This is a genomic window from Nocardia sp. SYP-A9097, from assembly GCF_009649815.1.
GTDB lineage: Bacteria > Actinomycetota > Actinomycetes > Mycobacteriales > Mycobacteriaceae > Nocardia.
On the sequence record NZ_WJIC01000042.1, the window covers coordinates 1 to 45,710 of the forward strand.

Consider the following 45,710-nt stretch of genomic DNA (forward strand, 5'->3'; position numbering starts at 1 on the left):
GCAGGATCGCTGCCGCCGAGGTCCACGGGGAGAAACCTCTGGACGCGGCCGAGCGCGCGGAGTTGCTGCGGCTGCGAAAACAGGTCGCCGAGCTGGAGAAAGACAACTCTTTCTTGGTAAAAGCTTCGGCGTATTTTGCCGCGATGCAGAAGAATCGGCCCGGTTCGATCTGATGGTGAAGTACGCCGGCCCCGACGACATCGCCGAAACCGCCGGTACCGAAACCCCTGAGGGACAACGGTTTTCGCTCACCCGGATGGCACGACTGCTGACCGTTTCCACCTCCGGCTACTACCAGTACTGCAAACGCAGGGCGGCAACGGTTTTGACGCCCCGCCAGCAGCGGCGCGCGGATCTGGAAGTGAAGATCACCCAGGTGCACGCCGACTCCCGTCGCACCTACGGGGCACCACGGATCACCGCCGAGCTGCGCGAGCAGGGTGAGCTGGTCACCGAGAAGACCGTCGCCAAGATCATGGCCTCGATCGGGCTCGAGGGCATCAGCCCGCGCACGTTCAAAGTCCGCACTACCGTGGTCGACCCGACAGCGTCGTTCCCGGCGGATCTGGTGGACCGCGTCTTCGACCAGGGCCGCGTGGACGCGGCGTGGTTCACCGACATCACCTACCTCACGTGCGGTGAGGGGGACATGTACTTGTGCGCGATCCGTGACGGGCATTCCCGGAAAGTGTTGGGCTACAGTATCGCCGACCATATCGGTGCCGACATGGTCACCGAGGCCATCGAATCCGCTGTCTCCGCCCGCGATGGCCTGTGTCGTGGCACGATCCTGCATTCCGATCGTGGCGGCGAGTTCACCGCGCACCTGACAGCGAAAGCATGTTCAAGGTACGGGTTGCGGCGATCGATGGGCGCGACCGGGATTTGCTGGGACAACAGCCCAGCGGAATCGTTCTGGTCGAGTTTCAAGCACGAGGAGTATTACCGGCACGTCTACGCGAGGAAAGCCGAACTCGTTGCTGCGGTTGACAACTGGATCAGTTTCTACAACACTGTCCGGCGGCACTCAGCGATCGGGATGCAAAGTCCCGACACCTTCGAACGCTCACTTCGAGCGACTGCCGCCTGAAACTCGTAACTCCCCTGTCCACCATTCGGGGGGAACCTCACACTGGCCATGTGCAGCGATGGGAACCTCGGACGTCCCGTAACCCCACCGTCAAGGCTGAACGCGGTTAGCAAGACCTCGAATCGAGAATGCGCTCCCGCCTCACCGACCCGCAGAACACACACGAGCAGTTGATGGATGGGTTTCCAGCTCACGGACAAATACGGATCGCGGACACACTCGATCCGCGATCACCTCAATGGATCGGCAGGTTGAACCTACTTCCAGCAGAATCTGATACTGATTGCGCCACAAGTAGTTCCGTGTCAACCACACGCTGTCGGCTATATCAAGGATGCGTTCGACCGTCTGCACCGCGCCGCCGACCGATGAGGTCGGCAGCGTAGGCATCCGAGGACGATTCGGCATGTTTGGTCCAGCGGACTGCGGTGGTGATCGATACTCCAAGTAAGTCGCTGAGAGCTTTAGGAGGCATTGCGGCGGCATTGTTCATCAGGGCGGTGTTCCGGCCAGCTCGTGCAGGTACACCGAGCACGCGCAGTCGTCTCGCCAGCGCTTCTGGATGCAACGCGGCGCCAGGCAAACCTCCCGGAAAAAGCCACCGATGACTGTCGATATGCCCGAGCGATGCCTTGCCACGACGCGTCGTTACCAGTTCAACCAATAACTCGTCGAGCGGAGCGGGAGCTTCCAGCGGGCGCCGCCCCAAATGCAATCCGACACCCTCTGCCGTTAACGTGACATCGTCGATGGTGAGCTGGACAATCCGGCTGGCGCTCTGCCCATAGAGAAGCACCAATAGACCGGCAACACGGTCGGTCGTCGAGATCGTATTGTCGTGTAGCAGCCGCCGAGCGAGGTGCCACCGCTGATCGCCCTCACCGAACACCGTCCGCTGCGCCGATTCAGGACGTAGCCCGATAGCTAGCTTCCCGACGTATCCGCGCTCCGTGCACCAGGTGACGAATAAGCGTGCTCGATACGGCATGTGCCCACCGCATAAGCACCATTCATCCAGGTCGGCCTGCGTGCAGTCGCGCAGACCACGGCCCCTATCGTGCAGCCATGCCATCAGTTTTATCGCACTCTTGACCTCCCCGCGGATACTCGCCACTGCAGCGGGCGTCGTTGGCGTTTCGGCGCGGCGCAAGCGGGCCAAATGTGTCCAGGTGAGATAGCCGCGAAGAATCAGTCGCTCATCGGGATCCTCGACCTCACGAAATCGGTCCTCGGACCAGCGTATCAAGTTGTCCAAGTGCCGATCATGCTCCGGCAGAACACCATTGGCGATAAGCAGCTGTCGCAGATACCGTGCCGGGCGGGTTGGCACAAGACTGTTGATGGTTTCATGGGTGACCGGCCCGTCGGCTAAAGCAAGCCTGGCCAACATCGCCGTCGTGCTTTGCCGCAGTAACCAATTCAGCAATGTGGTCGCGTCACTAGCACACAAGGCTCGACGAACTGGTTCGAGCGCTTCGGACACCGTCCCATCAGGGCCTGCCAACGCAGCCTGAAGGAGCTTCGGGGCGACGCATCGGGTACACAAACCATGGAGCCGCCAGGCGAGAGCCCCGCAGTTGTCGCAGGGCCTCCAGTACTCCGGTTCAGTCTTGATACAGGTCCAGCACAATGCGCCATCGGTTATCCGACCGCTCACGGGACGGACACGCCCGCACCGACAGCAGGGCTCTCGCCGACGAGCGCAGTTGGCGCACAGAGGTTTTCCGCTGGCGTTGCGGCTGCTGATCCTGCGATCCTTGCCACACATGACACACAGCGCGGTTCGAGTGCGTTGGTAACAGTTCGGACATCGCGGATTCGAGGTATCTGCACCCCCGCAGCGCTTATGCACCCGGCAAACAGAACAGACCGCGAATGGCATCTTTCGACAGTCATAGCAAACTGGATTCCCACCGCGACGGGTGGCGATAGCAACGAATCGCCCGCAGTCTGAGCAGAAACCGTGGTTGAACTCTGCCCGCCGCGTGCACTTCTCACACAGCGGTTTCCCCTCATGGGTTCGTGCGGCAATTGGCCGCACCGCACCACAGCGCGCACACGTGGTCGCCCGAGCCTCCGCGTAGCAGGAAAGGCAGCATGGCTGACCATTTCGCCGTGACCCTAGCTTTCGGACCTTTCCGCAAAATTGGCATCGCGGCGCCACCACACCCTCGACCCCATGCTGTACCAGAACAGTCACGAGGCGCCGGACCATCGCCGAACCGGATATCGCCTCTCCGACAAGCAACTCCGGCCTGTCCTGCAGATCCCACGCCACCTGGCGTCGCCGCGCCTGCTGGCGCACAGTGCGCTCGATCAGGTCACGCAGCATCGCCGTGTCGGTTCGCGGGCTGATCGCGACGATCGTCTCGACAATGAGCTGGACATGATCAATACCGGAGTCCGGTGGACACATCTCACACCGCGGTTGCCTCTGTCGATCATAGGAACGCGGTATCAGCACACGGCCGCATACGGTGCACGGCCGTGGCGAAAATACACCTTTAGCCCTGTTGTCGCAGGTTACACAACGCCGGAAACCGTTCTTATCATGTGCACTCATCCGTTTCGTGGAATCACCACAGTTGGGACAACACGGTGCGACTACAGTCACCGCGCCGCGTGTGCGAAGGGCTCGAATCAGCTTGTCCACCATCGGTGGTCCCTCGGTCCGTCCCGAGGTAAGCAGAGAGGGCGTGTCTTCAAGTACTCTGGCCAGCTTGCGTCGACCAGCTCGGCTCGTGACTACCTCTTCTACGACCGCAGCGATGACGGAGGAATCCAGATCAGGCTCTACACGACAGACCGTGCGGACAATCACACCGACTGGATCAGTCATGTGCTGAGGCTCCTCGGCGGAGTCCGCACTCATCGCTCGCCAGTGATGATCCGGGCACGCTTGGGTCTGAATGCGCCTACACCAGCATCTGAATTCTCGTCTCCGGCAGCCTTGTTCCGACGCGCCGTCGAAGCGACCGTCACCGGCTGAATCAGCTCCTCCATCGCACAGCCAAGGATATCCATAAGCGCCACAAGCGTTTTCAAACTCAACCGCTCCGGCTTGTCGACGACCAGCCGATACACTTGACTGTCGGATAACTCGATCCCACGCTCGGCCAACTTCGGGCGCAGCTGGGTTGTCTGAAACATACCAGCCTGCGCCATCAGCTCACGCAGGTTCCATTTGTAGTCCAACCTCGCGCTCATCAGGCCTCCGATTCCTGGGTCTCGAACGCCCTGCTCAAGGCATTGGCCATCATCGTGTTCATGAAGTCGCCACTTACACCGGTATAGACCGCCGTTGTCGATGCAAATCTATGGCCGACTTGTTCTTGCACAAACCTCGCATCGACCCCGTCTTCGATTTGGTGGGTCACATGACTGTGGCGCAGGCAATGTGGCACCAGCGTCTCCTCCAGATTCAAAGCCGTTCGGTAGTCGGCGAAGCGCTGAGCGATGTGCCGCGGCGTTACCCGGCCGCCCCGTTCGGTCAACCACACCGCAGGATGATCATCGAACCCATAGCAGGGGCGAATATTGCCGAGATAGTCCTCAACCGCTTCGACGATCCACGGCATCACCGTGTGTACCGTGCGCCGCCTCGGCGGGCTCCCCTTCGACGCCTTACCCCAGCGGATCTCGAGGTTGCCGAAACGACCCAATTCCGGTGCTTTCGGATTGCGGAACCAGTCGACCACGTCCAGTCTCGCCGCCTCCCTCGCCCTGAGGCCATAGGCATAGATTACTTTGAACAGCGTTGCGTCTCGGTAGGCCGCCAGTACGCCCTTACGCCGGCGCCGCATCGCGACCTCCACCTGGTCGTCGGCATAGTCGAAGAACCTCTGCAGCTCCTGCCGCGTCATCGGGCGCCGCTCCGCAGGGCCCTCGTAATTGACCAAGTGCGCCAGGGTATTCCATTCGAAACAGACCTGGATCGGATACGTGCCGAATCTACGCTCACACTCATCCGCCCACCCATACTCTGGGCGAACGAGGAACTCGCAGAACAACTTCACCGCATTCTGGTAGTTGCGGACCGTCGACTTCGCCCTTTTGCGGCAACTAACCAGTTCGACCATCCACTCATCTACATGGGACGGCGTCCAGTTCCACGGATACTCGTTGGTATAGGCGATGAACCGCTGCACGACGCCCAACCCGCCCCGGACATACGAGCCGCTCAAACCGCGACCGCCAATCTGCTGCGCTTCCCAACCACGCAGCATCGCTTGCAGCACTGCATCTTCCGGCCGCAGTAGCGCCACACCATCGACCAGCTCCATACGAGCCGAACCCGGCACCGGTCCACCTGCACGTCGCCCCATCCGGCTCCCATCATAGGATGGTCGAATCATGCATCAGATGACGGATTCTTGGCAAGTGCGCAGGCAGGAACGGGTCACGTGCAGCGTGTGGGTGTACAGTCGTCAACGCAGCATCAAGGCGTTTCAAATCTGACGTTCATGCATTCGTTGCAATTCTGCGCGGAATGTCCAACCGGCAACCACGACTTCGGTATTCAGCCGAAACGGGGTTTTGATCCAGGCGGGTGAGCGGCGGCCGGGAAGGTAGACCGAATCGGCGCGCTTGGAGACGATGCCCTCGAGCCGGTGTTCACGAGCCACCTCCAGCAACTTTTCGGCATCCGTATCGAGCCAGTGCGGCGGGGCGGAAAGTGGTGTAGCGAAGGCCAATTCGGTGAGTATTTCGCGGCGGATCAGATAGGTCTCACGCATGGTGTCGCGATCGTCCAGCGTGAGCACATCGAAGGCGAAGAGCCGCACCGGAACCTCGCCGATCAACTGCCCGGTGGGGCGTGCCACGTGCATGCGGCGTTGCAGCCGGCCGAAGGACGGCGCGCCGTCGGCCTCCGGTGCCACTATCTCGCCGTCGAGAATCAGAGATCGCTTACCCGCCAACGCCTTCAGCGCCATCACGAGCTCCGGATAGGAGTCACCCACCTGATTGCCGCTGCGGCTGTAGAGCGCGCACTCCCCCGCCGTGCACACCGCGATGATTCGAACCCCGTCCCACTTCATCTCCACCGCCCACCCCGGCTCGTCCGGCGGTACGCCGCCGATCGCGAGCATGGGGGCCGGAACTCCTTGGCGGGGCCACGCCACGGCGCCCGCTACCCGTGCAGACAATCGGGCAATAGGGACATGCCGGGGAGTTTGCCTAACAATTGCCAATTCGAGCGGGTGGCTCGCCGTGAGCGACCGCTTCGTTACCGCGCGACTCGGCGCGGGGCCAGGGCGATGGCCTCGACCTCGATCTGCCAGTCGGGCTGGGCGAGCGCGGACACCTCCAGCAGGGTGTCGGCGGGGTAGGGCTCGGTAAGGAATTCGGCGCGCAGGGCGATCACCTCGGACAGGTTGGCAGCCATATCGCGGACGAAGATGCCGACCTCGACGATATCGCCGAGGCTCGCACCCGCGGCGGCCAGGACGGTTTCGACATTGCGAAAAGCTTGACGGCCCTGCTCCAGGAAGCCGCCGGGGACCGTGCGGCCGTCTGCGGTGAAACCGGCCTGGCCGGAGACATAGATCATCCCGTCGACGGTGATCGCCTGGGAGATGCGGTGTATTCTTCGCCAACCGCAGGCCCGGATATCTCGAGCGGATCGGGCTCACCGCGGAGCGGGCCGCGGCGGTGCGGCCGGGCATCGTGCACGCCACCGTCTCACTCAATGGCGAGCACGGGGTGTGGGCCGATCGCGTGGGATTCGACCAAACCGCGGGCTGCCTCACCGGGCACATGTTTCTGGAGGGCGAGCCGGATACGCCGGCGCTAGCACCGATCGGGGTGGTCAACGACTACATCGTGGCGTGGTTGCTGACCGCCGGGATCGTCGAAGCACTGTGCCGCCGCGCGGTGCACGGCGGCAGTTACCGTGTCCACGTGTCACTGACCCGGGCCGCGTGGCGGATTCGCGGCATGGGCCATTTCGATCGGGATTACGCGCGCGAGATCGCCGACAGCGACGGCGCGCACGCGTGCCGGACACCGGCGACCTTCACCGCGGACACTCCGCTCGGCAGATATCTGGGGGTCACTGATCAGGTGCGCATGTCGCGCACACCCGGGCACTACCGGACCGTATTGGTCCCGCGCGGATCCGCGCGCCCGCAATGGCTCACGCCGGAACCACCCGGACCGGCAGCTCGGTGATCCCGGTGAACTGGTATGAGCGCAAACGCGGTGCGGGACCGGTGATTTCGATGCTGCCCAACTTCTCGGCGAGGGTCTGGAACATGATCTCGATCTCGGTCACGGCCAAATGCTTGCCGATGCAGAAGTGCGGGCCGCCGCCACCGAAGCTCACGTGCGGATTCGGATCCCGGCCGATATCGAAACGATCCGGGTCGGTAAAGACGGTCTCATCGCGATTCGCCGACACCAGGTGCGCCATGACCTTGTCGCCCTCGCGGATGAGCTGGCCGCCGAGTTCGGTGTCGGCGGTGGCGGTGCGACGGAAGACCTTGGTGGGACTCACCCAGCGCAGAATCTCCTCCGCCGCGCTGCGGGCCAGACCGGGATCGGCCCGCAGGCGGGCCCACTGGTCGGGGAATTGGGCGAACGCCTCGACCCCGCCCGCGATCGAGTAGCGGGTGGTTTCGTTGCCGGCCACCGTCATCAGGATGAAGAACGCCTGGAATTCCTCGTCGGTGAGTTGATTGCCCTTGTCGTCGGCCTTGACCATGCGGGTCACGGTGTCGTCCATGGGGCAGCGGCGGCGGGCCTCACCCAACTCCGAACCGTAACCGGACATATTGACCACGGCTTGCCGAGTGGCCTCCGCACCGCCGTTCTCGTGATCGGTCTGTCCCGCGATGGCGCGGGACCATTCGAAGATCTTGTGCCGGTCCGAGCGCGGAATGCCCATCAGTTCGGCGATCACGATCAGCGGCAACTCCGCCGCCACCGTCGGGACCAGATCGAATTCGCCCAGCGCCAAAGCCTTTTCGACGATCTGTTCACATTCGGCGGCGATGCGCGGGCGCAGCTGCTGCACGGCGCGCGGGGTGAATCCGCGATTGACCAGCCCGCGCACCCGGGTATGCCGGGGCGGATCCTGATGGATCATCATGCGGCGCTGCACCTCGATGGCGACCTCGTCGAACTCCTGGGGCTGTGAACCCTTGCGCTCGGAGGAGAACAGTTCGGGCTGGCGCGCGATGGCCACCACGTCGGCGTGCCGAGTGATCGCCCAATGCCCTTGCGGCACTTCGGGATCGGCATTGCGATAGACAGGGGCCTGCGCGCGCAGCAGGGCGAAATCACCGTAGGGCGGACCGTCGAGATAGCGTTCCTGATCGAAGACATCGATGCTGTCGAGAGTGGTCAACGGAGTGACTCCTTCGTAGATCCATGGGAAGCGCCGCCTTCCGCAGATTACGGACGTGGCCGGGCGGCAAATACCCCTAAGGGCACCGCGGACGGCCCCTAACGAAGGCGTTGCGCGACAGGGGAATAGGGGCTGTCACCGCGGCGCCGGGCCGGAAGGATCAGGCTGGACCAGCAGCGCGATTGCTCATCGACAACCAAAGTTGTCACCCCCGACCGTGCGATCCCACGGGTCCAATGAGGCGCCCGCTACGGCTCACAACCCTTTGGTCGACAACCGACATTGTCACCCAAAGAGTTCAGTCGACCGGGTTCGGCCAGCGCTTACGGGCCGCTTGACGGCTGATGCCCAGGGCACGACCGATGTCGCCGTAGCTGGCCCCGGACGCGAGTGCCGCACGGGCGCGTTCGTCGACCCGCTCCGCGGCGGCGCGTTGTTCGACATCGGCCCGGGCCAGGGCATCCAAGGCAGAGCAGGGTTCGGGGCGTTCGGCGGGCAGCCCCTCGGTGACCAAGGGCCGCAGGCATGGGCCGAGGAGTTCCACCAGGCGCTCGGCCGGGGCGTCGGCGACACCCGGGATATGGACCATATAGCGGGCGACCAGCACTCCCAGGACCAAGGTGCCGATCAGCACTGACCGCAGTTCGGCGTCGCGACCGGCCAGGACCCGGGTCCACGGGCTGGTCTCCGGGTTCACGATCGCGCAGCGCACCGCATGCGCCGCTTCGGGGTGGGTGAGCATCGAACGCAGCACCGGCATGGTCCGGTCTTCCTTGCGGTCCACATCGGCCAGCGCGTGGCGCAGCAGGCGCTCACCGAGCTCTTCCGGGGGGCCTTCCAGGGCGTCGTCGATGGTCTCGGGAATGCCCGCGACCGTCTCGAAGAGCGTGTTCTTGGTACCGAAGTGCTGCATGACCAGGGCCGGATCCACACCGGCCCGCTGTGCGATGGCCCGGATCGTGGTCTCGACATAGCCGCGCTCGGCGAAGAGTTCGCGGGCGGCGTCGTGGATCTGCTGGCGCGACTGCAGGCGGCGCTCGGTGCGACTCGCCGGAACGGTGCTCATTTCCTGAAGCGTCATGAAATCCTCGCTCAACACCTGTAGACGAAATGATCGGTTGTATCTATGCTGATTTCGAGCATACAAGCGTAGAGCAGAGCGCAGTGTCGCGCCGCGAGCTCGACCCGTCGCAAACTCCCCCGGCATCTTCCGAACGGACAATCGTATGACCAGCCAAGAAACGCAGTCCGACGCTGCGACCACACCGCCCATCGAGGAACCCGCGGCGAAAACCCGTGCGGCCCGGCGACTTACCATCACCCTGGGCGTCATCGTCACGTGCCAGCTCATGGTTTCGGTGGACAGCAATGTCGTCAATATCGCGCTGCCGGAGATCCAATCCGGGCTGAGCATGTCCGCGCAGGCGCTGGCGTGGGTCTTCAGCGCCTACTCCCTCGCATACGGCGGGCTGCTGCTGCTCGGGGGCCGGGCCAGTGACATTCTCGGTCGCCGCCGCATGTTCGTCTGGGGCCTGTCGCTGGTGGTCATCGCCTCGATCCTGGGTGGTATCGCCCCCAACCAGGGCCTGCTCATCGCCGCGCGCGCCCTGCAGGGCGTCGGGTTCGCGTTCGCCGGACCGGCCGCGCTGTCACTGATCGCCGCCACCTTCGCCGAGGGACCGCACCGCGCCCGCGCGCTGGCCGTTTTCTCCATGGTGACCGGATTCGGCATCACGCTCGGATTGATCGTGGGTGGCGTGCTCACCACCTTGAGCTGGCGACTGGTGTTCTTCATCAATGTGCCCATCGGCGTCGTCACGGTGGTGCTCGCACAGCTCTATCTCACCGAAACCCAGAAGCATCCGGGCAAATTCGATCTGCTCGGCGCGATCCTGTCCACCGCGGGCATGGTCGGCATCGTCTACGGATTGACTCGCGCCTCCACCGAGGGCTGGTCCGATGCCGTGTCCTGGGCGGCCTTCCTCGCGGGCGTGGTGCTGCTGGCGGTGTTCGTCTTCGTCGAACGCCACGCCGAGCAGCCGATCGTGCCGCTGCGACTGCTCAGCCAGCGGGTGCGGGCCGGAGCGTACCTGAGCTTCGTACTGCTGATGATCTCGATGGGCGGCACCTACATCCTGCTGTCGCTGTACGTCCAGAACGCGCTCGGCTTCAGTTCCTGGCAGGCCGGTTTGGCGTTCCTGCCCATGGCCGTGGTGCAGTTCTTCGCGGCGCGGCGGGCGCCGAAACTCATCGCGCGCTTCGGCCGTAGACCGGTGCTGATCACCGGCGTCGTCCTGATGGGACTGGAGGCGATCTGGCTCTCGACCACCACCGCCTCCAGCAGCTACCTCACCGGCATCCTCGGCCCGTTCATCCTGCTCGGGGCCGGACTCAGTTTCGCCTTCGTCACCCTGAACATGACCGTGCTCGGCGGGCTCGAACCGCGCGATATGGGCGCGGCCTCCGGATTGCTGCAGGGCACCCAGCAGGTCGGGCTGTCGCTCGGGGTGGCCATCCTGACCACGATCTACCAGTCGAGCCAGCACGACGATCATGGGCGCGAGGCGCTCGCGCACGGACTCTCCACCGCCGTAGTCGCGGCCGTGGTCGCCTGCGCGCTGGCCCTGGTGGTCAGTATGTTCGTGATCAAGGTGCCGAAACAACCCGCGACCACCTGAGACGACCGGGCCCACGAATAGACCGAAGCGGCTGGGCCCCTTCGGTTTTCGGCCACCGATCTCAGGCCGCCCCGCGCTGGCCCAGACCGATGCCGGCGAGCAGTCCCGCATCGGCCAGGTGGGCGGCGAGGTCGCCGCGACCCTTGACACCCAATTTGCGATAGACATGCGTCAGATGCTGTTCCACCGTGCTGACCGTGATGTATAGCTCGGCGGCGATCTCCCGGTTGGTACGGCCGTTGGCGGCCAGCAATACCACACGGCGTTCGGCGGCGCTGAGGATATCGGCCTTCTCGGCGCCCGGCGACGGGGCCAGGGATACGGGTTCGACGGCACGACGACCGGAGTTCAGGCGGTCCACCAGCGGGGTCAGTCCGTGGTCGGCGGCGATCCGGCCGGCGCGGTCGGCCGCCGAGCGGGCGCGCCGAGGCTCACCGAGCAGGATCTGTGTTTCGCCGAGATCAGCCAGGGCATAGGCCAATTCGACGGGTTCGGCGGAGTCTTCCAGGGATTCGATCGCCCGCGTGAGCGTGTCGCGGCGCACGGTCGGATCGAATTCCGTCGCCGCCAGCGCACGTAACGCGATGCCGTGAGCGCGTGGGGAAAGCGTTGCGGCTCTCGATATCTGCTCGGCGGCCAAGGCCGCGGCTTCGTCCCGTTGCCCCAGCCCCAGCAGCGCCCGCACGGCATCGGCACGCCACGGCAGGAAGGTCGGCTGATCGATACCCCATTCGCCCATCAGCCGCCCGCACGTTCGCAGATCGTCCAGGGCGGCCCGGTACCGGTCCGCCGCGAGCAGACGGCGGCCGCGGGCGTACAGGTACTGCACCCCGTAGGTCGTGTCGAACATGGCATCGGGCAGTTCCAGCAGGCAACCGTCCGCGGTCTGCCAGTCGCCCAGTGCGGTGGCGGCCACCATCACCTTCGACAGGACAAAGCCCAGGGCCATACCCCACGCCGAGCGCGGCAGCAGGCCCAGGGCCGCAAGTCCGTCCCGGCGCGCGCCGGTCATATCGCCACGCCGCCAGGCGATATCGGCCCGGGTGGCGGTGAACAGGGCCTGCCAGGTCGGTGCGCGCCGTTCGACGGACTCGCGCAGCAGGGCCGTGCACCAGTGCGCGGCGAGATCGGTGCGTTCGGCGTGGGCCAGCGCGAACAGCGCGGACACAATCGAATTCAGCGAGCCGCCGTCGAGAGTCGTTGTCCGCAAAAGCCATTCGGCGGTCGGCACGGTATGGTCGGTCGGTCCGGTCTCGAGCACATCGGCGAGCAGGGCGGGACCGCGCACGAATCGGTTGGCAACCACCGCCACCTGCGCCCCGTCGGACAGTTCGGTGGGATGACCCGCGCTGGACATCAGGCCGGGGTGGGTCGACCGCAACCAGACCCGCACGGCGAACAGGTCCGCGGCCGCGTGATCCTCGAGCCGGTCGGCGGCGTTGTCGAGTTGTCGGAGAATGACTTCCGCCTCGACCACGCGCCCCTGCCAGAGCAGCGGACGCAGCAGGCCGATCATCTCGTCGCTGTCGACCGTATCCGCGCGCACGGCGTCGAGCACGATCGCCAGTTGCGCGCGAGCGATATCGCAGGTGCTGCGATGGCCGACGTGGATGCCCAGCACCGCGACCGAAACCTGTTGCGCCGCAGTCGTGGATATGGACCCGGCGAGTCTGAGGGCTTTGGCCGCGAACTCCCGGTCGTCACGGTCGAGCGCCTCGCGCACGGTGCCCAGCAGCACTTCGAACGCCCACGGGTGCGGTGCGGCTCCGGCCGCGACCAGGTGGATGCCGACGCGGTGCGGGTCCGCGGCGTGGTTGTGCAGCAATTCCGCTGCACGAGTGTGTAGTTCGGCACGGTCGGCCGCGGCAAGTTCACGCAGCACGGCGGCCCGGGCGGCCGGGTGCCGGAACCGCCGATCGTCCAGCAGACCGGCCACGTTCATGGCGGCGATGACTCCGGCGGTGGTTTCCTCATCCTCGCCGATCAGTTGCGGAATCACCGATACCGCGCCCGACTCCCCCAGTATCGCAAGCCCTCTCGCCACTTTGAGGAAGCAGGCGCCGCCGCGGTGCAGACAGGCCAGCGTCGCCCTGGCGAACTCCGGGCCCGCCGCCGGTTCATCCCGCTGCCCGGTCGGCGATCCGCTGTCCGCTATGAGGGCCTTGAGCAGGAATGGGCTGCCGCAGGTGAGGCGGTGCCACGCCTCGGCGCGATGCGTCTCCACCGGGATTCCGGCGTGGGCGGTCAGCATTTCGCGGACACCGTCGGAGGTCAGCGGGTCGGCGCGCAGCAACCGAAAGCGAGGCTGGCGCAGCAGTTCGGTGATGAGCACCGCACGCTGCTGATCCGCCGAGAGCGGAAGGTCGGTGCGGGTGGCCACGATCATGACGCGCGCCGACCGCACCCGGTCGCCGAACCAGAGCAGGGTGTGCAGTGATGCGAGGTCGGCGTGCTGTAGATCGTCGACAATCAGGACCACCGGGGCACGCTCGGCCAGCCGGTGCAGGGTGGCCCACAGTTCCTGCTTCGCGTGATTTCGCAGCAGTGGGGTGCCATCGCCGCTGGGGTCGGGCAGTCGTGCGGCGCTGTCGGACAGCAGGCGTCGAATCCGTTCCAGCCCATGGCGATCGGACAGACCGATGAACAACTGCTGGAGAATGCCGAAGGATTGGTCGCGTTCATGCCGCGAACCGACCGCTTCCAGCACTGTCGCGTCCTCGGCGCGCAACCGGTCGGCGAATACCTTGAGAAGTTCGGTCTTTCCGCTTGCGACCTGTCCGGTGATCAGCGATATTCCACCGTTCCCGGCGATACACTGTCGATAGACTTCGTCAAGAGCGGCGATCTGTGATCCGCGTTCCATAAACACGTGAAACCCCCCGCATTTCATCCCGAGAGATGCGATCGATGTTCACAGAACACCGTTGTCCTGCCAGATTCCTTGGCGCTCAGTCCCTTTCGAATCTTCGTGATCCGTCGCGGGACAACGCGGAATTACGCATCCGGGGGCGTGCGCATTCCAGTGGAATGCGATCCGACCCGAACGACGGAATTGAAGTTGTCCTTATAACCCAATCATAACGGACCACAGGACCGAATGCTGGGCGCAAACCCGTTGAGCGCCTGCGTAAACGACCGAATCCAGCAACCATCATGGGTTGCTGGATTCGATTCACGCAGATTCGAACGTCGACCGTCAGCCGGAGACCATTCGGCTCGCCTCGGTCTCGGCACCGAAGACCACGCGGGCGAGGTCGGGCCGGAACTCGATGTACTCGTATTCGACGCCGTCGGCGTGGCGGGCGAGGAAGCCGCGTCCGGCCGGGCCATCGAAGGGTTGCAGGGTGATCTCCGCGCCCGCGGCCTCGACGAGGGCCAGGACCGCGGTCAAATCGTCGACGATGACCGGGCCGACCGTGCCACGGTAGCGGTCCATGGCCTCCTCGCTGCCGGTCAGCACACAGAAGTCGCCGATCAGGCCGATATCGAAGCGGCCGAAGGCGACGCGCAGATCGGGATCTCGGCCGACCAGGGTGCGAAGTGTCGTCACCGTGCCATCCAGATCGCGAGTCAGGATGCGGGCGTGTGTTTTTCGGATCAGGGTCAAAGGTTTCTCCTTGCGCTGGTGTCGGATTCGAGTACTCGGCGGGGTCTCCTGAAGCAGCCGCAGCACCTGTCGGGCGACCCGGTCGTTCTCCCGGAAGCCCAGCGCATTGGTGCGCGGTTTGCTGAACGCGCCCGCGATACGCAGGCTGGTGTGCGGGCCCAACGCGAACCGCCGAGGGTGCACGACGCCGTCGGCGTCGAACAGTTGTCCGTCGATGCCGGAGGTATGGATGCGGCCGGTATCGCGGCGGGACAGATCGAGAATGAGCTTCTCCGCACCGAGTTGGCCGCGGCGATGCATGGCGCGCACGATCGGGTTGGTGGTGTGGGCGACATCCGCGCCGGGCAGGCGGGCGTCGATCAGGGTGGTGGCGGTGACCGCGCCGAGCACTTTGCGACTGCCGCCGACGAACAGGCCCAGCGATTCGTCGGTCTCCACCCACATGTCGGGGCCGATGAGCGACACCACCCCGGCCTGTTCCAGTGCCAGCAACTCGACCAGGCGGACAGGTGGCGGCCCGCTGCCGAGATAGCTGAAGAAGCCGAACCACCACCCGTCCACGTCCTCGAGTTGCGAGGTCGGATCGAGTTTGCCGCTGCCCACCACGCGCGGCAGTTGCCGGAACACCGAGAGCACACCGCCGAGCGCACCGAGGTCGGCGCTGAAGGCGGGGTCGCGGCAGTGGTCGAGGATGTCGCGGATATGGCAGCGCACGCGCGCCGCCATATCGTCGGCTTCGGTGGCGTCGACTCGGCTCAGGGGCTGGTCCAGTTCGAGCACGTCGAGTCGGTCGCGGGGGAAGGGCACGGCCTTGTCGACGAGTCGGCGGAGTTCGGCACTGCCCCAGTCGAGTTGGGCGTAGTGGGTGGCGAAGTCCTCGAACCGCATATGCACGCGATCCGGGTGCGCGCCGAACAGTTCCGTGTAATACCCCCAGCCGATTTCCTTGGCGATGAGGGGCCACAGATCGGGCCAGAAGCGGATCGGGCCGGGTCGCTCGATGAGGGCATCGATCTCGGCGAGACCGAAGAAGCGCGGGAATTCCGCTGTCGGACCGCGCAATTGATAGGAGGGTTTGGGCCGGTACGGGACTCCGCGCCGGGAACCCAGGTGCAGTCGGGGTTCCGCGCCGGAGGGACGATAGACGAGGTTACCGTCGGCAGCGGTGTCGAAGCGTCCGCCGCGACCCTCGGTGAGCAGCGTGATCAGATCGGTTGCCGCCAGCCCGAAGCCGCGAACCAGAACCGATTCCCCGGGTTCGACGGTCGAGAAATCGGTGTCGGCGGTGTAGGCGGGCGGAAAGTACCTGCGGCCGTGGCGGTCCGCGAATCCGGTCAGGGCCTGTCCCGCGGCGTCTGCCTCCGAATCGAGGTGCCCGACGGCCAGCACCACGACATCCACCGGCAGCGGGTTCGGGTCGTCGCGCAGCCACACCAGCTGCTCACCGGCCGGGCCGTCGGTGAGATCGACCGCCTCGCTTCGATGCAACCGCACGTCGACGGTGTCCGGACGGCCGTCGAGGACGCGCTCGTAAAACCAGCTCAGATACGCGCTGTGCAGTCGGCGGGTGTGGAAGCTGGCCGAGTTCGACTGGCGCAGTTCACTATCCAGGCTCGGGTCGATGGTCACGGGGAGGGTGCGGTCCCGGACCTGTTCGACCCATTCGGCCAGGGTCGGTCCCGGTCGGATCGGACCGTCGCACTGCACCGTGTCGTCGGTGAAGATGGTGACATCGGCGGCCCTGGAGTTCATCAGCAACAGCGGCGACTGCGCGTGCCGCCAGACCCGCCCGGCGCCGGGCGGGTACGGGTCGACGAGGTGGACGGTGACGGGCCGGTCGCCGAGCAGCTCCGGCGCGCTCGCGCAGATGCGCTCGAGCACACCGATTCCTTTGGGTCCGGCGCCGACGATGGCGACGGCACACGGACGGGTCCCCGGCAGGGAATGTGAAGGCATACGAACTCCGCTGAATCAGCCCGGTATCGAGAGTGCTCGATCCGCGTGCTCGGACGACGCGACGGGGCGCACCGCTGCGTGGTCGCCCGGGCGCACCGTCACGGCGGCGAGCAGCTCCCTGGTGTAGGGGTCGTTGGGTTGTGCGAACACCCGGGTCGCCGCGCCCTCTTCCACGACGCGGCCGTCCTTCATCACCAGAATCCGATCGCTGAGGTGATGGATGACGCCCAGATCATGGGAGATGAACACCATCGCGACGCCGAGTTCGTATCGCAGGTCGCTGAGCAGGTCCAGGATTTGCGCCTGAATCGATACGTCCAAGGCCGAGACCGGTTCATCGCAGACCAGCACTTCGGGCCGGGCCGCGAGAGCTCTTGCGATGCCTACCCTTTGGCGCTGGCCGCCGGACAGTTCGCGCGGGCGGCGGTCGAGCACCGCGGCGGGCAGTCCGACCTGGTCGAGCAGTTCGCGCATGCGGGTCAGTCGAGGCCGTCCGCGTGGCACGCCGACCTGTGCGGTCGCCTCGGCGAGGATGCGAGCCACGCTCAGCCGCGGGTCGAAGGAACCGAGCGCGTCCTGGTGGATCGGTTGCATCCGGTGCCGCAGCGGTCGCCGGTCCCGTTCGCGGGCATGGCTCCACGGTCGGCCGTCGAAACGCACGGTGCCCGAATCCGGCTGGGTGAGACCGAGCACGATGCGGCCGGTTGTCGTTTTGCCGGAACCGGATTCGCCGACGACGCCGAGTACTTCGCCGGCGGCCAACCGGAAGGACACCTCGCGCACGGCATCGTGCCAGCCGCCGCCGGGCAATCGGTAGCGCTTGGAGATGCGGTCGACTTCGAGCAGGGTGCGGGCGGCGGGACGAGTCTGCGCGGCCTCGGCCGGGCGGGTATCCACAATGGGTTCGCTACGGGTCCCGGTTGGCTCGACCGTGGCGTCCGGCGCATCCGGCGATCGCGTATCGGTCGGGTGCCAGCACACGAAGGCATGCCCCGCAACGGTTTCCGTAGCCTCCGGCAATGTCCGTACACACTCTTCGGTGACATGCGGGCAGCGCGCGGTGTAGGGGCATCCATCGGGTTCCGGGGCCGGGCCGGGCGGTGCGTCGATCGAGAGGCGGGTGCCGCGACTGCGGCCGGTGGGTACCGCGGCCAGCAATGCCCGCGTATAGGGGTGGTGCGGTGCGCGCAGGATCTGTTCGGCCGCACCGTGTTCGACGATCCGCCCGCCGTACATGACGGCCACCCGGTCGGCGAGCCGGGACACGACGGTGAGGTCGTGACTGATGAGCAGGATCGACATGCCGCCGGCGCGCAACTCGCGCAGCAGATCCAGGACGCGGGCCGCGACCGTGGCGTCCAGCGCGGTGGTCGGTTCGTCGGCGAGCAGCAGTATCGGATCGGCGGCAATGGCCGAGGCGATCAGCGCGCGCTGTCGCAGGCCCCCGGACAGTTCGTGCGGATACTGCCGGGCGCGGCGCGCGGGCTCGGGCACACCGACACCGGCCAATAGTTCCAGGACCGTGCGCCAGCCGGATTCGTCGAGATCGCGCAGGTCGGACCCCGCGAAGTTCAACCGCGCGGCGGTGACGGTCGCGCCGGTGCCCGCCAGTCCCATGAGGCTGCGGGCGGTGACGCTCTTACCGGATCCCGATTCGCCGATCAAGGCCAGGCACTCCCCCGGCGCGACGTCGAACGAGACGTCGTGGACGACCCGTGTCCGATCGGCGCCGGTTCCGAAGCTCACGTTCAGTCCTTCGACCTCGAGCAGCGTCCCGCTCATAGCGCGCCCCGTCCGGTCAACCGCACCCGCACGGTGCGGCCGAGGACGTTGACCGCGATCACCGTGCCGGTGACCGCCGCCCCGGGGAACACCCCGACCCACCAGGCGGCGGCGAGAATATCCTTGCCCTCGGACAGCATCGAACCCCATTCAGGTTGTGGCGGTTGGATTCCCAGGCCCAGGAAGCTCAGCGCGGACGAATACAGCAGTGCGGTCCCGAAACCCAGGGGCGCCATCACCAGCAGTGACCCGAGGGCATTGGGCACAATGTGCCGTGCGATGACCGTGACGCGGGGCAATCCGAGCATCGTGGCGGCCTCCACATAGCCGGAGTGGCGGATCGCCAGTGCCTCGGAGCGGACCAGTCGCGCGTACAGCGGGATGAACGCAATGGCCACGGCCACCGCGATATTCGTGGTTCCCGCGCCGAGCGCCGCGATCACCAGCAGCGCCAGCAGCAATGGCGGCAGGGCCAGCAGCACATCGGTGGCCCGCATGAGCGCCTGGTCCGCGAAGCCGCCGCCGAGCGCCGCCAGCAGCCCCACCACGGTCCCGGCGACCACGGCGAGCAGGGTGGCCGCGAACCCGAGCAGCAGCGCCGGGCGGGTGCCGTAGAGCACGCGCGCGAACACGTCGCGACCGAGCTGATCGGTGCCGAACCAGTGCGCGCCGCCCGGCCGCAGCAGGGCGTGATGGACGTCGGTGGCGGTGGGCGCGTAGTCCGTGAACCATCCGGGCGCGATCGCGATCAGCACGATCAGGCCGAGCACGAACGCGGCCGCCACCGTCGGGGCGGTGAGCGCCGCTCGAACAGACGAAACACGCTGCGGTAAACGTGATTTCAGCGCATCGCCCGATGGGAGCGCGGAGGCGGTCAGATCGGTCACGGGTCAGCCTTCGTTGGTGCGGATACGGGGGTCGAGGGCGGCGTGCAGGAGGTCGACGATGGTCGAAGCGGCCACGAATACCAAGGCGGACAACAGGATCACGCCCATGACGACCGGCATGTCCCGGCTGGTCACCGCCTGCAGTACGAGCGCACCGATACCCGGCCGCCCGAATACCGTCTCGACCGGGACGACGCCCCCGAGCAGGGTGCCGATAAGCCAACCGGTCAGCGTGAGCAGCGGCGCGGCGGCGTGCCGGAACGCGTGCCGGAGCCGAACCTCTGCCTCGCCGAGCCCGCGCGCCCGTGCGGTGACGATGAAGGGCTGCGACAGCGCGGCCTCGAGTCCTTCACGCAGCACCTGCGAGAGCATGCCCGCGATGGACAGCGCCAGCGTCACAGCGGGCAGCACCAGCGCGGCCGGGGTCTGCGCCCCCGCCACCGGGAAGATCTTCAACTGGAAGGAGAACACGGTCAGCAGGAGGATCCCAACCCAGAATTGCGGTGCCGAGGTCACGGCCAGCTCCGCGGTGGAGACGCTCGCGCGTAGTATCGGCCGCCGTCCGGCTGTCGCGACGGCGGCGATGACGGCGAGCACCAGCGCCAGCGCCAGCGCGCTGACGGCCAGCTCCGCGGTCGGCCGCAGCTGCGTCACGATCAAGGTCGACACCGGTTTCTGCAGTTGGTAGGACGTACCCAGGTCCCCGTGTACGAGCATGTTCAGATAGCTCAGATACTGGGCGAGCACCGGCCGATCGAACCCGTAGTCGGCACGGACCTGCGCCCGCAATGCCGGTGACGCCGAAGTGCTCGGCCCCAGCAGCCAATCCACCGGATCACCCGGCAGCAATTGCAAGGCGGCGAAACCCAGTGTGGCGGCACCGAATACGACGACAAATGCCCCGGCCAGTCGTTTGGCGAGCACCATCGCGATCCGGAGTAGTACGCCGACGCCGCCCGTCTCGGTCCGTTCCGAGCCGAGAGCCACCGGAAGTGACCGTGTCCCAGTCGTATCCGAATCCACCATGGTCAGGCCTTCCACGCGTCGTAGAACAGCTGCCAACCGGTGGGGTCGAAGCCGAGGCCGTGGACCCGTTTGCGGTAGGCGTTCAACGGTGTCTTCGAGATCAAGGCAGTCGATGGCGCAGTCCTCGCCGGAACCGAATTGTCCTTCCGTGTCGACGATTTCCTCTTCCCGATCGAAGCCGCCATCACCGACCGCACCGCCACCCTGACACCGCGATTCGACCTCGCACACGCCCTGTACCGGCCCGTCGCCCTTCCCTACGAGAACCAAGCGCCATGGACGACCCCCTACGATCGCGAGGTCGCGGCATGGAGCCGCATGACCTCCACGATCGGAGCGGGCGCCACCTTGGGCACGCTCACCGGCGGCCTGCTCGGCGGCGCTATCGGCTGTGTCCTGGGTGGCATCGCCGGTGCGACGGTCGCCGCGGCCGCTATCGTCGGCCTCTTCGGCGCCTCGCTGCCCGCGGCGGCCATCGGCTGCCTCGGCGGGATAGCCGCAGTCGGATTCCTGGGCACGCTGGCAGGCCAACTCCTCGTGACGGCCCCCGTCGCGATCGCCGCTGCGGTTCAATACTTCACCACAATCAACCAGCCGATGCCGACACCGGCCAAGTAACCGACACCAGGTCGACAACGACCGGGTAAGCGCGGACAACACCCCGTCCTGCAGGTTAAAAGCGGGCAGGGCGGGGAATAGCCGCAATATGTTCACTATCATCGGGCTCATCGCGCTGGTCGCGGCCGTGGCGGTAGGAGTCGCGGGCATTGTGGCCAACAGCGGCGAAAGTCATACGCTCCCGGGCGGATTCACCGTCTTCGATCACGCCTACACCGGCTCCTCGGGCCTGCTGTTCGCCTATGGCATCCTCATCGGCGCCGTCGGCACCTGCGGGCTCATCATGCTGCTGGCGGGCACTTGGACCATGTCTCGGCGCGGGGTCCTCGCCCGCCGGGATCTGAGACAGTCGCGGCGCGAAATGGCAGCCGCGCGAAAGGAACTCGGCAAGGCGGTTGCCGCGCCGGTGGCCAAACGGTTCTCGCCGGTGCTGACGAAACCAGCCGCGGCCGAACCGGCAGCCAAACCCGCACCGGCCGCGCAGCGGCCGCAGTGGTCACTGAACCGCTTCCTGCACCGGCCGACGGCCGATACACCGGCCAAACCCGCAATAACCTCGAAATAGGAATTCGTCATGTTCGTTCTCGGACTCGTTCTGCTCGTTCTCGGCTGGCTTGTCGGCATCCCGTTGCTGAGCACCCTCGGCATTATCGTGCTGGTCGCCGGACTCGTGCTGTGGGCACTCCGCTCGCCGGGCCGTCCGGTCGGGAGTCGGCGCTGGTACTACTGACCGCACCCCGTCAGACGGCTCGCGACCGCCGCGAGGCCATCGGATACCGTCACCTCTGTGACGGTCACTGTGCTGGTACCCGATGATTACGGCCTCGCGGCGGTTTCGCGCCTGGAAGGGGCACGGGCCGTGCGGTTCCGGCTCGGGGAGGCGCTGCCCGACGGGGCGGAAGAGGCCGAGGTGCTGGTGCCCGGATTCCTGGTCGGGCACGAGGCCGTTCATATGACGTGGGAGCTGCCGAAGCTGCGGCTGGTGCAATTGCTGACCGCGGGGGCGGAGGCTTGGGTGGGGAGAGTGCCGGAGGGCGTGCAGCTCTCCATCGCGCGGGGTGCGCACGGGGCCAGCACCGCGGAGTGGGCGCTTACCGGATTGCTCACCGTCTACCGGGAATTCATCGAATTCGCGCAGGCGCAGCGGGAGCATCGGTGGACCCAGCATCACACGGATACGTTGTCCGGCAAGCGGATTCTGATTGTGGGCGCGGGCGATCTGGCGCGCGAGCTGGAACGCAAGCTGGTCGCGTTCGATGCCACCTGCGTCAAGGTCGGCACGCATGCGCGCGAGGATATTCGCGGAGTGGGCGAATTGCCTTCGCTGCTGGGCGATTTCGATGCCGTGGTCATGATGGTGCCGGTGACCGCCGCGACCACCGGCATGGTGGATGCCGAATTCCTGGCACGTATGACGGACGGCGCGATCCTGGTGAATGCCGCGCGCGGGCCGGTGGTACAGACCGATGCGCTGGTCGCCGAGCTCCAAACCGGCCGTCTGCGAGCGATTCTCGATGTGACGGACCCGGAACCCCTGCCCGCCGGGCATCCGCTGTGGGATGCGCCCGGTGTGCTCATCACCCCGCATGTGGGCGGTAGCAGCCGGGGCAGTCAGCAGCGCGGCTGGGCCATTGCCACCGAACAGATCCGCCGCTATCTCGCGGGCGCGGCGCCGGAGAACCTGGTGCACGGCGAATACTGATCTGCCCCAGTCGATCTCAGGGTGACCCGCCCGGCTACAGCGTATCCTTGCCGATCGGCCGGTTCATCATGCGCCACTCCCGCTCCAACCTGGCATTGCGCCGCGCGTCCAATACGGTCCCGGTAATCCATACCGATGCCGCTGCCGCACACCAGCTTTCGACCAGCACCGCCAACCCGGTCCCGATCCCCTCGGCTGCGGCCGCACCCGGTCGTGCGGGCTCGATGGTGGGATTCCCGTCACCGCCGATCCACAGCGGAACGGTACTCCCCGCGGCCTGCGGCCCGGTCACATCGATGGTCGCGGTAATGATGTGCCCGTCGTGATTCCATGTCGCGGGCGCCTGATACCGATCCTGATGCACCCCGTATCTATCGGCCGCCGGGAGCCGCTGCACCTCCCCCGTGAGCGTGGCGTCCACATGTTCCTTACCGGCGTCCTGCGCGGCTATCCGGGCCTGCGCCCCGGTGTAACTGACGGTCCCGATCGCCCCGGACACCGGGATCGCCACCGCCACGGCCACCGCCGCCAGCGCGCGCACCACCACCTCGACCCGATCCGAAACACGCATGAGCGGATTGGGATTCCACGGTCGCACGCGCCAAACCCGCATCGACGCAGCAGGACTCTCCGACACCTGGACCACCTCCTCCACAGCGTCGCGACTACCCGTTACATCGGTAGCCATACCACTCTGATACCCCTCGAAAAGCGGATTGTCCAGCGGGAACCGGTGAATAACTTCGCAGACCGCCGAGATCCGGCGATTTCACCGTCGCGCTCTCTCAGCGCCGTCACAGGCAGCGATCAGTAGGTTCACTCGCGATCCTCGCCACCGGCAACCACGCACCGACCGCATCGTCCCCAATCACGACAGGAAACGTATGGCCATCACGTATCTGGAATCGATCGTTGTCGGCGCACTGCAGGGGGTGAGTGAGCTCTTTCCGGTGTCGAGTCTCGGGCACAGCATTCTCATGCCGGCCTGGGTGGGCGGGCAGTGGGCGAAGGATCTGGATATGTCCGCCAAGGATTCGCCGTATCTGGCGTTGCTGGTGGCCATGCATGTCGCCACGGCGCTGGCATTGGTGATCTTCTTCCGGCGGGATTGGGTGCGGATTATCGGCGGGCTGTGGGATGTGCTGCGGACTCGCGAAATCCGTACGCCCGAAGCACGATTGGGTGTGCTGCTGATCGTCGCGACGATTCCCGTGGGGCTGGCGGGGTTGCTGCTGGAGAAGGCGGTGCGCAACTATCTCGGTACACCGATACCGACGTCGATCTTCTTGGCGCTCAATGGATTTGTGCTGCTGTCGGCCGAATTGTTGCGTACCCGTGTGAAAGTCGAAGCGGTGGTCACACCTTCCGGACGCGCCGCCGATCTGTCGTCGCAGGACACGGTGGTGCTGCCGATCGCCGATCCCGATCGCGCCTCCGATCTGCGACTGTCCCAGCTCGGTGTGAAGAACGCACTGCTGATCGGATCCGCTCAGATCGCGGCGCTCTTCCCCGGCATCAGCCGCTCCGGGAGCACCATTGTCGCGGGATTGTTCAAGGGTATGAGCCATGAGGATGCCGCCCGTTTCGCGTTCATGCTGGCCACGCCGGTGATTCTCGCCGCCGGTGTGCTCAAGATGCCGGAGCTGTTCAAGCCGGAGAATCACGACATTCTGGGTCCGGCGCTGGCGGGTTCGGTGGTCGCGGGCGTGCTGTCCTACATTTCGATCAAGTTCCTGACCGCCTACTTCGAGACCAAGACATTGACCCCGTTCGCGATCTACTGCCTGGTCGCGGGTATCGGCAGTCTCGTGTTCTTCAGCATCCAGGGCTGACACTGCTCGTAGGCTTGTGCGGTATGACGCTCGACGAGGTTGCGGCTGAGCTCTACGGGGTACCGCCAGCCGAATTCGTGGCGGCGCGGACCGAACGGGCGAAGCAGGCACGTGAGAGCGGGGATCGGGCGCTGGCGACGGCCATCGGCAAGTTGCGGCGGCCGACCGTGGCGGCCTGGGCGGTGAATCTGCTGGCGCGCGAGGCGGAGCAGGAGGTGCGGGCGCTGCTGAGTGTGGGGGACGCGCTGCGGGACGCACAGCGGCGGTTGTCGGGCGCGCAAATGCGGGCGCTGAGTACGCAGCGGCAGCAGGCGGTCAATGGGCTCACCCGTAAGGCCGCGCAGTTGGCGGCGGGTCATGGACAGCGGCTCACCGAACCGGCGCTTCGGGAGATCGGCAGCACTCTGCAAGCGGCGCTGGCCGATTCGCAGATCGGGGAGCAGGTGCTCGGCGGGACACTCAGTGCCGCCGCGAGTTATGAGGGGTTCGGACCGGCCGCGCTCGTCTCGGTGCCCCGTCTGCCCGCCGACGAAATCGATTCCGGGACAGCGGAAGACACCGGCAACGGGAAACCACCCGCTGGCACTTCAGGTGCGGCACAGCCCGATCCGCTGGCCGAGGCCCGCCGCGAACTCGATGAGACCCTCGCCGAGATCGAAACCGGCCGCGCCGCACTCACTTCCGCTCGAGCCGAGCATGCCGTCGCCGCCGCCGAGTTGACTCAACTCGAAGACCGCATCACCACCCTGCGCACGGAACTGACGCACGCCGAGGAGCAGCGCCGCTTCACCGCCTCCACCGAACGCTCCACTCGTGAGACGCTACGCCGCGCCGATCAGCATATGGACGCCCTGGAGCGCCGTGTGGAGCAGGCACGGAATCGACTCTCCCCCAACTGATCCCGTCAGTCGATCGCGAGCCCGGAGATGAGCTGCTCGATCACCGAACGGATCGCCGCGGCATCCTCGCCATCGGCGGAGTTGGCGAGTAGTTGAGCGGCCTCGTCCAGCGCACCCACAATGACCAACGCCAGCGGGCGCACGGGCTGGGCCCGGATCCGGCCCGCGGCGATGGCCCCGGCGAGAGCGTTCTCCACCAGGCCGATGGTGTGATGCAGTTCGATCTCGCGCCAGCGGCTCCAGCCGAGTACCGCGGGCGCGTCCAGCAGGGCAATCCGCTGTACTTCCGGTGCGGTGGAGGCTTGCAGCCACGCCAGACAGCCGACAATCAGACTCGCGACCGGATCGTCGGTGCGCGCGCCCGCGACGGCCGAGCCGATGACCTGCACCAGATCGCGTTCGAGGTCCTCGAAGACCGCCTCGAACAGCTCCCGCTTCTCGCTGAACTGGTGGTAGAGCGCGCCCCGGCTGACGCCCGCCGATTCGGCGACCGCGACCGTGCTGACCGCGCCATATCCGTACTGCCCGAACAGTTCTCGCGCGGCGCGCAGGACCGCACCGCGGGTGGAGGCCGAGCGTTCGGCTTGGGTTCGGCGATCTGCGTTCATGGCGACGTCGAAGTCTAGGCCGGCATCGGTCGAGTCTTCGATTCGAGGCATTCCGCCCGCTCCCCGGTGCTACCGTTACATACAGTCATCCTGTTTGTATCTTAGAAGGATTGCCCATTATGTCCGCTTCCACCCGGGAACTCTTCGAGCGCTACCACGCCTGCTGGGCCGATCACGACCCCGACCGCATTGCCGAACTACACACCCCCGATTCGATCTTCCACCTGCACTCCGGCGGCGAACCCGCCCGCGGCCGAGCCGAAATCCGCGCCTCCGCCGCCGGAACCTTCGCCCTAGTACCGGATTTGACCTTCCATATGGTCAATCTCCGTGTGGGTGAGGACTTCTGGGTAGTCCAGTGGAAGCTCCGGGGCACCTCGGTGAGCGGCGCCGCCGTCGATGTGGACCTGGCGGATTTCGTCCTGGTCGAGAACGGCGCCGTCCGCGAAAAACACTCGTACGTGGACGGAGTGGCCATGCAGGCCGCACTCGCCGCTCCCGCCGAGATCGGCTGACACCCACCAGCCGGATAGGGTCGGCCGATGGATTCGAATGTTCGTGTGATCGCCGATGTGACAGCCGACCCGGAGAACGCCGATCAACTGGGCGCGATGCTGCAGCGATTCGCGCAGGTCTGCCGCACCGAGCCCGGCTGTATCGGATACGACGTCTTCCGATCGGTCGAGCAGCCGGAGCGCTTCGTCAGCATCGAAACGTATGTGGATGCGGATGCCTTTGCCGCGCACCGCGATACGCCGCATTTCCGGGAGATCGGCGTGAGCGAACTGCTGCCACTGGTCACAACCCGCGATGTCCGGGTGTTCACCGACTCGGAGTCTGTCGCCCCCAAGGGCTAGCGCCCGGACGGCCGCGCGCGCGACCCCTACTCCGCGCTGGATGCCGGGCGGCGGAGTTTGGTTGCGAGCCAGAACAATACGGCGTAGCCGAAGGCGGCGTCGGCGTTGGAGACGAGGGCGGCGGAAGGGAGGATTATGGCGTGCCGGAGGCCCGCGTCGGAGAGGTCTCGGATGCGGCGGAGGACTTCGTTGGGGGTGCCGACTATGAGCCAGTTGCGTAGGACTTCCTCGGGGACTTCCTCTATCGCTTCGCGAACTTCGGATCGGGTGAGGCGGTGGGGCATCAGGTCTATCAGGCCCCGGAAGTCATCTCCGAAGGGATGTTTAGCACCGGAACGGGACCATACTTCGGCGGAGGCGAAGAGACCGACGTAGCGAATCGCGGGGGTGCGCAGTAGTCGGCGGATGCCGGATTCGGTTCGGGCGGTCAGGAATTGGAGCATGGCGGCGGGGACGATGGCGTCCGGGTCGCGGCCTGCTGCGCGGGCGGAGGTGTGGACCAGTTTCAGGCGGCGTTCGTATTCGTCCGGTGCGAGGGATTCCCACGGGTACCAGCCGTCGGCGTAGCGGCCGGTCAGCTCCAGCATGCGGGGGCCGTGCGCACCGATCCACACCTGCGGCATACGCTCCGGCGGGCAGGTCAAATCCATTGGTGCGCCGTCGATTTGATAGTAGCGGCCGGAGAATTCGATCGGACCGTCCGCGGCCAGGGCAGCGCGCAGTACCTGCAGCGCCTCTTCCAATCGATCCACGGGCCGATTCCAGGTGAACCCGTATGGGTCGAGGTTCTCCCGCTCGCCGGAGCCGATGCCGAGGATGGGCGGCACCTTCGTCATATGCGCCAGCGTGAGAAATGTCTGTGCCAGCAGCACCGGGTGGCGCCGATGCGGGTCCGTCACACCGACGCCGAGCTGCACCCGCCCCGCTCCCCCGGCCAGATGCGCCAGCAGTGGCGCGTAGTCGAATTGTTCGTCCGGACTGTGCACCGTCTTGGCCTGCGGTGTGAAATCGGTGTCCCAGATCGCACGCGGGAACACACTCACCAAATGATCCGGCGCGAGTATCGAATCCAATCGCCCGAGCCGCGCCATCCGCACCACCGAGCGCGCCGCGGCCAGGGGCGGATTGACACCGGTGAGGGTGCCCACCGCGAACGATCTCCGATGATTCGACTCCGACACGATGGTCTCCTCTCGGCGGGCACTCCCCATTTCGGCCCGCACCGATTATGGCGTCGAGCCCGGTACCACGTCCCCCGAACGCGGAGCATTGGCCCCGCTCAGCCGCACTCGCTATGGTTCGGCGATGCACAGCGCAGAGTTCGTCGAACACGGCAGCTCGATCGTGGATCGGCTGACCACCACCCAGACCGCGCCGCCTTGGCAATTGGTGATCGGGACGGGAGTGATCGCGCTGCTGCTGGTCGCGTTCCGGCCGACGTGGAGGCTGATGCGCAATGCGGTGACCATCGCGCACGAGGGCGGGCACGCGTTCACCGCACTGTTGACTGGGCGGCGACTCAACAGCATCCGATTGCACTCGGACACTTCCGGACTCACGGTTTCGAGTGGAAAACCGTATGGGCTGGGCATGATGCTGACCACCGCCGCCGGATATCCCGCGCCCGCACTGCTCGGGCTCGGGTACGCGGCGCTGCTGGGCGCGCATCGGATCACCCTCATGCTGTGGCTGACCATCGCATTGCTGCTGGTCCTGCTGTTGAAGGTGCGTAATTGGTACGGTCTGCTGACCGTTTTCGTCACCGGAGGCGTGATCTTCGCGGTGTCCTGGTTCGGCACCGATGACACTCAGGCCGGACTCGCCTATCTGGCCGCCTGGTTCCTTCTGCTGGCCGCGGTCCGCCCGGTCATCGAGTTGCAGCGCAATCGCCGCCACGAGCCGAACTCGGACGCCGATCAGCTGGCACACCTCACGCACATCCCGGGGCTAGTGTGGGTGGTGGTATTCGGATTGGTGGCGTTGGGCTCTCTGGTTCTGGGTGCGCGGTGGCTGCTGGCCGGTGTACCACTGCCCTGAGATCGATGCCGCTACAAGAATTCTGGAGAACGCGGGCTAACATCGCGGTGCACCGTCCGGGTGATCGGGATACGGGATCGTCCGGCCGGGTTCGATCGATTGCAGGAGGGTGCAGGATGGAAAGACCGGCATGGGCCCCGGAGGGTGTGGACATGACGCTGGCGAGCCCGGCGCGCATGTATGACGCGCTACTGGGTGGCTCACACAACTTCGAAATCGACCGCCGCTCAGCGGAAATGGGCAAGGCTCTGGTTCCGGATCTGCCCCGCGTGGCGCTGAGCAATCGCGCGTTCCTGCGTCGTGCGGTTCGCTTTCTGATGGACCAGGGCGTGACGCAGTTCCTCGATATCGGCTCCGGCATCCCCACCGCGGGCAATGTGCACGAGGTGGCGCAGGAGATCGATCCGAACTCCCGGGTGCTGTACGCCGAGATCGATCCGGTGGCCGTGGCACACGCGCGCGCCATCCTGCAGGGCAATACCGGTGCGGCCGCCATCGAGGCGGATCTGCGCAAACCGGCCGACCTGCTCGCCGCCGCCCGCGAAACCGGCATTATCGATTTCGAGCGGCCGGTCGGCGTACTGCTCTTCGCGGTGCTGCACCTGCTCAGCGACGACGACCACCCGGGTGCGGCGGTCGCGGCCCTGCGCGCGGCCGTACCGGCGGGCAGCTATGTGGCCATCTCCCATCTCACCACCGCGACCCGACCCGAGGATGCCGCCAAGCTCGGCGCGAACGCCGCCGATCAGAGCAAGGTCGGCATTCACTTCCGGTCGCTCGAGGCCATTGCCGGATTCTTCGAGGGCTGGGATCTGGTGGAGCCCGGTGTCGTCGAATTACCGCTGTGGCGACCGGAATCCGACGATCAACACGAAACCCCAGGCCGCTCTCTGGGTTTGGCCGGTGTCGGCCGGAAACCCTGAGCGGGAGTAAGGTTTCCGGGCAGGGGGTCATTGGTGGGAGCAGCACACGATCTGGCGGTACGGTGGGCGGCCATGCTCGAGGGCGCGGTCGCGCCGACGCTCAACCGTGCCCAGGTCGAACGGCTCCTGGACCCATATGCCGAGGGTTTGATCGCCGCGGTGCGCGGCACCGCCGATATGACGGTGGCCCGCGAGGCCGCCGCGGCGCTGGTCGCGGCCAACTATCGTGACCCGCTCGCCGTGCACCGCTCGGTCCTGGTGCTCTGCAAGGATCTGGTGCTCGCCGTGTGCGCCGATCCGACCGCGCCCGGCGCCGAGTCGGTGCGGGACCGCGCCATCGATGTGGCCGCCGAATTCGCGGCCGCGTTCACGGCCGGGCTGCGCCACGCCGCCCTGGCCGAACAGGAGAGCACCACGGCAGCCGTGCTGGTCGCGGCCCGCGAGGCCGAGGCCAAGCGGCAGCTCTCCGAGGCGCGTTTCCAAGCCATCTTCGACGGCGCGTCGGTCGGTATCGGCACCATCGACATCACCACCGGCCGGGTGGTGGAGGTGAACAGTGCCATGGCCGAAACCCTCGGTGTCCCAGCCGAAGCCATGCCGGGCCGGTCGGTGGCCGATATTCTCGGCCCGGTCAATATCGGTAATGCCTTCGAGCGTTTCCAGCAGCTGCTCACCGGGCAGGTGGAGAGCTTCCGTACCGAGACCGTGAATACCCAGCCCAATGGCTCGGTGACGATTATCGACCTGTCGATGTCGGTGGTGCGGGACAGTGCCGGCAAGCCGCGCTTCCTGATCGGCGTCACCGTGGATGTCACCGAGCGCAAGCAGCTCGCCGATCAACTCTGGTACGACGCGCACCATGATTCGCTGACGGGCCTGCCCAATCGACTGCTCTTCTTCGACCGGCTCGCCGCGGCGAATGGTCAAGTGGGCGTGTGTTATCTGGACCTGGACGGGTTCAAGGAGATCAATGACCGGCGCGGTCACACCGCCGGCGATCGGGTGCTCTGCGATGTGGCACAGCGGTTGCGCGCGATACTGCCGGAGAACACGGTGGCGGCGCGGCTGGGCGGTGACGAATTCATCGTGCTGGTCGAAGAGTGTTCGGGCAGAGCGGAATTGACCGCGGTGTCGGACAAGATCCTGGCGGCGCTGCGCGAACCCTTCGATGTGGCAGGGCTTTCGGTGACGGTGGGCGTGAGTATCGGTACCGCACTGGTGGATACACACTGCACCGCCATCGACGAGCTCATGCATGCCGTGGACGCCGCCATGTATCGCGACAAGGCCGCACGCCAGCGGCGCTGACCTCAGATAACGAAGGGCACCAGCGCTTTTCGCTCCGCCGGGTAGTCGGCGAACTTCTCCCGGTACCAGGTGTGCGTGGCGAAGGCGCGCGGCACCAGATTGCCGAAGGTGATCAGGAAGATGACCACACCCGGTAGCGCCCAGGTGAGAATGGCGAACCCCGCCCAGGCGAGCAACTCACCGAGATACGTGGGGCTGGTGACGAATTTGAAGCCGAGACCGAAGGGCACCTTGTATTCCGTTGCGCCCGGATTGTTCTTGTCGCGAAGATTGCGAACGATCCACTCGGAGCTGGTGAGCAGCGCGAATCCGCTCAGGTAGATGACCAGCCCGATCAGGAAGCGCGGATCGGTGAGCCAGTCGGTGCCGTACTGCCCCAGGTAATCATGGCTGAAGAGCGCACCATTGAGATACCCGTGCATGGCGGTGACGAACATGCCCATGCCGAGCACGGAGACATTGAAACTGCTGGTCTTGCCGGGCACCTGGCGAATCGAGAGGGGGAAGAACCAGCCGCGATTGGCGTAGTGCAGAATCCAGATGGCCGCCAGCACCAGGGAAGTCGGCTCGAAACGGTTCGGTCCGCTGAGGTAGGCGACCGCGAATACGACGGTGGCCGGAATCTCCATCAACCACCAGCCGAGCTTCGGATTGAGGTTGAGACCGAGCTTGGCGGTGGCGAAGCGGCCGTACGGGCTCTGCCCGAAAAGCCCACCCACCAGCACGAACGCGGCGAATCCGAACGCGATCGTGAGGACGGTGTCATAGACGGTGTTACCGGTGTACCAGTTCATTCAGGGTCCTTCGTCGAAAAACTAGAACAGGTTCTACCATGCCGGGCGGGCTATCCGGAACCCATGACGGGTCACCGCCGTTACCGCCCGGTAGGTTGGCGGGATGCCTGGAGGGAAGCGAACATGGGTGCAGAGGGTTGGGACGTACTACTGAAATGGATGCCGTTCTTCCTGGAGGAGGAGGACGAGGAGACCGACCAGTTCGGACTGGAGTGGAATCCGCGATTCATCCAGGTGCGCGACGAAAGTTCCGGGCGGCACATACATTTCGCGCAGCAGGGCAGCGATATCGAGGTCGTCATAGCGGTACCACCCGAGACCACCGACGCCGAACGCTTGGTCGCCCTGCTGCGAATTCAACCCGACGGCATCTGGGATCCGTGCCCGCTACCGCTCGAATCCGACAGTGCCGCACCGGATGCGCAGTGGCGCGCCGTGCGCCGGGTCCGCGAACAGCCGCACCTGGCACGCGAGTGGAGCACCGGCTGGCGGCGCGGCGCCACCATCGAACAGCGCAAGAAGATCGCCGAATCGATCGTGACCATCCTGCGCCGCGGTCTTGCCATGCGCCCGGATCGCCTGCGGTTCAGCGCCTGGAGCCTGGACGCACCCGATACCGTCGGCGATTACGGCCTGGTTCCCGAGCGGCCCAGTGAGCGCCGAGCGCCCGTCCTCTGCGCCGACTGGGAGGATTTCGAGACCCGGCTGGCTTGGGCCCTCACCACGCTGCCCTGGGACGGTGTGATCAACCTCAGCACCCCGCATCCGGGACCGGATCCGTGCTTCGTGCAATTCCTGCACGGGCGGCAGCTTTTCAACGAGGCCAGCGGCTGGGACGTGGCCGGACTCGGCGCGAGCGAATTCGACCGGCGCATGCGGGATCTGGGCTGGAGCTTCGCCCCGCACAGCGTGCCCGGCGGGGCCGCGCTCATCTGGGAGGGGCCGATGGCGCAGGCCGGCTACAACCCGCGACTGCTCGACACGCCCCGGCGCACGGCGAGCACCTTCCGTGAGGTGTTCGCGGTGCGCCATCCACAGGATCTGGTGTTCCGGGCCTTCCGCAACGGCAAGCGCCGCGATCCCGAATTGCGTTATCTGGATATGGAACTCGGGGTGCCGCGGGATGTGCGTTAGAGCCGGCGCAGGGTGATGGGCAACCCGTCCGCCGGTTGCGGACCGGTGCCCGCCACCAGCGGCACCCGGTAGCCCTCGGGCACGCTCCAGCGGTAGTTCAGCAGCATCCGGTGCATGACGGCCTTGACCGTCATGCCGCCGAAGTACCGCCCGATGCACTTGTGCGCGCCGCCACCGAACGGCGGCCAGGCGAAGCGATGCGATTTGTCTTCCGCGCGTTGGGGTTCGAAGCGCTCCGGATCGAAGACATCGGGGTTGTTCCAGTATTCCCGGGCGCGCATCATGGCGTACGGAGCGCCGATGGCCAGGGTGCCCTTGGGGATGTAGTAACCCGAAATCTCGGTATCGGCAATGGATTCGCGTACGAGCTGCCCGACGGGCGCGTACATGCGCAGCGTCTCCTTGAACGCCAGCTCCAGCCCGGTGAGCCGGTCCAGATCACCGTAGTCCAGCGTCGACTTACCCAGGGCCTGCGACTCCTCGCGTAATCGCTCCTGCCACTTCGGATTCCGCGCGAGCTCATAGCTCAGCATGGAGATGGCATTGGTGCTGGTATCGTGCGCGGCCATCATGACGAAGATCATGTGATCGACAATGTCCGCGTCGCTGAAGGATGCGCCGTCCTCGGTCTCGGCGTGGCAGAGCACGCTGAACAGATCGTCACCCGCGCCCGCGCGCTTACCGGGCAGTTCCCGCCGGAAGTACTCCTGGAGCAGCTGCCGGCCGCGCAGGCCCCGATTCCACACGCCGCCGGGCAGATCGAAGCGCAGCATGGCCTGTCCACCGTGCACGGCGTCCTCGAAGGCGTGGCCCAAACGTGTTGCCTCCGGGCCGAGTTCGGCGCCGGCAAAGACCACGGTGGCCTGCTCCAGCAGCATGGCCTTGACGTGATCGTAGAGCGGGAAGCCCGGCCCCGGCCGCCAGCTGTCGACGCCCCGGGTAATGCGGGGCGTGGTCAGGTCCAGATAGCCGATCAACCGTGAACGGGTGAAGGCCTGCTGCAGAATGCGACGCTGGAAAGCGTGTTCGTCGAAGTCCCGCAACAGGATTCCGCCCCGGAAGAACGGGCCGATCAGAAACTCGTACCCCTGCCGCGCCGACCACACGTGCTGCCGATCCAGCACCAGCTCCTCGACCGCCTCCGGGCTGAGCAACCCCACGATCTGTCGTCCGAAGCTGCCGCTCCACTGCACCGGCCCGAAGCGTTGCATCCGCCGGCGCGAGAAACCGATCGGATCGGCGAGCTGACTCATGACGTGGCCGATACCGGGCGGTCCGAAATCGCCCATGACGGGTTTGAGCCCGCTCCCGGGCGGCGGAGTGGCCAGGGCGCATGGTGCGCAGGGGTAGCGCTCCAGCACCCCGGCCGCCCGGTACTGAATTCGATGGTTCAGCACGGCTCTTCGAGGCACCATGTACCAACGGTAGCGGAAACGATTGTTTCCGTAAACGGTCGTTTCCCGATATCTGTGCGAAGCTGTGAAGGTGACGCGGGCTTTCAGCGGGACCTATCGCGGAACCTCCACCGATGAGCGCCGGGAACAGCGTCGGCGCAGGCTCCTGGACGCCGCGCTGGAGATTGTCGGTACCCAGGGCCTGGCCGCGCTGACCGTGCGCGGGGTGTGCGAGCACGCACGGGTGGGTCCGCGCTTCTTCTACGAATCCTTCAGTGATCTGGACGCTTTGGCGGCGACACTGCTGGACGAGGTGCAGACCGCCGCGCTGGATCAGGCACGCACCACCATGATCGAAACCCCCGGCGAACCCGAGGACAAGATTCGCGCCGGCGTCGCGGCGCTCATCATCGCCGTCACCGATGATCCGCGGCGCGCGAATATCGCCTTCGCGCAGGCGTACGGCAGCGAGGCGCTGATGCGGATGCGCTTCGAGAGTATGCGCAAGGTGGCCGGGACGATTATCGAGCAGGCCCACGCGCTGCTGGATATTCCGGAGGGCGATGACACCGCGCTCACCGCCCTGGCCCAGCTCATTACCGGCGGGGCCGCCGAACTGATTCTGGTGTGGCTGGATGGTGGGCTGAAGGTGGAGCGGCCCATGCTCATCGAGATCGTGGCCGACTATGTGGTGGCTATGGTGGATCGACTACCGGGGACGGCCGAGAAGCTGCGCTGAGCAGGATCTTGTCCACCACGATCTGCGCGGTCTCGGCGCAGGCGGTGGTGCCGCCGTGCGCGTACTCCTTCACCGCGTCACCGACATTCCAGAGATTGGGTATCGGAGTGTCATGCGGCAGGTCATAGCCGGCGACGGTGCGCTGCGGCGGCCAGTCGTCGCGGGTGACGTCGATGGAGAGCAGTCGGGCGCTCTCGAAACCCGGTATCTCACAGCGCAGATCGTGCAGGAGCAGGGCGGCCTCGGCTTCCACGTCGAAGTCGCCGACCGAGGGCTTGGGCAGGCCGGTGCCCACATACAGATGCCAGCCCTCGGGTGCCATCTCCGGGCAGGTTGCGGTGAAATCGGCTGCGTAGCAGAGCCTTCGGGTATTGACGAAGCTGAGCAGGCCGGACGCGTCCAGTAGCCGGTCGCGGCTGGCGAAATTCACCGAGATCATGCCGCCGGGCAGATCACCCTGCAGTACGGTCCCGATGTAGTCGGACGGGAAGTGCTCCGGTCCGACCAGATCCAGGGTTGCCGAAGGCCCGATATCGCTGATCGCGAAATCACAAGTGATATCGGTGATTTCGCCGCCGCGGCGCAGTGTCGCCCCGGTGATCCGGCCGTCGGTGACGTGCAGCCGCAGCGCCTGCGTATCGAGCAGTACCGCTCCCCCATTGCGTTCGACGACCTCGGCGAGTGACTTCCACAGGCCGATGGTCCCCGCCGGGCAGAAGCCGAAATTCTCGAAGGCGGCCACACCGGAGAAGTGGGTCAGGAACACCCGTGCCGGCAACTCCTCGGGCCCGACCGCGAAGACCGTCCCGCACATGGCGCGGAAAATCCCGTGCACGGCCGCGTTCTTCGTATGTCTGCGCACCCAGTCGGCGGTGCAGAGCTCCCGAACGGGCATGCCGTCGGCCCGCTCGGCGCCATCGCGCAGCAGTGGGGCGCCCTGCCGAATCAGCTGGGAGATAAGCAATTGCCAGCCGCCGGACGCGATATCGACCGTGCGCCCGCCGATCCGGTACAGGATCGGCGGATTCGCCGGGCGCACTTCGAATTTCGCGCCCACCTCGGTGAAGGTCTGCTCGGTGATACCGCCCAGTTCCACGCCGATGGCACCGGTATTCACCTTGAAGCCGTCGATATCCACCGTGGAGGCGCGGCCACCGACCCGGTCCAGGCACTCCACCACCAGCGTTCGATAGCCGTGGTGCGAGAGCCGGGCGGCGGCGCAGAGCCCACCCGCCCCCGCTCCGACAACCAATGCGTCCCAATGGTTCCCGCTCATGGCGAGGCTCCTTCTGGGCGGCTCAGCCCACGGGGTTGGCCCCGGGTTGAGCGTCGGCCATATCGGTGATGCGCTCCCAATTGTCCCGCACCTCGTCAATGCTCGGGACATCCGGGAACAACACCGGCTTATTGGCGAACAGTTGCACGCGCTGCACCGAACCGCCGCCGACGATGAGCACCATGCCGGTGTCCTGGCACTCCTGGCTCAGCAGATAGCCGACCACCGGCGCGACGTGCGCGGGTGGAAGTCGTTGCAGCAGATCGGCCGGGGCGATATCGGTGGTCATCCGGGTGGCCGCCATGGGCGCGACGGCATTGACGGTGATGTCGTACTTGTCCCCCTCGATGGCGAGGGTATTGAGCAGCCCGATGAGCCCGAGTTTGGCTGCGCCGTAATTGGCTTGGCCGAAATTGCCGAACAGACCGGAGGTGGAGGTGGCCATGACCACGCGCCCGAAACCCTGCTCGCGAAAGTGACCCCAGGCGGCATGGGTGACGTTGTACGCGCCGAACAGGTGCACCCGCAGCACGGCTTCCCAGTTCTCGGCGCTCATCTTGGCGAAGCTGGTGTCGCGCAGGATGCCCGCGTTATTGACAATGCCGTGTACCGCGCCGAACTCGCGCACGGCGGTATCGATGAGCGAACACGCGCCCTCCTCGGTGGCGACACTGTCGTAATTGGCAACGGCCGTACCGCCATTCGCGCGAATGTCGGCGACCACGGCATCGGCCATCTCCTTGCCGGAGCCGATTCCGTCGCGACTGCCACCGAGATCGTTGACCACCACCAGGGCGCCCTCGCGGGCGAGCAGTCGCGCGTATTCGCGGCCCAGACCGCCACCGGCGCCGGTGACTATGAGGACTCGATCGATGACACCAGGCATGATGCTCCTAGGTGAGCGATAGGCGACCCACCCGAATCGTGTTCGCCCCCTTCGCGGTCCCCGCTGCCCGCCATTTTCAGTCTACTCGGATCAGCAGTGCACTCCGGTGATTGCGAAACGCTCCACGGCCGTGGAATGTCCGCCGGTGGCGACCGCGACGGTGAGGGTGCCCGGGCAGGTCGCGGTGAACGGCACGCTGGCGGACCAGGGGTTGTTCTCTCCGCCCGCGGGGATGCCCGGAATCGCACCGACCGGTTGCTCTTTATCGAGCTGACGGACCTGGACGCGCAGGCTCTCGTCGACGCCGGTGATATGACCGCCCACGGCCAGTGGCGAATTCACCTTCGTGCCGTACTGCGGCATGGTGAGGGTGAGCGTGCGGTCATCGGTGCCGACGATCTCCCACGGCGCGTCATCGCCGGCGCTCAGGCGTACCAGGTGCAATACGGCGGCCGGGACCGCGACGCCGTTGGGATTGTCGAAACCCACTGTCACCCAGGACTCTTCGCCCTTGGTGGTATTCAGTACGACTTTGTCGATATCGGTGTAGCCCAGGTACCCCTGCGTGAAGTTGAGTGCGACAGCGCCGGAATCGAGATGCCACGGCTGATGTCCACCGTCCCGATAGGACTGCTGCCAGGCCGCGGCGGCGGCCGTATCGGCGAACGGCCAGAGGGCCTGTTGCGTGAGGGCCGGGGCGGCGGGCGTCGGCTGCGCGGTTGTCGCTTCCGGCGTCGTGGATACGCCCGGGAAGTCGTGAATCGTCACCGTCCCCGGCGGCAGCGTCACGGACTCGTGGGTGCTTTCACCTGCGCCGCCATTGTTCCGGTTCAGGGCGAAATAGGTGGTGGCGGCAATGGCGAGCACGAGTGCCACCCCGATCACCACCAGCGCGAGCATCAGCCGGGAACGTCCCCCGGGCCGCTCCGAATTGGTGGTCATGCTCCAGCATGCCTCATGTGCGCCTCGCCACGCTCGTATAAGGACTGGACAGTCGATACGTTGGACGTGTGACGCCACACCTGCACAAGCAGTATCCCGAACTCGAAAGCACCCTGCCGCATATCGCGCTGGGGAAAAGTCCGACAGCGGTGCGGCGACTGTCCTCACTCGATTCGGTCGCCGCCGACCTCTGGGTCAAGGACGACAGCGAATTCGGTGACGGCGGCTGGGGCGGCAATAAGGTCCGCAAACTGGAGTGGCTGCTGCCGGACGCGCTGCGGCAGGGGCGGCGCACCATTGTCACGGTGGGCGGGATCGGCACCAACTGGGGGCTGGCGACCGCGCTGTACGGGCGTGAGCTCGGGTTGAAAACCGTACTGGCGCTTATCGATCAGCCGATGGATGAGCATGTGCGGACGCAGCTGGAGCGCCTGCGGGCCTCCGGGGCGAAGCTGTATTTCACCCGGTCCAAGGGGCGGACTGTACTCAGCGCGCCGTATATCCTCGCTCGCAATTTCTCCGGTCGGCGGCCGCCTTACTTTCTGCCCGCGGGTGGGTCCTCGGCGGTAGGCGCACTCGGGTATGTCGAGGCCGCGTTCGAACTCGCGGCGCAGGTGCGGGCGGGGGAACTACCCGAGCCCACCCATATCGTGACGCCGGTCGGATCCGGTGGCACGGTGGCCGGGCTGGCACTCGGACTACGGCTGGCGGGACTGCCGACCCGGGTGGTCGGTGTCGTCGTGAACGACACGCTGCGATTGGACGAACCCACCCTGTCCGGCCTGGCCGCCCGCTCGGCTCGAGTGTTGCGGGAGCGTGGTGCGCGGCTGCCCGAAAACGTCACTCCTACCGGCAATCTCGATATCGTCACCGACTATCTGGGTCCCGGCTACGGCCATCCCACGCCGGAAGCCACTACCGCACAGACACTCTCGGCCGATCTGGAGCATCTGACCCTGGAACCGGTCTACACCGCCAAGGCCATGGCCGCGCTGCTGGATATGAATGGACAGGGCCGTTTCGGTCGCGGCACCGTCGTCTTCCTCAATACCAACGGTCCACGCTGACAAGCGCTTTCAAGACTCACGCGTGCGCGGGTGCGGCGAGCTGGGCGGCCAGGAACTCCTCCCAGGTCTGCTCGCCGACGGCGCGCTCCGGATTCAGATTGCCGCCCGCCTTGTAGATCTTGGCGGCCTTACCCGGTGCCTTCAGGCTCAGGATGGGGCGGTGCTTGCCGATGGCGTCCTGGTAGGCGCGCACCACTTCCTTCATGGTGTAGACCTCGGGCCCGGCCAGCTCCGGCACCAGTCCGGCGGGCTCGCCCAGGGTGAGGCGCACCAGCTCCGCTGCGACCTCGGCGGCTGCGATCGGCTGGAATCGTAAGTCGAAGACCGGTGCGACGGGCAGCTTGCCGAGCGCCCGCACCATGGTGAACAGCAGTTCGTGGAATTGGGTGGCGCGCAGGGTGGTCCACGGCAGGCCCGACTCCTGCACCACGATCTCGGCCTCGCGCTTGGCGGCCATATAGCCGAACATGGCTCGGTCCAAACCACTTTCTACGACCACCCGCTCCGCGCCGACCACCGAGATGTACACCAGGTGCGGGGTCACCGATGCCTGCTGCGCGGCCGCGACGAGGTTGCGGGCCTTATCGCCGTCGCCCTTCTGGGTGCCCGCCAGGTGCAGGATGGTGTCCACGCCGGCGACCGCGGCGGCGACGCCCTCGCCGGTCTGCAGATCGCCCGCGACGTATCGGATGCCGTCCGCGCCTTCGCGGGCGGTGCGGCTCAACACCCGCACCTCGACGCCCGCCCGCACCAGCAGCGGGGTGACCAGCTTGCCCAGGGTGCCCGTACCACCGGTGACCAGAACCGTCTTCGTCATGACAACTCCTTCGTAGTGAGCTCCGCGCCGCTGTGTTGACGCTCTTGCCAATACGACGGAGCAGACCGGACGGGTGTGACACGGTGTGACCGGGCGCATAGCCTGTGTCGCCTCGTAAGCTGTCGACCATGTCGGATTCTTCGCTGGAGCGGCTGGTAGACCTGCTCACCGGTCGCTCGGTGGCGGTGCTGACCGGCGCGGGCATCTCCACCGACAGCGGCATTCCGGACTATCGCGGGCCGGACTCACCGCCGCGCAACCCTATGACCTATCAGCAGTTCGTCGGGGATCCCGTTTTTCGGCAACGGTATTGGGCGCGTAATCACGTCGGCTGGCGGTACATGGACGCGGCGCGACCCAACGCGGGGCATCGCGCACTCGCCCGCCTGGAGCGCGCCCAGGTGGTACGCGGAGTGATCACCCAGAATGTGGATCTGCTGCATACCAAGGCCGGGCAGCGGGCGGTCATCGACCTGCACGGGGTGTACGCGCGGGTGCGGTGCCTCGGGTGCGAGACACTGGTGTCCCGCATGACCCTCGCCGAGCGCCTGGAAGCGGCCAATCCCGGATTCGCCGAAACCATGCGCCTCACCGGACTCGAGGTCGCACCCGATGCCGACGCGGTGGTCGCCGACACCAGCAACTTCCGCATGGTGGATTGCGCCGAATGCGGCGGAATGTTGAAGCCCGATATCGTCTATTTCGGCGAGAGCGTGCCCGAACCGCGTGTGACACAAGCATTCTCGATGGTCGAGTCCGCCGAGGTACTGCTCGTCGCCGGCTCGTCGCTGACGGTCATGTCCGGGCTGCGATTCGCTCGGCGGGCCGCAAAAACCGGTCGGGACGTGGTGATTCTGAATCGCGGCGCGACGCGCGGGGACGAACTGGCCAAGCTCAAAATCGAGGCGAGCTGCACGGCCGTGCTCAGTGCACTGGCGGAGCGGCTGGCTCCGGCAGCCGCAGATAGTGGGACACTGGCTCGAGCGTGAGCAATCGCTTCCCGCGCCCGCGAATTCGGCTGCGGCAGATAGCAATCAGGCCCGCGGACCGGGGATGAGCGTCTTCGCACCGAGCGCGACAGCCATGGACGCGAGTAGGCCCGGACACGCTCCAACAGCAGATCCCGGGGCGAGGGGCGACCGCAGCGGAGACTACGGAAACCCCTGCTTCTCGGCCAATGCGTCCGCCGCAGCGGCAGGTCACCCACGCGATTTCGCCTGCCGCGCACAGCATTCGATGCCATTTCATGTACGGGGCCCAGGCCGACCAGGTCTGCGCGGGCGCGAGGTGGGCCGGCCGTTCGGACGGGGCACACCAATCTGCGCGCGGCAGTGGGCTATGCGCTCTCGGGGCGGATTTCGAGTCGGCGTACCAGGTTGATCAGGCCCGCGCGCATCGCTTCCGGGTCTTCGGCGTCGTCGGTCAGGACCATTCGCACTACCTGGGGTACCGCGAACCACCACGCGGCCAGGGCAGCGACGGCGTACATCAGGTATCCGGGAGCCACGGCGTCGGTCAGCTTGCCCGCGCGTTGGGCGGCTGCCAGCGCGGCTACTTTGTCGGCGTAATGCGAGGCGCGCGCGGACTCGGCGGAGAGTTCACCGCCTTGCGGCTGCAACCCTTCCCAGTGCAGTAGCCGCAGGAATTGCGGGTGGGTGCGGTGGTAGTCGAAGACGTGCCCCGCGTATTCGGCCAGTTCCCCGGCCTTGTCGGCGGCGAGTGGGCTGGCGGCCGCGAGCTGTGCCAGCTGGTCGGTGAGCACGGCTTCGAACAGCCCCTGCTTATCGCCGAAGTACTGGTAGATGCGTTCTTTATTGACGCAGGCGCGGGCGGCGATGGCGGCGACGCGCGCGCCGTCCGGCCCGCGCTCGGCGAATTCGTGCACGGCGGCGTCGAGCAGCCGCTGTTTGGTTCCTTCGGTATCCCACGCCATGTGTTTCATCCAACCATTTCCAACCGCACGGTTGCAGTCAGGCTAACCCGTATGCAAAACTCCAACCACACGGTTGCAGTTTTTGAAGGAGGTGGCATCGTGCCGGAATTGCGTTCACGCACGGTCACGCACGGCCGGAATATGGCGGGAGCCCGCGCCCTCATGCGCGCGAGCGGAGTGCCGTCGGCGGATATCGGCCGCAAGCCGGTCATCGCGATCGCCAACAGCTTCACCGAGTTCGTCCCCGGACACACCCACCTCCAGCCGGTCGGGCACATTGTGTCGGAAGCCGTGCAAGCTGCCGGAGGCATCGCACGCGAGTTCAATACCATCGCGGTCGACGACGGCATCGCCATGGGGCACGGCGGAATGCTGTACTCACTGCCCTCGCGGGACCTGATCGCGGATTCGATCGAATACATGGTGAACGCGCACTGCGCGGACGCACTGGTGTGTATCTCGAACTGCGACAAGATAACTCCCGGAATGCTCATGGCCGCCATGCGACTGAACATTCCGACGGTGTTCGTCTCCGGCGGACCGATGGAGGGCGGTACGGCGGTGCTGGTGGACGGCACCGTGCGCAGCCGACTGGATCTGATCGTCACCATGTCGGAGGCGGTGTCGCCGCTGGTGTCGGATGAGGATATGGCGTTGATCGAGGAGAACGCCTGTCCCACATGCGGTTCCTGCGCGGGAATGTTCACGGCCAATTCGATGAACTGCCTCACCGAGGCGCTGGGGCTGGCGTTGCCGGGCAATGGGACGGTGCTGGCGACGCATACCGCTCGGCGCGCACTGTATGAAGCGGCCGGCCGCACGGTCATGGAGGTGACACGGCGGTACTACGACGAGGACGATGATCGCGTGCTGCCACGTAATCTGGCTTCGCACAAGGCTTTCGACAATGCTGTGGCATTGGATCTGGCTATGGGCGGCTCCACCAATACGGTGCTGCACCTGCTGGCCGCGGCGCAGGAGGCCGGGCTGGATTACGGCCTCACCGATATCGAGAAGATGTCTCTGCAGGTGCCGTGCCTGTGCAAGGTCGCACCGAATGGCGAGTACCTCATGGAGGATGTGCATCGGGCAGGCGGCATCGCGGCGATTCTCGGTGAACTGGACCGCGCCGGGCTGCTGCACCGCGATGTGGTTGCGGTGCACGCTGATTCGCTGGATGAATGGCTGGGTACGTGGGATGTGCGCGGCGGCACAGCATCCGCCGAGGCAATCGAGATGTTCCATGCCGCGCCGGGTGGAAAGCGTTCGGCCACGGCGTTCTCGCAGTCCGAGCGATGGCGTTCATTGGATGTGGACGCCGCCGAGGGATGCATTCGCGATCGCGAGCATGCATATTCGCGGGATGGTGGATTGGCGGTGCTGCGCGGGAATCTCACACCCGATGGCGCGGTGGTGAAATCGGCCGGAGTGGCGGAGCACATGCACACGTTCAGCGGGCCCGCCGTCGTGGCCGAGTCACAGGAGGACGCCGTCGATGCAATCCTCACCGGGCGGTTGCGGCCCGGCGATGTACTGGTGATCCGATACGAAGGGCCGCGCGGCGGGCCGGGAATGCAGGAGATGCTTTACCCCACTTCATATCTCAAAGGTCGCGGGTTGGCGGGGAAGTGTGCGGTGGTCACCGACGGGCGGTTCTCCGGTGGGTCATCCGGGCTTTCCATCGGCCATGTTTCGCCCGAGGCCGCGGCGGGCGGGGTGATCGCGCTGGTTCGGGATGGGGACCGGATCACCATCGACATCCCCTCGCGGACAATGACATTGCAGGTCGGGGATGGCGAGTTGGACGAGCGGCGCGATCGACTCGAGAACGGGGGTGGGTATCGACCGGTGGCGCGGGAGCGGGCGGTTTCGGTGGCGCTGCGTAGCTACGCGCTGCTGGCCACTTCGGCCGATCGTGGGGCTGTGCGGGATTCGACTCGCTTGGACGTGCTGGAAGGTCTGCGGTAAGAGCCGGGGATTCCAATTCGAAAGGCGATCAATTCTGAAACTAATTGCATCACAATAGAATTCGCCTTTCGCGGTCTATTCTATCACGGTAGAATAAAGACATGAATTCAGGGGGAAACACCGCATTGACAGTCAGTGCTTCGGCGCTGGCTGTAGCGGTGGACGGCCTCCTGGACGCGGATCTGACCCCGCACCTGGATACCGAATTCATCGCGGTCATGCGTGAGGTGGAATCGAGCCTGCGCAAACTGGAAGCGGTCAAGCATCGCCTGACCGTGGAAACCGGCACCCGCTGCCTGGCCGCCCGCGCAGGCGCGTCGACCCCGATCAAATTCCTCGAACAGACCCTGCGGTTGTCGCACGCGGATGCGACCGCACGCTGGAATGCCGCACAACTGTTGGCTCCCAGGGTCTTTCCCACCGGCGAGCTCGAGCCGGTACTGCCGTATGTGGGCGAGGCGCAGCGTGCAGGTGAGATCTCCGCCGACCACGCCCGCCACATCATGGCCATCATGCACCGCCTCCCCGACAGCTTGCCGGACCGCAAAAAGGAAGCCGCCCAACAGATCCTGACCGACTACGCCTGCAACGGCTTCCCCGACACGCTGCCGCGGTTGGGCAACGAAATCATGATGCGGGTCAACCCCGACGGTGAACTCGCCGCCGACCGGGATCGGCAACGTCTGCGTGGGTTGACCATCGGTCGTCAGCGCGTGAACGGAATGTCCCCGGTGTCGGGTGAACTCACCCCGACCCTGCGTGCGGTGCTGGATCCGCTGCTGGCCAAACTCGCGCGCCCCGGCATGTGCAACCCCGAAGACCCCCAAAGCCCCCGCACCGCAACCCAAGCCACCGACCGCGAGGCCCTGGCCGCCGCAGCCAAGCGTGACACCCGCACCCCCGCCCAACGCAACCACGACGCCCTGCTCAGCTTCCTCCGATTCAACTGCAACCCCACCCAACTGGGCACCCACCGCGGCCTGCCAGTCACCGCCCTGCTGACCATGAGCGTCGCCGACGTAGAGCGCGGCACCGGCCTCGCAACCACCGCCACCGGCACCACCCTCTCAATCCCCGAAGCCCTGAAACTGGCCACCACCGCCAGCGATTCGAACACCTTCATCACAGTCCTGAACAAGGTCGGAGCACCAGTACACGTGGCACGCGTACGCCGCACCCCCGCCACACCCCGCACGGCGCCACCCGCCACACCCCGCACAACGTCACCCGAAACAACCCGCACGGCGTCACCCGAAACAACCCGGGCCGCAACCCCCAGCCCCACCCCAACCGCCTCGCCCGAAATGGCCCGTGACGCAACTCCCGACACTGCCCGCGTCGCTGCGCCCGCTACGAACTGTGTGGCAGCTTCCGGAACTACCCGTAGCACTGCGCCCGGCTCATCCGGCAGTTCACCTCTCGACACCGCACCCGGTCTCACCCTGGTCGACATGCCGCTGCACCTGGGTCATGATGACCGCCTGGCCACCAAGGCCCAGCGGTTGGCTCTCATCGCAGCCGAAAAGGGTTGCACCCGACCGGATTGCAGCGCGCCCGCGTCCCTGTCGGCGGTGCACCACATCACCGAGTGGGCCAAGGAAG

41 protein-coding genes and 1 pseudogene are annotated in these 45,710 nt (G+C 66.1%); 20 read left to right on the plus strand and 22 right to left on the minus strand.

Annotated elements, in window-relative coordinates:
• Positions 1-172 precede the first annotated feature (172 nt).
• A complete protein-coding gene (locus tag GFY24_RS37845) occupies positions 173-1,090 on the plus strand; it encodes an IS3 family transposase (RefSeq protein WP_228567053.1) in 918 nt (305 codons plus the stop codon).
• Between the two features lie 328 nt (positions 1,091-1,418).
• Here GFY24_RS37845 and GFY24_RS37850 read toward each other — a convergent pair whose 3' ends face one another.
• From GFY24_RS37850 to GFY24_RS37870, 5 genes are all read right to left on the minus strand, one after another.
• Positions 1,419-2,573, minus strand: coding sequence for a hypothetical protein (locus GFY24_RS37850; RefSeq protein ID WP_153809941.1), 1,155 nt, complete (start codon positions 2,571-2,573; stop codon positions 1,419-1,421).
• A gap of 1,385 nt (positions 2,574-3,958) precedes the next feature.
• On the minus strand, positions 3,959-4,297 hold the full coding sequence (locus GFY24_RS37855; RefSeq protein ID WP_153809942.1) for a helix-turn-helix transcriptional regulator: 339 nt from the start codon (positions 4,295-4,297) through the stop codon (positions 3,959-3,961).
• Positions 4,297-5,373: a tyrosine-type recombinase/integrase gene (locus tag GFY24_RS37860; RefSeq protein WP_228567054.1), complete on the minus strand. Its 1,077-nt coding sequence runs from the start codon at positions 5,371-5,373 to the stop codon at positions 4,297-4,299. Before GFY24_RS37860 ends, GFY24_RS37855 begins: the two co-directional genes overlap by 1 nt.
• Positions 5,374-5,538: 165 nt before the next feature.
• Positions 5,539-6,180 carry an RNA ligase family protein gene (locus tag GFY24_RS37865; RefSeq protein ID WP_153809944.1) on the minus strand — a complete coding sequence of 214 codons (642 nt, stop codon included), beginning with the start codon at positions 6,178-6,180 and terminating at the stop codon, positions 5,539-5,541.
• Positions 6,181-6,317: 137 nt separating this feature from the next.
• A complete protein-coding gene (locus GFY24_RS37870) occupies positions 6,318-6,641 on the minus strand; it encodes a RidA family protein (protein ID WP_153809945.1) in 324 nt (107 codons plus the stop codon).
• A 71-nt stretch (positions 6,642-6,712) separates the two neighbouring features.
• On the opposite strand from GFY24_RS37870, the gene GFY24_RS37875 reads away from it, so the two are divergent.
• Positions 6,713-7,261 (plus strand): CoA transferase, encoded by a 549-nt coding sequence (locus GFY24_RS37875; RefSeq protein ID WP_309231832.1) that lies wholly within the window; start codon positions 6,713-6,715, stop codon positions 7,259-7,261.
• On the opposite strand, the gene GFY24_RS37880 is transcribed toward GFY24_RS37875, so the two are convergent.
• Both GFY24_RS37880 and GFY24_RS37885 read right to left on the minus strand, forming a co-directional pair.
• Positions 7,227-8,438, minus strand: coding sequence for a cytochrome P450 (locus GFY24_RS37880; protein WP_153809946.1), 1,212 nt, complete (start codon positions 8,436-8,438; stop codon positions 7,227-7,229). The two genes, GFY24_RS37875 and GFY24_RS37880, sit on opposite strands and share 35 nt — an antisense overlap.
• A 298-nt stretch (positions 8,439-8,736) precedes the next feature.
• Positions 8,737-9,504 carry a TetR/AcrR family transcriptional regulator gene (locus tag GFY24_RS37885; RefSeq protein ID WP_194853176.1) on the minus strand — a complete coding sequence of 256 codons (768 nt, stop codon included), beginning with the start codon at positions 9,502-9,504 and terminating at the stop codon, positions 8,737-8,739.
• Between the two features lie 160 nt (positions 9,505-9,664).
• Here GFY24_RS37885 and GFY24_RS37890 point away from each other — a divergent pair, with 160 nt between their 5' ends.
• The gene (locus GFY24_RS37890) at positions 9,665-11,116 is read left to right on the plus strand and encodes an MFS transporter (RefSeq protein WP_153809948.1); all 1,452 of its coding nucleotides are present in this window, start codon (positions 9,665-9,667) and stop codon (positions 11,114-11,116) included.
• A 61-nt stretch (positions 11,117-11,177) separates the two neighbouring features.
• Here the strand turns inward: GFY24_RS37890 and GFY24_RS37895 are convergent, their stop codons facing one another.
• The 5 genes from GFY24_RS37895 to GFY24_RS37915 all read right to left on the minus strand — a co-directional run bounded on the left by GFY24_RS37895 (position 11,178) and on the right by GFY24_RS37915 (position 20,335).
• On the minus strand, positions 11,178-13,979 hold the full coding sequence (locus tag GFY24_RS37895) for a helix-turn-helix transcriptional regulator (protein WP_194853177.1): 2,802 nt from the start codon (positions 13,977-13,979) through the stop codon (positions 11,178-11,180).
• Positions 13,980-14,312: 333 nt separating this feature from the next.
• On the minus strand, positions 14,313-16,679 hold the full coding sequence (locus tag GFY24_RS37900; protein ID WP_153809950.1) for an FAD/NAD(P)-binding protein: 2,367 nt from the start codon (positions 16,677-16,679) through the stop codon (positions 14,313-14,315).
• Positions 16,680-16,694: 15 nt separating this feature from the next.
• The gene (locus tag GFY24_RS37905; RefSeq protein ID WP_153809951.1) at positions 16,695-18,461 is read right to left on the minus strand and encodes an ABC transporter ATP-binding protein; all 1,767 of its coding nucleotides are present in this window, start codon (positions 18,459-18,461) and stop codon (positions 16,695-16,697) included.
• On the minus strand, positions 18,458-19,348 hold the full coding sequence (locus GFY24_RS37910) for an ABC transporter permease (protein ID WP_309231825.1): 891 nt from the start codon (positions 19,346-19,348) through the stop codon (positions 18,458-18,460). The genes GFY24_RS37905 and GFY24_RS37910 overlap by 4 nt, the downstream gene beginning before the upstream one ends.
• A gap of 3 nt (positions 19,349-19,351) precedes the next feature.
• Positions 19,352-20,335, minus strand: a complete 984-nt coding sequence (locus tag GFY24_RS37915) for an ABC transporter permease (RefSeq protein WP_309231826.1) — start codon at positions 20,333-20,335, stop codon at positions 19,352-19,354.
• A gap of 123 nt (positions 20,336-20,458) precedes the next feature.
• Here GFY24_RS37915 and GFY24_RS37920 point away from each other — a divergent pair.
• The 4 genes and pseudogenes from GFY24_RS37920 to GFY24_RS37930 form a co-directional block, all read left to right on the plus strand.
• Positions 20,459-20,992 (plus strand): annotated as a pseudogene (locus GFY24_RS37920) (hypothetical protein); the annotation flags it as partial.
• Positions 20,993-21,080: 88 nt separating this feature from the next.
• Positions 21,081-21,557 (plus strand): hypothetical protein, encoded by a 477-nt coding sequence (locus tag GFY24_RS37925; RefSeq protein WP_153809952.1) that lies wholly within the window; start codon positions 21,081-21,083, stop codon positions 21,555-21,557.
• 9 nt (positions 21,558-21,566) lie between these two features.
• Complete coding sequence (locus tag GFY24_RS41435; RefSeq protein WP_194853178.1) at positions 21,567-21,722, plus strand: hypothetical protein; 156 nt, start codon at positions 21,567-21,569, stop codon at positions 21,720-21,722.
• A 57-nt stretch (positions 21,723-21,779) separates the two neighbouring features.
• Positions 21,780-22,694, plus strand: a complete 915-nt coding sequence (locus GFY24_RS37930) for a 2-hydroxyacid dehydrogenase (RefSeq protein ID WP_309231827.1) — start codon at positions 21,780-21,782, stop codon at positions 22,692-22,694.
• Positions 22,695-22,728: 34 nt separating this feature from the next.
• Here the strand turns inward: GFY24_RS37930 and GFY24_RS37935 are convergent, their stop codons facing one another.
• A complete protein-coding gene (locus GFY24_RS37935; protein WP_153809953.1) occupies positions 22,729-23,382 on the minus strand; it encodes a hypothetical protein in 654 nt (217 codons plus the stop codon).
• A gap of 196 nt (positions 23,383-23,578) precedes the next feature.
• Between GFY24_RS37935 and GFY24_RS37940 the strand changes: the two genes are divergently transcribed.
• Together GFY24_RS37940 and GFY24_RS37945 are read left to right on the plus strand one after the other, a co-directional pair.
• The gene (locus GFY24_RS37940; protein ID WP_153809954.1) at positions 23,579-24,526 is read left to right on the plus strand and encodes an undecaprenyl-diphosphate phosphatase; all 948 of its coding nucleotides are present in this window, start codon (positions 23,579-23,581) and stop codon (positions 24,524-24,526) included.
• A gap of 23 nt (positions 24,527-24,549) precedes the next feature.
• Positions 24,550-25,425 carry a hypothetical protein gene (locus tag GFY24_RS37945; RefSeq protein ID WP_153809955.1) on the plus strand — a complete coding sequence of 292 codons (876 nt, stop codon included), beginning with the start codon at positions 24,550-24,552 and terminating at the stop codon, positions 25,423-25,425.
• Between the two features lie 5 nt (positions 25,426-25,430).
• Here GFY24_RS37945 and GFY24_RS37950 read toward each other — a convergent pair whose 3' ends face one another.
• Positions 25,431-26,084 (minus strand): TetR/AcrR family transcriptional regulator, encoded by a 654-nt coding sequence (locus GFY24_RS37950; RefSeq protein ID WP_228567055.1) that lies wholly within the window; start codon positions 26,082-26,084, stop codon positions 25,431-25,433.
• 68 nt (positions 26,085-26,152) lie between these two features.
• Here GFY24_RS37950 and GFY24_RS37955 point away from each other — a divergent pair, with 68 nt between their 5' ends.
• Together GFY24_RS37955 and GFY24_RS37960 are read left to right on the plus strand one after the other, a co-directional pair.
• Positions 26,153-26,548: a nuclear transport factor 2 family protein gene (locus GFY24_RS37955; protein ID WP_153809956.1), complete on the plus strand. Its 396-nt coding sequence runs from the start codon at positions 26,153-26,155 to the stop codon at positions 26,546-26,548.
• 27 nt (positions 26,549-26,575) lie between these two features.
• Positions 26,576-26,890, plus strand: coding sequence for a putative quinol monooxygenase (locus GFY24_RS37960; protein WP_153809957.1), 315 nt, complete (start codon positions 26,576-26,578; stop codon positions 26,888-26,890).
• A 26-nt stretch (positions 26,891-26,916) separates the two neighbouring features.
• Here the strand turns inward: GFY24_RS37960 and GFY24_RS37965 are convergent, their stop codons facing one another.
• Positions 26,917-28,071: an LLM class flavin-dependent oxidoreductase gene (locus tag GFY24_RS37965; RefSeq protein ID WP_194853179.1), complete on the minus strand. Its 1,155-nt coding sequence runs from the start codon at positions 28,069-28,071 to the stop codon at positions 26,917-26,919.
• Between the two features lie 124 nt (positions 28,072-28,195).
• Between GFY24_RS37965 and GFY24_RS37970 the strand changes: the two genes are divergently transcribed.
• The 3 genes from GFY24_RS37970 to GFY24_RS37980 all read left to right on the plus strand — a co-directional run bounded on the left by GFY24_RS37970 (position 28,196) and on the right by GFY24_RS37980 (position 31,158).
• Complete coding sequence (locus GFY24_RS37970; RefSeq protein WP_153809959.1) at positions 28,196-28,927, plus strand: M50 family metallopeptidase; 732 nt, start codon at positions 28,196-28,198, stop codon at positions 28,925-28,927.
• 116 nt (positions 28,928-29,043) lie between these two features.
• On the plus strand, positions 29,044-29,850 hold the full coding sequence (locus tag GFY24_RS37975) for an SAM-dependent methyltransferase (RefSeq protein WP_153809960.1): 807 nt from the start codon (positions 29,044-29,046) through the stop codon (positions 29,848-29,850).
• A 33-nt stretch (positions 29,851-29,883) separates the two neighbouring features.
• Complete coding sequence (locus GFY24_RS37980) at positions 29,884-31,158, plus strand: sensor domain-containing diguanylate cyclase (protein WP_309231828.1); 1,275 nt, start codon at positions 29,884-29,886, stop codon at positions 31,156-31,158.
• A 2-nt stretch (positions 31,159-31,160) separates the two neighbouring features.
• On the opposite strand, the gene GFY24_RS37985 is transcribed toward GFY24_RS37980, so the two are convergent.
• Positions 31,161-31,952: a 3-oxo-5-alpha-steroid 4-dehydrogenase gene (locus tag GFY24_RS37985; RefSeq protein ID WP_153809961.1), complete on the minus strand. Its 792-nt coding sequence runs from the start codon at positions 31,950-31,952 to the stop codon at positions 31,161-31,163.
• Between the two features lie 123 nt (positions 31,953-32,075).
• On the opposite strand from GFY24_RS37985, the gene GFY24_RS37990 reads away from it, so the two are divergent.
• The gene (locus GFY24_RS37990; protein ID WP_153809962.1) at positions 32,076-33,086 is read left to right on the plus strand and encodes a hypothetical protein; all 1,011 of its coding nucleotides are present in this window, start codon (positions 32,076-32,078) and stop codon (positions 33,084-33,086) included.
• On the opposite strand, the gene GFY24_RS37995 is transcribed toward GFY24_RS37990, so the two are convergent.
• A complete protein-coding gene (locus tag GFY24_RS37995; protein WP_228567056.1) occupies positions 33,083-34,501 on the minus strand; it encodes a cytochrome P450 in 1,419 nt (472 codons plus the stop codon). The two genes, GFY24_RS37990 and GFY24_RS37995, sit on opposite strands and share 4 nt — an antisense overlap.
• Positions 34,502-34,571: 70 nt before the next feature.
• Between GFY24_RS37995 and GFY24_RS38000 the strand changes: the two genes are divergently transcribed.
• A complete protein-coding gene (locus GFY24_RS38000) occupies positions 34,572-35,219 on the plus strand; it encodes a TetR/AcrR family transcriptional regulator (RefSeq protein ID WP_309231829.1) in 648 nt (215 codons plus the stop codon).
• On the opposite strand, the gene GFY24_RS38005 is transcribed toward GFY24_RS38000, so the two are convergent.
• The 3 genes from GFY24_RS38005 to GFY24_RS38015 all read right to left on the minus strand — a co-directional run bounded on the left by GFY24_RS38005 (position 35,176) and on the right by GFY24_RS38015 (position 38,323).
• The gene (locus tag GFY24_RS38005; protein ID WP_153809964.1) at positions 35,176-36,495 is read right to left on the minus strand and encodes an NAD(P)/FAD-dependent oxidoreductase; all 1,320 of its coding nucleotides are present in this window, start codon (positions 36,493-36,495) and stop codon (positions 35,176-35,178) included. The genes GFY24_RS38000 and GFY24_RS38005 overlap by 44 nt on opposite strands.
• Before the next feature lie 22 nt (positions 36,496-36,517).
• Positions 36,518-37,381: an SDR family oxidoreductase gene (locus GFY24_RS38010; RefSeq protein ID WP_153809965.1), complete on the minus strand. Its 864-nt coding sequence runs from the start codon at positions 37,379-37,381 to the stop codon at positions 36,518-36,520.
• Positions 37,382-37,471: 90 nt separating this feature from the next.
• A complete protein-coding gene (locus GFY24_RS38015; protein ID WP_194853180.1) occupies positions 37,472-38,323 on the minus strand; it encodes a hypothetical protein in 852 nt (283 codons plus the stop codon).
• A gap of 68 nt (positions 38,324-38,391) precedes the next feature.
• Here GFY24_RS38015 and GFY24_RS38020 point away from each other — a divergent pair, with 68 nt between their 5' ends.
• A complete protein-coding gene (locus GFY24_RS38020) occupies positions 38,392-39,390 on the plus strand; it encodes a pyridoxal-phosphate dependent enzyme (protein ID WP_309231830.1) in 999 nt (332 codons plus the stop codon).
• A 16-nt stretch (positions 39,391-39,406) separates the two neighbouring features.
• Here the strand turns inward: GFY24_RS38020 and GFY24_RS38025 are convergent, their stop codons facing one another.
• Positions 39,407-40,207 carry an SDR family oxidoreductase gene (locus GFY24_RS38025; RefSeq protein WP_153809967.1) on the minus strand — a complete coding sequence of 267 codons (801 nt, stop codon included), beginning with the start codon at positions 40,205-40,207 and terminating at the stop codon, positions 39,407-39,409.
• A 128-nt stretch (positions 40,208-40,335) separates the two neighbouring features.
• On the opposite strand from GFY24_RS38025, the gene GFY24_RS38030 reads away from it, so the two are divergent.
• Positions 40,336-41,196, plus strand: a complete 861-nt coding sequence (locus tag GFY24_RS38030; RefSeq protein WP_153809968.1) for a Sir2 family NAD-dependent protein deacetylase — start codon at positions 40,336-40,338, stop codon at positions 41,194-41,196.
• Between the two features lie 347 nt (positions 41,197-41,543).
• Here GFY24_RS38030 and GFY24_RS38035 read toward each other — a convergent pair whose 3' ends face one another.
• The gene (locus GFY24_RS38035; protein ID WP_153809977.1) at positions 41,544-42,140 is read right to left on the minus strand and encodes a TetR family transcriptional regulator; all 597 of its coding nucleotides are present in this window, start codon (positions 42,138-42,140) and stop codon (positions 41,544-41,546) included.
• Between the two features lie 99 nt (positions 42,141-42,239).
• On the opposite strand from GFY24_RS38035, the gene ilvD reads away from it, so the two are divergent.
• Both ilvD and GFY24_RS38045 read left to right on the plus strand, forming a co-directional pair.
• Positions 42,240-44,108: a dihydroxy-acid dehydratase gene (gene ilvD, locus GFY24_RS38040; protein WP_309231831.1), complete on the plus strand. Its 1,869-nt coding sequence runs from the start codon at positions 42,240-42,242 to the stop codon at positions 44,106-44,108.
• Positions 44,109-44,209: 101 nt separating this feature from the next.
• On the plus strand, positions 44,210-45,710 hold a 1,501-nt coding region (locus GFY24_RS38045; RefSeq protein WP_153809970.1), incomplete at its 3' end, for a DUF222 domain-containing protein.

What these genes read in the sequence shown, in the direction of transcription:
- GFY24_RS37845 (WP_228567053.1), top strand. Translation starts at nt 173, where the DNA reads ATGGTGAAGTACGCCGGCCCCGACGACATCGCCGAAACCGCCGGTACC.
- GFY24_RS37990 (WP_153809962.1), top strand. Translation starts at nt 32,076, where the DNA reads ATGGGTGCAGAGGGTTGGGACGTACTACTGAAATGGATGCCGTTCTTC.
- GFY24_RS37855 (WP_153809942.1), bottom strand. Translation starts at nt 4,297, where the DNA reads ATGAGCGCGAGGTTGGACTACAAATGGAACCTGCGTGAGCTGATGGCG.
- GFY24_RS37870 (WP_153809945.1), bottom strand. Translation starts at nt 6,641, where the DNA reads ATGATCTATGTCTCCGGCCAGGCCGGTTTCACCGCAGACGGCCGCACG.
- GFY24_RS38035 (WP_153809977.1), bottom strand. Translation starts at nt 42,140, where the DNA reads ATGGCGTGGGATACCGAAGGAACCAAACAGCGGCTGCTCGACGCCGCC.
- GFY24_RS37970 (WP_153809959.1), top strand. Translation starts at nt 28,196, where the DNA reads ATGCACAGCGCAGAGTTCGTCGAACACGGCAGCTCGATCGTGGATCGG.
- GFY24_RS38005 (WP_153809964.1), bottom strand. Translation starts at nt 36,495, where the DNA reads ATGAGCGGGAACCATTGGGACGCATTGGTTGTCGGAGCGGGGGCGGGT.
- GFY24_RS37895 (WP_194853177.1), bottom strand. Translation starts at nt 13,979, where the DNA reads ATGGAACGCGGATCACAGATCGCCGCTCTTGACGAAGTCTATCGACAG.
- GFY24_RS38030 (WP_153809968.1), top strand. Translation starts at nt 40,336, where the DNA reads ATGTCGGATTCTTCGCTGGAGCGGCTGGTAGACCTGCTCACCGGTCGC.
- GFY24_RS37925 (WP_153809952.1), top strand. Translation starts at nt 21,081, where the DNA reads ATGTTCACTATCATCGGGCTCATCGCGCTGGTCGCGGCCGTGGCGGTA.
- GFY24_RS37905 (WP_153809951.1), bottom strand. Translation starts at nt 18,461, where the DNA reads ATGAGCGGGACGCTGCTCGAGGTCGAAGGACTGAACGTGAGCTTCGGA.
- GFY24_RS37975 (WP_153809960.1), top strand. Translation starts at nt 29,044, where the DNA reads ATGGAAAGACCGGCATGGGCCCCGGAGGGTGTGGACATGACGCTGGCG.
- GFY24_RS37995 (WP_228567056.1), bottom strand. Translation starts at nt 34,501, where the DNA reads ATGGTGCCTCGAAGAGCCGTGCTGAACCATCGAATTCAGTACCGGGCG.
- GFY24_RS37890 (WP_153809948.1), top strand. Translation starts at nt 9,665, where the DNA reads ATGACCAGCCAAGAAACGCAGTCCGACGCTGCGACCACACCGCCCATC.
- GFY24_RS38010 (WP_153809965.1), bottom strand. Translation starts at nt 37,381, where the DNA reads ATGCCTGGTGTCATCGATCGAGTCCTCATAGTCACCGGCGCCGGTGGC.
- GFY24_RS37860 (WP_228567054.1), bottom strand. Translation starts at nt 5,373, where the DNA reads ATGGAGCTGGTCGATGGTGTGGCGCTACTGCGGCCGGAAGATGCAGTG.
- GFY24_RS37900 (WP_153809950.1), bottom strand. Translation starts at nt 16,679, where the DNA reads ATGCCTTCACATTCCCTGCCGGGGACCCGTCCGTGTGCCGTCGCCATC.
- GFY24_RS37945 (WP_153809955.1), top strand. Translation starts at nt 24,550, where the DNA reads ATGACGCTCGACGAGGTTGCGGCTGAGCTCTACGGGGTACCGCCAGCC.
- GFY24_RS37940 (WP_153809954.1), top strand. Translation starts at nt 23,579, where the DNA reads ATGGCCATCACGTATCTGGAATCGATCGTTGTCGGCGCACTGCAGGGG.
- GFY24_RS37950 (WP_228567055.1), bottom strand. Translation starts at nt 26,084, where the DNA reads ATGCCTCGAATCGAAGACTCGACCGATGCCGGCCTAGACTTCGACGTC.
- GFY24_RS37960 (WP_153809957.1), top strand. Translation starts at nt 26,576, where the DNA reads ATGGATTCGAATGTTCGTGTGATCGCCGATGTGACAGCCGACCCGGAG.
- GFY24_RS37885 (WP_194853176.1), bottom strand. Translation starts at nt 9,504, where the DNA reads ATGAGCACCGTTCCGGCGAGTCGCACCGAGCGCCGCCTGCAGTCGCGC.
- GFY24_RS38025 (WP_153809967.1), bottom strand. Translation starts at nt 40,207, where the DNA reads ATGACGAAGACGGTTCTGGTCACCGGTGGTACGGGCACCCTGGGCAAG.
- GFY24_RS37865 (WP_153809944.1), bottom strand. Translation starts at nt 6,180, where the DNA reads ATGCTCGCGATCGGCGGCGTACCGCCGGACGAGCCGGGGTGGGCGGTG.
- GFY24_RS37985 (WP_153809961.1), bottom strand. Translation starts at nt 31,952, where the DNA reads ATGAACTGGTACACCGGTAACACCGTCTATGACACCGTCCTCACGATC.
- GFY24_RS38015 (WP_194853180.1), bottom strand. Translation starts at nt 38,323, where the DNA reads ATGACCACCAATTCGGAGCGGCCCGGGGGACGTTCCCGGCTGATGCTC.
- GFY24_RS37935 (WP_153809953.1), bottom strand. Translation starts at nt 23,382, where the DNA reads ATGGCTACCGATGTAACGGGTAGTCGCGACGCTGTGGAGGAGGTGGTC.
- GFY24_RS37955 (WP_153809956.1), top strand. Translation starts at nt 26,153, where the DNA reads ATGTCCGCTTCCACCCGGGAACTCTTCGAGCGCTACCACGCCTGCTGG.
- GFY24_RS41435 (WP_194853178.1), top strand. Translation starts at nt 21,567, where the DNA reads ATGTTCGTTCTCGGACTCGTTCTGCTCGTTCTCGGCTGGCTTGTCGGC.